This is a genomic window from Paracoccus actinidiae (genome assembly GCF_030863885.1).
GTDB classification, from domain to species: domain Bacteria; phylum Pseudomonadota; class Alphaproteobacteria; order Rhodobacterales; family Rhodobacteraceae; genus Paracoccus; species Paracoccus everestensis.
In genome coordinates, this window is the sequence record NZ_CP132956.1 from 3,087,264 (window position 1) to 3,144,934 (window position 57,671).

A 57,671-nucleotide genomic window follows, 5' to 3' on the forward strand; every position below is an offset into this window, starting at 1 on the left:
GCGCTTGCCGCGTCGTGGCGGCGGTCGCTTCTGAAACACGGGCTTGATCCTTCCGATGCCCGCCGCCCCGAGCGCCTGACCCTCGAGGAACTGAGCCAGCGCAGGCAGGCCATGGATCCGTTCCTGCGCGTGGCCGGCCCGCAACTGGACCAGTTGTTCAACCTGGTCGGATTGTCGGGCTGCAACGTGTTGCTGACCGATGCGAACGGGGTGGTCCTGGACCAGCGGGTGAACGGGGCCGACGCTGAACAATTCCGCGATTGGGGCTTGTGGCAGGGGGCGATCTGGTCCGAGGCGGCCCAGGGCACCAACGGCATCGGCACCTGCCTGGCCGAGGGGCGGCAGGTCACGATCCACCGAGACGAACATTTCCACACCCGCAACACGGCCATGTCCTGCATGGACGCGCCGATCTGGGGACCGGACGGACTGCTGCTGGCGGCCCTGGATGTCAGTTCCGCCCGCGCCGACCAGACCGAACGATACAACCGCCTGATCTCTGCCCAGGTGGCGCAGACCGCCCGGGCGATCGAGGCCGTGTTCTTTCGCGCAAGCTTCCCCGAGGCGCGCATCGTGGTGGCCGATGATACGCCCGATGCAGCGGTCCTGCTGGCCGTGGACAAGGACGACCTGGCCATTGGCGCGACCCGCGCGGCGCGCCGCGCCCTGGGCCTGGAACGCGAAGGGGCGATCCGGCCCCGCCCGGCGGCCGACCTGCTGGGGCGTGGCGACGACCTGACCGGCTTTGACAAGGCCGAGCGCGCCGCCGTGGCCCGCGCCCTTGCCCGTACCGATGGCAATGTATCGGCCGCCGCACGCGCCCTGGGGATCGGGCGGGCGACGCTGTATCGCCGCATGGCACGGCTGGGGTTGGCGGAAAAAACCGGCTGACTGTCTCACGAATGAGACAACTTCGGCGTTGGGGCGCCCCAAGGCGGTTGAAACGAATCGCCGCCACGCCAAGCTGTCACCCATACCCGGAGAGGGAGACTTCGGGCAAAATCCAGAGGAGGAAGATATGCCAAACGACCAGACGCACGAGTTCAAGGGCGTGGGCGTGATGCCTTTTGCCAAGCGATATGACAACTTCATCGGCGGGCAGTGGACGGCGCCGAAATCGGGCCGCTATTTCACCAACACCACGCCCATCACCGGGGCCGAAATCGGCGAGATCGCCCGGTCGGGCGCCGAGGATATCGAAGCTGCGCTTGATGCAGCCCATGCCGCCAAGGACAAGTGGGGCCAGACCTCGGCCGCCGAACGGTCGCTGGTTCTGCTGCGCATCGCCGACCGGATGGAACAGAACCTGGAACTGCTGGCGACGGCGGAAACCTGGGACAACGGCAAGCCCATCCGCGAGACGATGGCCGCCGACCTGCCGCTGGCCGTTGATCACTTCCGTTACTTTGCCGGTGTCCTGCGCGCGCAGGAAGGCGGCATTTCGGAAATCGACAACGACACCATCGCCTATCACTTCCATGAACCGCTGGGCGTGGTGGGCCAGATCATCCCGTGGAACTTCCCGCTGCTGATGGCGGTGTGGAAGCTGGCGCCCGCGCTTGCCGCAGGCAACTGCGTTGTGCTGAAGCCTGCCGAACAGACGCCTGCCAGCATCATGGTCTTCATGGACCTGATCGCCGACCTGCTGCCGCCGGGCGTGCTGAACGTCGTCAACGGCTTCGGGCTGGAAGCCGGCAAGCCGCTGGCGTCGAACCCGCGCATCTCCAAGATCGCCTTTACCGGGGAAACCACCACCGGGCGGCTAATCATGCAGTATGCGTCCGAGAACCTGATCCCGGTCACGCTGGAACTGGGCGGCAAGTCCCCCAACATCTTCTTCGAGGATGTGCTGCGCCAGGACGACGATTTCTTCGACAAGGCCTTGGAAGGCTTTGCGATGTTCGCGCTGAACCAGGGCGAGGTCTGCACCTGCCCGTCGCGCGTGCTGATCCAGGAATCGATCTATGACCGCTTCATGGAACGCGCCCTGAAACGCGTCGAGGCGATCAAGCAGGGCGACCCGCGCGACGCAGCCACCATGATCGGCGCACAGGCATCGTCCGAGCAAAAGGAAAAGATCCTCTCCTACTTCGACATTGGCCGCAAGGAAGGTGCCGAGGTGCTGATCGGCGGCGAGGCGGCCGATCATGGCGGGGAACTGTCCAGCGGCTATTACATCAAGCCGACCGTGTTCCGCGGCAACAACAAGATGCGCATCTTCCAGGAGGAGATCTTCGGACCTGTCGTGTCCGTGACCACCTTCAAGGACCAGGACGAGGCGCTGTCGATCGCCAACGACACGCTCTACGGTCTGGGCGCGGGCATCTGGTCGCGCGATGCGAACACCTGCTATCGCTTTGGCCGCGCGATCAAGGCAGGGCGTGTCTGGACCAACTGCTATCACGCCTATCCGGCCCATGCGGCCTTTGGCGGCTACAAGCAGTCGGGCATCGGGCGCGAGAACCACAAGATGATGCTGGATCACTATCAGCAGACCAAGAACATGCTGGTCAGCTACTCGCCCAAGAAACTGGGCTTCTTCTGATCCCGTGAAACGGGGGGCGGGCCGTGCAAGGCCCGCCCCTCGATCCTTGCGCAACCAACCGCGCCCCTTGGCGTTGATGCGACAGCCTTTCCGCATTCGGATCCGCAGCCATGCCCAAGGATGCCATCATTTCCGACCCGCAGGACGCCGCCCGAGAGGCCGGGCTTGTCTACGTCAATGACGATATGCCGGGCATCACGCGAATCCGCGCGGGCAAGGGCTTCAGCTATCGCGGCCCTGACGGCAAGGCGATCACCGACAAGGCGGAACGCAAGCGGCTGGCATCGCTAGCGATTCCCCCCGCCTATACCGAGGTCTGGATCTGCCCCGATCCGCGCGGCCATATCCAGGCCACGGGACGCGATGACAAGGGGCGCAAGCAATACCGCTATCACCCCGATTTCCGCGCGGTGCGCGACAGCGCCAAATACGACCACATGCTGGAATTCGCCCATGCCCTGCCGCAGATTCGCGAACGCGTGGATGCAGATATGTGCCGGCGTGGGATGCCCGCCGAAAAAGTGCTGGCGACGGTCGTCCACCTTCTGGAAAACACCATGATCCGGGTAGGAAACGCCGATTACGCCAAGCAGAACAAGTCGCATGGCCTGACCACGCTGCGCGACCGCCATGTCAGGATCGACGGCAACCAACTGCGTTTCCGCTTCAAGGGAAAGTCGGGCAAGGAATGGGATCTGGGGCTGAAGGACCGCCGCGTGGCCCGCATCGTGCGCGCCGCCCAGGACATTCCCGGCCAGCACCTGTTCCAGTACCTGGACGAGAACGGCGAACGGCAAAAGATCACCTCGACCGAGGTGAACGCCTATCTGCGCGATGTTTCGGGCCAGAACGTCACCGCCAAGGATTTCCGCACCTGGACCGGCACCGTCCTGGCCGCCCTGGCCCTGGCGGAATTCGAGGCTTGCGACAGCCAGGCCGCAGCCAAGCGCAACATCCGCGAGGCGATCGAGCGGGTCTCGGCACGCCTTGGCAACACGCCGACGATCTGCCGCAAATGCTATGTCCATCCCCAGGTGATCGATTCCTATCTGGCGGACGAGTTGAAGCTGGAATTGCAGGACGAAATCACCGACGATCTGCAGCAATCCGGCCTGCGCCCCGAAGAACAGCAGGTGCTGGAGTTCCTGAAGAAAAGGCTGAAGACATGAGCACGGTTACGGCCACCCCTGCCGCCCTTAACCTGATCGCCGAAATCACCGCCGATCACGGCCCGGTCCTGTTCCACCAGTCGGGCGGCTGTTGCGACGGATCCTCGCCCATGTGCTATCCCCAGGGCGATTTCCGCGTCGGCGAACGCGACGTGAAGCTGGGAGAGATCGGCGGCGCCCCCTTTTACATCAGCGCCTCCCAGGCCGAGGCCTGGGCGCATACGGATCTGGTCATCGACGTGGTGCCGGGGCGCGGGGGGATGTTCAGCCTGGACAACGGGCGGGAGAAACGCTTTCTCACCCGGTCGGAAATCTGCCGGATCTGATCGGGGGCTGATTGGCAGGACGCCGGCCGTCCCCTATAACGCCCCCACATCATCGGGGGTCATTTCATGGCATACAGCGTTTTCATAGACGGCGAGGCAGGCACCACGGGGCTGCAAATCCGCGAACGGCTGGAAACGCGCGACGACATCCGCCTGATCGCCATCGACCCCAACCGCCGCAAGGATGCGGGCGCCCGGCGCGAGGCCTTTGAACAGGCCGACGTGGCGATCCTGTGCCTGCCGGATGATGCTGCGCGGCAGGCGGTCGAGCTGGCCCGGGATCTGGACACGCGGATCATCGACGCATCCACCGCGCACAGGGTGGACAAAGGCTGGGCTTTCGGGTTTCCCGAACTGAACGCAGCGGCGCGCGACCGGATCGCGGGGGCGCGGCTGGTCAGCAACCCGGGCTGCTATTCGACCGGTGCCATCGCCATTCTTGCCCCCCTGGTCGCGGCTGGCCTGATCGCGCCGGACGAGGCGCTGTCGATCAATGCCGTCAGCGGCTATACCGGCGGCGGCAAGGCGCTGATCGCCGAATACGACGATGGCACGGCACTTGCCCATTTCGTCTATGGCCTGAACCAGCGTCACAAGCACATTCCCGAAATCATGGTCCATGCGGGCCTGTCGCGCCAGCCGATCTTTGCGCCGGCGGTGGGCAACTTCGCGCAGGGCATGGCGGTGCAGGTGCCGGTGTTCTTGAACGACCGCCGCACGCTGGACAGCCTGACGCAGGCCCTGGCGGATCATTATGCCGGGCAGCGCTTCATCGAAGTGGCCGGGGACGCGGGTTCGCGCATCGTGCCGACCGACCTGAACAACACCAACCGCCTGCGCATCACCGTGCAGGGCGACGCCCAGAACGGCTGCGCGACGGTGGTCGCAGTGCTGGATAACCTGGGCAAGGGGGCGTCGGGCGCGGCGGTCCAGAACCTTAACATCATGCTGGGCGTGGATGAGGGCATCAGCCTTTAAGGTGCAAGGCGGCACCGGCTTGCGCCGGTGCCCGCCATCTTATTCCGCCGCCTCGGCATAGCTTTCCAGCGGCGGGCAGGTGCAGATCAGGTTGCGGTCACCATAGGCGTTGTCCACCCGGCCCACCGGCGGCCAATACTTGTCCACCCGGAAGGCACCGGCCGGAAAGCAGCCCTGTTCGCGCGAATAAGCGCGGTCCCAATCGGCCACCAGATCCTCGACCGTGTGCGGCGCATGGCGCAGCGGGCTTTGGTCCGCGGCGATCCGTCCCTCGGCCACCTCGGTGATCTCGTCCCGAATGGCCAGCAGCGCGGTGATGAAGCGGTCGATCTCGGCCTTGGTCTCGGATTCGGTCGGTTCCACCATCAGCGTGCCTGCCACGGGCCAGCTCATGGTCGGCGCATGGAAGCCGTTGTCGATCAGGCGCTTGGCGATGTCGTCCACCGTTACGCCGTGTTCGGCAAAGGGCCGTGTGTCGATGATGCATTCATGCGCCACCCGCCCCCGGTTGCCCATGAACAGGATCGGATAGGCACCGGCCAGACGCGACGCGATATAGTTCGCGTTCAGGATCGCCACGCGTGTCGCCTGCGTCAGCCCCGCTCCGCCCATCATCAGGCAGTAAGCCCATGAGATCAGCAGGATGGACGCGCTGCCATAAGGCGCGGCCGATACCGCACCGCTGTCATCCTCGCGCGGATCGCCCGGCAGGAAGGGCGCCAGATGCGCCTTGACGCCGATCGGACCCATGCCGGGACCGCCGCCGCCATGCGGGATGGCAAAGGTCTTGTGCAGGTTCAGGTGGCTGACATCGCCGCCGATCTCGCCCGGCTTCACCAGTCCGACAAGCGCGTTCATGTTGGCCCCGTCGATATAGACTTGGCCGCCATGTTTGTGGGTGATGTCGCAAACCTCGCGCACGGTGTCCTCGAAGACGCCGTGGGTCGAGGGATAGGTGATCATTACCGCCGCCAGCTTGTCGCCCGCCTTGGCGGCCTTGTCCGCAAAATCCTCGAGGTCGATGTCGCCGTTGGGCGCCGACTTCACCACAACGACCTTCATCCCGCACATCTGGGCCGAGGCCGGGTTCGTGCCGTGGGCGCTGACCGGGATCAGGCAGATGTCCCGATCCTCGCCGCGCGACTTGTGATAGGCGGCGATGGTCAGCAGCCCCGCATATTCCCCCTGCGCGCCGCTGTTGGGCTGCATGGAGAAGGCGTCGTATCCGGTGATCTGGCACAGCTTCTCGGTCAGGTCGCCAATGGCCTCAGCGTAACCTGCGGCCTGGTCAACGGGGGCAAAGGGATGCAGCGCGCCGAATTCGGGCCAAGTGATCGGCATCATCTCGGCTGCGGCGTTCAGCTTCATGGTGCAGCTGCCCAGCGGGATCATCGCCCGGTCCAGCGCCAGGTCGCGGTCCGACAGCCGGCGCATATACCGCATCATCTCGGATTCCGCCCGGTTCATGTGGAAGACCGGATGGGTCAGATAGTCGCTGTCGCGCAGCAGATCCTCGGGGATGGCAGGCTCGGTCGCGGCCTCCGCCGCATCGGTGATGCCAAAGGCATCCAGCAGCCGCAGGATCACCCCGGCATCCGTCGTCTCATCGACGCTGACCCCCACACGGTCGCGGCCCACCTTGCGCAGGTTGATGCCGCGATGGCGGGCGGCAGCCATGATGCCCTGCTGGCCCACGCCCACCTTGACGGTGATGGTGTCAAAGAATGCATCCGGCGCGACCTCGGCCCCGGCGGCACGCAGGGAATTGGCGATGGTGACCGCGTGGAGATGCACCCGCTGGGCAATGGCGCGCAGCCCTTCGGGACCGTGGAACACGGCATAAAAGGACGCCATGACCGCCAGCAGCGCCTGCGCGGTGCAGACGTTGGAGGTCGCCTTCTCGCGCCGGATATGCTGTTCGCGTGTCTGCAGCGACAGGCGATAGGCCTGGTTGCCCTTGGCGTCGATGGAAACGCCGACGATGCGGCCGGGCATGGCGCGCTTCAGCTGGTCCTTGCAGGACATGAAACCCGCGTGCGGGCCACCATATCCCATCGGCACGCCGAAACGCTGCGCCGATCCAACGGCGATGTCGGCGCCCATCGCGCCCGGCTCCTTCAGCAGACACAGGGCCGGCAGGTCGGTCGCCACGACCGCAAGCGCGCCCGCCGCGTGCAGGGCCTCGATCTCGGGCGTCAGGTCGCGGATATGGCCATAGGTGCCCGGATATTGGAAGATCGCGCCGAAGACCTCATCCGCCTTCAGATCGTCGATGGAGGCCTTGATGATGCGGATGCCAAGGGGGGCGGCCCGCGTCTCGATCACGGAAATCGTCTGCGGATGCAGGTCATGGGCCACGAAGAAGGCGTCGGCCCTGGACTTCGACTGACGCTGCGCCATGGCCATCGCCTCGGCCGCGGCGGTCGCTTCGTCCAGAAGGCTGGCATTGGCGACGGGCAGGCCTGTCAGGTCGGCCACCATGGTCTGGAAGTTCAGCAGCGCCTCCAGCCGGCCTTGGGCGATTTCGGGCTGATACGGGGTATAGGCCGTGTACCAGGCCGGGTTTTCAAAGATGTTGCGCTGGATCGCGGGCGGCGTGACGGTGCCGTAATAGCCTTGGCCGATCAGGCTGGTCATCACGGTGTTCTTCGCCGCGACCTGCCGCATCCGGTCCAGAAGCGCCGCCTCGGACAGCGCAGGCCAGTCGAGCGGCTGGTCCTGCCGGATCGCCGCGGGGATGGTCTGGCCGATCAGCGCATCCAGGCTGTCGGCGCCGACGGCCTTCAGCATTGCCTCCATCTCGGCGGGCGAAGGCCCGATATGGCGGCGGTTCGCGAAATCGTCGGGATTATAGTCGGTCGGTGTCCAGCGGGTCATGATCGCCTTCTTTCCAAAGCGGCTTTTGCCTTGGCTCAAATATCCTCGGGGGGTCCGGGGGGCGAAGCGCCCCCGGCGTCGTCAACCGATCAGCGCCTGATAGGCATCCTCGTCCATGAATCCCTCGATTGCAGACGGATCGGCGGGCTTGATGCGGAAGAACCAGGCGGCCGTCGCATCGTCGTTCACGCTGCCCGGCGCATCGGCCAAGGCGCTGTTCACTGCCGTGATCACACCGGCAATGGGGGCCGAGATGTCGGATGCGGCCTTGACCGACTCGATCACCACGACCTCCTCGCCCGCCTCGACCTCCCGGCCTTCCTCGGGCAACTCGATAAAGACCACATCGCCCAGCTGCTCGCTGGCATGGGCGGTGATGCCGACGACGATCTCGTCCCCTTCGGCGCGCAGCCATTCATGGTCTTGGCTATATTTCAGCATGGTGGCTCCTCAGCGTTTGTAGGATGGCGGGATGAAGGGCAGGGGGGTGATCGTGACGGGAATGCGCTTGCCGCGCAGTTCGGCATAAAGCGTCGTGCCATCCGGCAGGTTCTTGGGCAGCGGCGCCATGGCGATGGGACCGCCGACCGATGGCCCGAAGCTGCCGGAACTGACCTGACCCACCGGATCGCCGCCTTCGGGATCGGCAAAGATCGCCACCCCTTCGCGGATCGGCGCGCGGCCATCGGGTCGTAGGCCACGACGGGTCACAGGGGAACCCCCTGCAAGCTCGGCCAGCACGGACTCTGCGCCCGGGAACCCGCCCTCGCGCGCGCCACCTGTCCGGCGAATCTTGGGGATCGACCAGCCAAGGGCCGCCTGCGCGGGCGTCACGTCCGCGTCCATGTCGTGGCCGTAAAGCGGCATCCCCGCCTCAAGCCGCAGGCTGTCGCGAGCGCCAAGGCCGATGGGGGCAACTTCGGGCTGATCCAGCAGGGCTTGGGCAAAGGCCTCCAGCCGGTCTTGGGGAACCGAGATCTCAAACCCGTCTTCGCCCGTGTAACCCGACCGGGAGATCCACAAATCCTCCCCGTTCCAGGCATGGATCTGGCTGTCCATGAAGCGCATATCGGCTGCGGCGGGAACGATCCGGGACAGAACCTCGGCTGCCAGCGGACCTTGCAGGGCCAGCAGCCCGCGATCCGTGACAGGCGTCACCGTAACCCCGTCCAGGGTCTGCAGATGGGCGATGTCCTGTTCCGCGCAGCCCGCGTTGACGACCAGCAGGAAATGATCGCCCCGGTTGGCAAACATCAGGTCGTCGAGGATCCCGCCCTGGTCGTTGGTGAACAGCCCGTAACGCTGTCGCCCCTCGGCCAGGCCCATGACATCGGCGGGGATCAGGCGTTCCAGGGCCAATGCCGCCGTTGCCATGTCGCCATCGTTCGGCGTGACCAGAACCTGGCCCATGTGGCTGACATCGAACAGCCCGGCACGCGCGCGCGTATGCAGGTGTTCGGCCAGCACCCCCATCGGATACTGGACCGGCATTTCCCATCCTGCGAAGGGAACCATGCGGGCGCCAAGCCTTCCGTGAAGATCGTAAAGCCCGGTCCGGCGCGGATTGTCGGTCATGTGACCTTCCTCTCAAACAGCCGGACAGCCGGCATCGGTTGGCGGGATGTTCGCCCGATACGATGCCCCCTCTGTCCCTGCCCCGTCGGGGCGCCTGAGATCGTTATCCCTTCGGCGGGCCGGATCGGCCACTCTCCAGAGTTCTTGGCGGAAAACGGTCCTTCTGCCTGAGAGTTCGCCGGGGCGGCTGCTCCTTCGGCACTGGCGCGGGCCAGCTTCTCCCGAGTTCCGATGGCCTGAGAGCTAACCGGGCCGCGCCCGCAAGGCAAGCCTTTTGTCGTATCCCCTCGTCCCTGCCGCGATTGACAGCGCCCCGCCCCCGCAGCAGGGTCTCGCGGCATCGGACAGGGGGCGGCGTGGCGCGGAAATTCTTTCAGATCGGCTTCAACAAATGCGGCACGACCTTTATCGCGCGCCTGTTCGGGATGAACGGCTATCATGCCGTTCACTGGGCCGGAGGCGCCCTGGCCGAGGACATCGCCTGGTCAAAGCTGACGGGTGTGAAGCCCTTGCAGCCCTGGGCCGACACGGTGGCCTTCACCGACATGGAATCGGTCCGTTACCTGAATATGCCCATCGTCGAGGCATTCAAGGAGTTCCGTTTCCTTGACGAAAGCTGGCCCGGTTCGGTCTTTCTGCTGAACACCCGCCGCGTCGAGGACTGGGTGATCAGCCGATATATGCACCGGAACGGCAGCTATGCCCGCGCTTGCGCCCAGATCCGGGGCGTGGCGGTGGCGGACCTGGCCGACCTGTGGGCCGACGAATGGGATGCCCACCTGGCCGATTGCCGCGCCTATTTTGCGAACCGGGCCGAGTTCGTGGAAATCGACATCGACCACGCCACCCCCGGCGATTACCGCGACGCCCTGGCGCCTTGGTTTGACCTGTCCAATTGCCCGCCCCGTCCCGGCGCGGGGGCCAAGTCGCGGCGCCAGGCCTATCTGCCGGCCCTTGCCCGGATGCTGGAGGCGCCGGACAGGGCTGCGGATGGCGATGCCGGCAGCATCAACGCTGCCGTGGTTCGCGCGGCTTGTCCGGCGGCCCTTGTTCCTGCCCCGCATCGGCCCGGATCCCTTCATGCGGCAATTGTCGATCTGGACCGGGATGAGGTTCGTGATCGCAGCGGCGCGGCGCTGCCCCTGCGGCGCGGCCCGGACGGGTTCTTTCATGCCCATGCCGCGATGCCCCGCCTTTTGCGCATCGCCACGACTGCCAATGACATCGCGCAGGTGGCAGACAGCGGCATCTATCACATCGACATGCAGCCGGGATATGCGGGGGGCGACGGCCCGGTGCTGGCGGGCTGCCGCAGGGTAGGGGCGGCCAATGTGTTCCTGTGGCCGATGCCGTGGATCCATCGGCTTGGCAACGACGGCTATCTGGGCCGCCCCGACCGCCCCGACCCGCCCTTTGCGCAAAAGCTGGACCGGGCCGTTTTCCGCGGCGACCTCTCTGGTCATGTGATCGCGCACGACGGCCAGCCCCTGCGCCCGGTGCACGAGACCGTGGCAGACCTGCTGGCGGGCAAGGCGGGCGCAGGGGCGGAGCTGCGCGCCGCCGCACGCGTCGCACTGGCCTTGCGCCATCACGGGTCGGACCAGATCGATGCTGGCCTGACCCCGGACGCGAGGGGGGAAAAGGCCTTGGGCCTCGCGGGCCTGCCGCATCTGATTGCAAGCCGGAAGGGCGACGATGTGCTGTTGTCGTACCGCTATCTGGTCTGCCTGGGCGCGACCTCGGGGGCCGAGGATTTCCTGCCGCTGGCCAACAGCAACTCGGTCGTGCTGCTGGAAGAAGACGGCTGGGAGACCTTCGCGCGCGGGATCTTCCAGCCTTGGCAGCATTACATCCCCCTGCGCCCCGGCGCGGGCGATCTGCCGGAAAGGCTGGCGTGGGCGCGTGCCAATCCCGACGACTGCCAGCAGATGTCCGCCCGCGCCCGGGGGCTGTGCGCGGTGCTGGCCGACCCCCAGGCCCGCCGGGACCAGCTTGCGGGGATCCTGCGCGCCTATCGCGCCGCCACCGGGCAGCCCTAGACCGTGGCGTTCAGCGCGCCGCCGTCCAGCAGGATGTTCTGGCCCACGATGAACCGCGCCTGCTGACCGCACAGAAAGGCGCAGGTCGCACCGAAATCCTCGGGCGTGCCATAGGTGCCGGCGGGGATGCCCGCCTGCCGCTGGCGGCGCGCGTCCTCGATGCTGATGCCCTGCTTGTCGGATACGCCCTTGTCCAGGCTGTCGGCGCGGGCGGTCGCATGAATGCCGGGCAGGATGTTGTTCACGCAGACCCCGTGCCCCGCCACCTGGCGCGACATTCCCGCGACAAATCCGGTCAGCCCGGTCCTCGCGGTATTGGACAGCCCCAGCACCGACACGGGCGAGCGAACCGAGGCCGAGGTGATGTTGACCACCCGGCCCCAGCCCCGGTCCATCATGCCGGGCACAAGCGCCTGCATCAGCGCGATCGCCGACAGCATATTGGCGTCGATGGCGCGAATGAAGTCGTCGCGGCTCCAGTCGCGCCAATCGCCCGGCGGCGGGCCGCCCGCGTTGGTGACCAGGATATCGGCTTGTCCGACCGCGGCCAGCACCTTGGCGCGGCCTTCCTCGGTAGTGATGTCGGCGGCGACGGGGGTGACGGAAACGCCGTGCTTCCGTGCGATCTCCTCGGCCGTCCTGGTGATCTCGGATTCGGTGCGGCTGTTGATGACCAGATCGACCCCCGCCTCGGCCAGGCCTTCGGCGCAGCCGCGCCCCAGACCCTTTGACGCCGCGCAGACCAGCCCGCGCTTTCCCTTGATGCCCAGATCCATGATCGCTCCCCTGCGTTGTTCCCCGGCAGGAAAGCGCAGGGGGCGGGGGATTGTCAAACCGCTTGCGACAGTCCCCTTGCGGCCTCGCGGATCGTGCGGATGTTCTGCCCGTAAACCTGCGGCTGGCTGACCGACCCGCCCTTGAACACCGCCGATCCCGCGACCAGCACATCCGCCCCGGCCTTGGCGACAAGGGATGCGGTTTTGGGATCCACGCCGCCGTCCACCTGGATATGGATGGGCCGGTCGCCGATCATGCCGCGCAGGCGGGCGATCTTGTCCACCTGGCCGTGGATGAACTTTTGCCCCCCGAAGCCGGGGTTCACGGTCATCACCAGCACCATGTCGGCCAGATCCAGCAGGTATTCCACCGCCTCGACCGGGGTGCCGGGATTAAGCGCGATCCCGGCCTTTTTCCCTGTCGCTCGGATCGCCTGCAGGGTGCGGTGGGGATGGGGACCGGCCTCGACATGGGCGGTGATCATGTCGGCGCCCGCCTCGGCATAGGCCTCGATATAGGGGTCCACCGGGGCGATCATCAGGTGAACGTCCATGAAGGTCGTGACATGGGGACGAAACGCCTTCACGGCAGGCGGGCCGAAGGTCAGGTTCGGCACGAAATGCCCGTCCATCACATCGACATGGACCCAGTCGGCGCCCTGATCCTCGATGGCGCGAATCTCGGCCCCGAAATTGGCGAAGTCGGCGGACAGGATGGAAGGCGCGATCTTGATGCTGCGGTCGAAGGTCATGGCGGTCCCTTTCCCAATCGTTCCGCAGCGGATTGGCGGTTTGCGCCCTGCGCGTCAAGCCTGTCCACGTCCAGCCCGCCCTGAAAACGCGGATGTTGGGTTCGGCGATCAGCGACAGGCGGTCGGCGTCCATGGGCCCCTTCGCCTTGTTGAACAGGCGGTCGGCCTGACGCAGGCGGGCGCGGTCCAGCGCGTTTCGGACCGACCGGGCGCTGGCGAAATGCGGCTGGGACCGGCGGACGGTGATATACTGCTCCATCGCCGTTCGCGTCGTCGTCCAGGCGGCAGTTCTGGCTGGCCAGCATCTTTTCCGCGATATGCAGCAGTTTGCGACCGCTATGGTCGGGAAATTCGATGCGATGCGCGAGCGGCCCTTGCGGCCATAGCCCAAGCGGTGCAGCAGGCTGGCCATCTTCAGCGCCACGGTGGTCTTGCCGGTGCCGGGATTGCCGGTGAAGAACATATGCAGCATGGGCGTTTCGACAGCCAGCCCCATCTGGCGGCGGCCTTGTCCCCCAGCAGCAGGGCGGCGGTCTCGTGGATGCGGGACTTGACCGATTCAAGGCCTTGTCAGGGTCTCATCCAGTTCGCGCACGCCGCTTTACTCGAAGAATGCGGCCAGATCGACATGGGTGGGGCGGGGATCGTCCATCGGGGCACCTTTCACAAAAAGCTTGGGCGGTGGGGGGAACACCGCCGGAAGGGTTCAGGCGTATCGCGCGTCTTCGGGTTCGCGCATGGCATGGCTTTCGATGGTGTATCGGATGCTGCGGCTCTCGCCTTCCTGGCGGACCACGCAGAAGCCGGGTTCGCTGGCCCGGCGGTTCACGATGAAGTTCATGCGGACGGATTCCCAACCGGGCGATCCGTCAAAGGCGATGAGGCGGATGTACTTGCCGCCATGTTCCTTGCGGCATTCGTTGATCTGGAAGACCACGGCGGCGTCCGGGTTGTCCAACATTGGATGGCCCCACATTTCCCGATAGGTATTCCGGGGATGGGGTCGCCGGTGCATTCGACCGACACGGCCCAGCCGTTGTCGATGGCGTATCGGGCTTGGACCCGGATGTCGTCGTCCGATAGGTCGGGCAGAAAGCTGAACTGTCCTTGGCGCAGTTTCATGGGGTTTGTCCCTTGTGGCGGGGGTGGTGCGTGCAAGCACGCACCCTACAGGGGTGGGTAGGGCGCGTGTTCACACGCACTGTTGGGTCACATCGACACTTCGGCCATCTGCGCGAAATCGGGCGCATCGGTCGAGGCATAGTTGAAGGGCACATTCTTCCACACATCCAGCGCCTGCTTCAGCGGCGTGCAGGTGTGGGCCGCGTCGCGCAGGATGTCCTTGCCCTCGTTCCAGATGTCGCGGCCGGCGTTGCGGGCGAAGACCATCGCCTCCAGGGCCACGCGGTTGGCCTGGGCGCCCGCCTCGATCCCGTGGGTGGCCGATGGTGCCGCCGCCGAAGTGCAGGACCACATCCTCGCCCGGATAGGTCAGAAGCTGGTGCATCTGGCCCGCATGGATCCCGCCCGAGGCGACGGGCATCATCTTGTTGAGCGATGCCCAGTCCTGTTCGAAGAAGAGCCGTTTTCCTGGGCCATCGGATTCCGATCCTCGCGGAAGATGTCGTAATAGCCCTTGGTGGTGGCCGGATCGCCTTCCAGCTTGCCCACGAACCTTCGGCGTAGCGCTTTTGGCGTCCAGCTTGGTTGGCATCTCGTTCGTGGTGACTCCTCCTCTCCGGCGGCTTTCGCGCCGGTGATGGCCGGGTCCAAAACCCCGACGCATAGTGGTTGACCCTCTTGTCCATCGCGATGACCTTGGTCTTGGGTGCCTGCCCCGCCGTGCCGAAGCGTTCGAACCGGTCGCGGCACAGCGTGCAGCGACCCGTCCATCATCACCGATGTGAAGCCGTGGCGGATCGCCGACATGCAGGTCGCCAGGTTGTTGCCGTGGTCCTGGTGCAGGCAGATCGGGATGCCGGGGTTAGTCTCGGCCAAGGCCTCGACCATGCGGCGCAGCGTGATGTCGTCGGCATAGGACCGCGCGCCCGGCTGGCTTGCAGGATGGCCGGGCATCGACGGCGGTGGCTTTCAGGATCGCCAGACCCTGTTCCATGTTGTTGATGTTAAAGGCGGGCACGCCATAGCCATGGTCTAAAAGCTATCTCAGCGTGATCAGCGCCATCAGTTCTCTCCCGTGATAAGCTGCTTGGCCAAGGCCAGGACCGAGGGGGTGGACTGGCTGGTCAGGGCGATTTCCCAGGCCTTGGCGGTTGCCACCGCACCGGCGGGGGAACACCTGAAGGTTCGGGATGGTGCGCAAGGATGCCAGATGCTTGACCGGCTGGTAGATCGGGCCGTCCTCGCTCAAACCGATGTTGTCATGGGTTCATCATATGGACGACCGGCACCCTCATCTGTGCGCCCAGCCGGATCGCGGGCCGGAATAGTCGGCGAATGCCAGGAATGTCCCGCCATAGGTGATGAACCCGCCATGCAACGCAGTCCCGTTCATCACCGCCGCCATGCCATGTTCGCGAATACCGCAATGGACATAGCGGCCCGCATAGTCGTCCGGGCGTACAGCCTGCATTCCCTTGCTGCGGGTCAGTTTCGACCCGTTCAGATCCGCGCTTCCGCCAATGGTCCGGGGCAGGGTCGCGTTGATGACCTCCAACGCCATTTCGCTGGCCTTGCGGGTTGCGACCTTCGGGCGATCCGCAACAAGCCTTTGGTAATGATTGGCGATCAAATCCTTTTAGGCGGATAAAAGGGTCGTACGGCCAATCCCGCATCTTGCGGGCGGCGATTTCCTCGGCCTGGACGGGCGCCTTGGGCATCGTGGCCGCCCCGTACCAAACCCGATGATGGCCTTGCAGGCAATCACCAAGGGGCGGTCATCGGCCAGCGCGGTCTGAATGGCCGCGGCGACTGCCTCGCGGTCATGCCTGTCCACCGCCTGCATATGCCAGCGCCCAGCGGTAAAGCGCACCTTCTGGTCGGCGCAGGTGGACAGGTCCGTCCTGCCGTCGATGGTAATGCGGTTGTCGTCCCACGGCACGATCAGCCGACCCAGCCGCAGGTGGCCCGCCACGTCGATGGCCTCATGGCTGATCGCCTCCATCAGGCAGCCGTCGCCCGCGCTCACATAGGTCCAGCGGTCCGTCAGGTCCGGCCAGCGGGAATGGGCCATGCGTTATGCCAACGCCATGCCGAGAGCGCTGGTGATACCCTGGCCCAGGGGCCCGGTCGTAACCCCGATCCCCTTGGCAGGGCCGTATTCTGGGTAGCCCGCCGTGCGCGATCCATCTGCCGAAGGCGCGGATCTGGTCGGTGCCCATGTCGTTATGGCCCAGCAGGTGATTGACGGCATAGACCAGCATCGACCCATGCCCCGCCGACATCACGAAGCGGTCGCGATCAGGCCAGGGGGGATAAGCCGGATCCACCCGGATGAAGCGGTTGAACATGACGGTCGCCACATCGGCCATCCCCATTGGCGCGCCGGGATGGCCGATGTGGCGGCCTCGACCGCGTCCATTGGCAGGGCGCGGATCGCGTTCGCCATCCTGGCTTCCGGAACTGGATCGATGCGGGTTATCTGGCTCATCGCATGGCCTCAGGCGCGCTTGGCGTCGGCGACCAGGCGCAGGATCATCGGCGTCAGGATCAGCTGCATGGCAAGGTCGGTTTTCGGTCCCGGAATGACGATGGAATTGGCCCGCGTCATCCACGACCCGTCGATCATCTGGGTCAGATAGGGAAAATCCACGCCGCGCGGGTTGCGGAACCGGATCACCACCAGGCTTTCGTCGGCGGGGGGGATCCAGCGGGCGATGAAGGGGTTCGAAGTATCGACCACCGGTACCCGCTGGAAGTTGATGTCGGTCTGAGTGAATTGCGGGCAGATGCAATGCACATAGGCGTGCATCCGGCGCAGGATCGTGTCGGTCACCGCCTCGGTCGAATAGCCGCGGCTGGCCTTGTCGCGGTGGATCTTCTGGATCCATTCCAGGTTGATAACGGGAACCACGCCGATCTTCAGATCCGCCAGGCCCGCCAGGTTGACGCTGTCATTGGCCACCGCGCCGTGCAGCCCTTCGTAGAACAGCAGGTCCGATCCTGCCTCGAAAGGCGCCCAGGGGGTAAAGGTGCCCGGCGGCGTGCCCCAGCGTTCGGCCTCGCGGTCGTCATGGACATAATGGCGGGTTTCCCCGCTTCCCGTCTCGCCATAGATGCGGAAGATCTCCTCCAGCTTCTCCAGTTCATTGGCGTCGAAGCTGAAATGGCTGAAGGTCTGGTCGCCCGCGGCCTGGCGGCGGGCCAGTTCGTCCTTCATTGCCTGCCGGTCGAAGCGCTGGAAGGCATCGCCCTCGATGCTGACGGCGCGGATCCCTTCGCGGCGGAAGATTTGGTCGAAGGTGGACTTGACCGTGGTGGTGCCCGCCCCGGAACTGCCGGTGACGGAAATGATGGGGTGCTTCTTGCTCATGGATATACCTCAGGCCCACAACAGGCCGCGATGGCCGAACAGGGCGGACACCTCGGCGTCGGGCAGGTCGTGACAGGTAGCAAAGCGGTCCACTTTTGCGGCGGATCCAAAGACCAGCGGCGTGCGCCCGTGAAGGTCGGTGACAATGGTGTCCAGGATCGGCAGCGCGCTGTCGGTCGCGCGCCCGCCCGCCTGCTTGATGACAAAGGAAATTGCGCGCGTTCATGCAGCATCCGCACCGGTCCTTTCATAGCCTTTTCGGGCGTCCGACGGATAAAGGAAGATGCCACCCGCATCAGGATCCGATGCGGGTGGCCACCAGGGACGCGATCCACCGCCTGTTGAGGTTCTGCGCACGGGGACCGTCGATCCCGCCAGGCACCCGTCGATATAGGCGCGGATCGGGCGGCCAATGACGATAGTGCGACGCGTTGATGGCAAATTCAAAAAAGCAGCCAGGCATCGTCATGCGCGGGGCGGTCAGGTTGAAGCTGTCCGTGTCGGGGTTCAGCGTATAGATTTGCGTGCCGTCGCCAAAGCGGACCATCAGGCAGCAGCGCGGACCAAGGATGATGCATCCCCCTGCGGTCAATTCGCACGCGGGGCGCAAGAAGCTGGCGTCAGGCTGATCCTTGGCGGGACAGACCGCGAAGATCGTGCCGATGGACATATTGGTGACGATGTTCGACGACCCATCCAGCGGGTCGATGGCATCAGCGGCCGGACTTGCGGCAGCATATGAGTCGTTTCGATGCTGGGCGCGGTCATCGGCCCCTCCTCATGGCGTTCGACGAGGGCAGATTGACAGGCAGAAAATTTCAAGGAAATTTAATAATCTGGAAGATGTATTAGAATTTGATGAAAATGAAGATTGACGGGATCAGCTTGCGGCAGCTGCGCTGCCTGCGCGCGGTGGCTGACAGCGGCAGCCTGACGGGCGCCGCAAGCCTGCTGGGATTAACCACGCCTGCCATCCACAGCCAGCTGCGGGGGCTAGAGGAGTTGGCCGGTCGCCCCCTGGTAGCTCGGGCCGAGCACGGCGCCTTTCGTCCCACCCCCGAGGGGCAGGCCTTGCTTTTGGCCGAGGCGCAGATCGCCACCGCCCTGGCCCGCGCAGGGCGCGATATCCGCGCCCTGCAGCAAGGCCATGTTGGCACCGTGGTGCTGGGCGTGGTGTCCACCGGCAAATATTTCGCCCCCGGCCTGGTCGCCCGGCTTTTGCGACTTTTGCCCGATATCGAGGTGACGTTGCGCATTGGCAACCGAGACACGATCCTGGCGGCGCTTGCGGGCGATCAGCTGGATCTGGCGATCATGGGCCGCCCGCCGCGCGAACCGCCGGTGATCGCCGATCCTGTCGGACCTCATCCCCATATCATCATCGCCGCACCCGATCATCCACTGGCCACATCTGACCCGGTGATGCCCGGCGACCTGCTGGCCCAGACCTTTCTGTCACGCGAGGAAGGATCGGGTACCCGGATCCTGATGACCCGCTTTCTGGATCGCATCGGCGAAGGCGCGACATGGCGCGCGGTCGAAATGGGCACCAACGAGACGATCAAGCAGGCGGTGATCGCGGGCCTGGGGATTGCGCTGATATCCCAGCACACCGTGACCGAAGAATTGCGGTCGGGCCGCCTGATCGCGCTGCGGGGCATCGGACTGCCGATCCAGCGAAGCTGGTATCTGCTGCGCCGCGCCGATCGGCAGCCCAGTCCCGCCACCGCCCGGATCAGCGAGGAGATCCTGACGATGCGCGGCGCCTTTCTGCCGCAGCTTTAGGTTCCGCCGCGAAGGGCCTCGATCTGGGCAGCAAGGGCCGATCCGCCCCCTTCAAAGATCAACTCGATCCCTTGTGCGCCGACCTCGGCCTCGGCCACGCGGACATAGGCGCCGACCCGATCTTCGGAAATCACCTCGCCCGACTTCATGCTTTCGATGACAAAGAAATAGCGACCGTCGGCCAGCTTCTCACCGCTGTCATTGCGGCCCAGCCAGTCGATCTGGCCTTCGCCCGGCCCGATTTCCTCTCTCAGCACCTCCTTGCCCGCTTCGTTCAGCGTCACCAAGGTGACGTTGTCGGCGCGGCTGTCCGGCGCGATGTCCAATGTCAGCGGCTTGTCACCGAACCAGACGGGTTCGGTCGTCCGCACCTCTTTCCCAATCCACTCGGCCAGCTGGCCCAGGCTGCCGCCCGACTGCGTCAGCATCTGTTCCAGCAGCTTGTTGGTCTGCGCCTGCTGTTCGACCCCCGAGAAGGTCGCAAGCTGGACGGCGAAATCGCTGCCCTCCATCGGGTTCAGGGGATCCTGGTTCTGCAACTGCGTGGTCAGCATCTTGAGGAAGGTGTCGAAATTTGTCGATTGGGCGGTCGTGGAAGCGGTGGGCGGGGCGGCCGAGGCGGCGGTCGCGGTCGTCGCGCCGGTGATTGCGGAAACCAAGCGTTTTTCCTTTCAGATGCGGATGTCCAGACGCGCCGGGATCGCCATGGGCGTCCAGGCAACGGGAACAGGAACGGATTCGGTCACGTCAAAGCCCTGCCGGGCCGCTTCGGGAAACGGCTGCTGGCCACCAGCCCCGGTCCCGTTGTCGTCTTGGAACTCAAAGGACGCGTCGGCCATTCCGGCATCGCCGAAACAGTCCTGCAAGATCGCGGCATTGCGGCGCAGCTGGTCCAGGACCTCGGGCCGTTCGGCCCAGACCAGCACATGGGGGCTGTGTTCCGGCCCGGTCATGACCATGCGGATGCGGCCCAGTTCCTCGGGCGCAAGGGCAACCTCGATCCGGTCCTCGCGGGCTGTGACGATCGCTTCCGCCATCTGGCGCACCACCGACGGGACAGGAACCCGGATCAGCGGCCGGTCCGGGGACGCCGCTGCGGCGTCGCGCGACGGATGAACGGGCAGGGGGGACGGGTCGGCGGGCACAAGGTCGATCTGCGGCAGATCGGGGGTCGCCTGGACCAACAGGGCAGACGGGGGATCAAGTGGCGCGGCCTGGGCGATCCGCGGCCCCAATTCGGGCGGAGCCACCTTGATTTCGGGGATATCCGCCTCCACTCCCTCTTGCCCCTTCTCGGCCGGAGCTTGGCGAAAGGCGCCGGTAATCCCCGACAAGTCCTCGATCAGCATCTGCAACCGGTCCTGCGGGGGCTGGCCGCCAGCAACCATGCCCGCCGAAATCGCATCGGTCGGCAACTCGTCAATCGCAACCTCCTCGACGGTGAAGTCCGATGCATCCTCCTCGCCCTCGACCACAGGTTCGGCAAGAACCGAGGCTTGGATCATATTCGCGACCGGTAGAACAAAACTCTCTGACATAGGCCCGATTCCCAACCTGAGGCCTTCAGGAATAAGGATAAGTCCTTACGATTTATTTACCGTGAGACGCTAATCATGAAAAATATCCGCAATCGGGAAAATGATCATGCAGGTCAACCAAGTTTCAACGGCGTCCGCGTCCCCGCCACGGCCGCCATCCGAACAACTCGAACAACTGTTTCTGGAGGAGATGCTGAAATACTGCGGTCCGAAATCCAACACCGGCGCGTTCGGCGGCGGCATTGGCGAAGACCAGTTTTCCAGCTTCCTGATCCAGGAACAGGCCACCGCCTTGGCGGGTCGCATGGATCTGGGATTCAGCAAATGGATGGGGCAATGAAACCGAGGCACCGCGAAATCCTGCGCGGCATCGAACAAGCCATCATCTCCGGCGACGCGGCCCAGGCCCTTGCCCGGATCGAGACGCTTGCCCGCCGATTCGACCGCGACGGGCTGGATGCCGAATCAAAGGCGCAGATCGAACCGGTCCTGCACCACCTGCGCCGCCTGGCCGAGGATTCGGCGCGCGGCACCCAGCGTGCCATCGACCAGATCCGCGACATCGTCAAGAATGCGCGCAGCCTGCAAACCTATGATCAGGCAGGCCAGCGCCGCAATACGTCCACCAATGCCATGCTGGCGCAGCGGTTTTAACTAAAATCCTCTGTGTTCGGTATTTGAGGGGCAAGGGGAAATTCACTATCCATCAATCACCGGCTGCTAGGACTGTGGTCATGCCAAAAGCGGCACAGGGATAAACGCCCAGGGTCAGAAGGCCAATTGTCACAATCAAGGATGCAAAGCATCCATTATATCCGAGGATAAGATGTCCAGTATTCTGACCAACAACGGCGCCATCGTCGCCCTGCAGACTCTCAAGAACGTCAATGCCAGCCTGAATAAGGCCCAGTCCGAGATTTCGACCGGCAAAGCCATCGGGAATGCCAAAGACAATGCTGCGATCTGGGCGGTTTCGAAAATCATGGAAACTGACGTGACCAACCTCAAGGCCGTAGGCAGCGGCCTGTCCACGGCGGGGTCAACCGTCGCAACGGCCCGAGTTGCCGTGGAGTCGGTCGCCGAAGATCTCAAGACGATCAGCGACAAGATCGTCCAGTCCCAATCGGGTGTCGGCACGACGGCCCTGCAAGCCGATATCGAAGGCTTGGTGGAAAACATCAAAGCTACAATCGATGGCGCACAGTTTCAGGGCGTGAACCTGCTCAAAGGCACCGGAAACGTCAGTTATCTGTCGTCTCTTAACCGTGACGATGCTGGCAACGTCAATGCCGCCCAAATCACAGTTACGAAGAAAGATCTTGGTGCAGGCGACTATACGGCGGCAGCGGTGTTCACCGGCACGACTGGTGCCTCGACGAATGCAGACACCTTCGGCACCAGCCTGAACGCTGCTGGCACCACCACCATCGCGCTGGACGGCACTGTCGCGGCAGAGGGCGATAAGCTGTCGATCTCGATCGGGGGGAAAACAGCGAGTTATACGGTGACGGCAGAGGATGTTGCTGCCGCCTCGCCGTCGGATCTGATTGCGGTTGGCATGAAGAAGGCAATCGAAGCCTTGGGGATCGAGGGGCTGACCGTTGACTATGACAGCGCGAACGCCGGAGAACTGGTGCTGGCCAATGGTGGCGCCGAGGACCTTGCTGTTTCCGGCCAATATCGGAATGCCGGTGCTGGTGAACTCGCGGCCTTGGACAGCATCGACGTTACAACCGACACCGGTCGTGCGAATGCCTTGGGCGCGATCAAGTCTTTGATCGATACCATTACCACAAAGGGCGCCGAACTGGGGTCGGTTGAAAGCCAGATCGAAAAACAGGGCAACTTTATCAGCAAGCTGTCCGACGCGCTGACCACGGGCATCGGTTCCATGGTAGACGCCGACATGGAGGAAGCCTCCGCTCGCCTCCAAGCGCTGCAAACCCAGCAGCAACTGGGCATCCAGGCGCTTTCCATCGCCAACCAGGCACCCTCGGCAATCCTCAGCCTGTTCCGCTGATCCACTGCACCCTGATGGGGCGCCTTTGTAGCGCCCCGTTATCACTGACCCTTCAGATCAGGATGATCACCCTTGAACGCGGTCCCCTCTTATTCCCCCACCAAATACGGCAACAGCGTTGTTCGCACCGCGCGCGATGTCGAATACGATGTCTTTTCTCGCGTCACCCGCATGTTGCGCCAGGCAGATGAGGCCGGGCATGGCATTGACCGGATTGCCGCGGTGGACAAGAACAACCAGTTGTGGACAATTCTGGCCAGCGACCTCGCCAGCCCTGGCAATGCGCTGCGGGATCATGTCCGCGCAGGCCTGCTGTCGCTGGCAGGGTTTGCCCTGCGACACGGGCATCTGGCGCTGTCAGGCAAAGTTAGCCTTGCCCCGCTGATCGACATCAATATGGCCATGATGCGCGGGTTGCGCCAGGAGGCCTCGGTATGAGCGGCCTTGTTCTGAAGCTTGCGCCAAACGAACGCGTGCTGATCAACGGGGCCGTTATCGAAAACGGTGATCGTCGATCCAAGATCGCCATCCGCACGCCCAATGCGAATGTCCTGCGCCTCAAGGACGCGATCCATCCCGACCGCGCCAACACCCCTGTCGGGCGTGCCTGCTATATCGCGCAACTGATCCTGTCAGGTGACGCTGGTCTAGACGAAGGCAGGCGCCAATTGCTCTTGGCTATCGCACAGCTGGCCTTGGTGTTCGAGGACAAGGCCAGCCAGGCTTCCCTGTGCGACGCGCGGATCAGCGTCGAAGACGGTGCAGTTTATCCCGCCCTGCGGCGGCTGCGCGACCTGCTGCCCCAGGAGGATCAGCTTATTCAGGCCCGCCGCCAATGAGTGTGCCATGACCGCAGCAATCACCGTGGGGTTAAGCGGCTTGGCGGGATGGCGGGTCTTGCAGCGCATGGAGTCCCGTCAGGTCGAGGCCACGGCGAAAGACCCTGCGGTGCAACGGGCCACCGCCTATCTCCGGGAAAACCTGACGGCCACCACCACGGCTGCGGATTTAGTTAATGATTACAAGATGTTGCAGGTGGCGCTTGGTGCATTTGGCCTGGACAGCGACCTTGCCAGCAAGGCCTTCATCCGCAAGGTGTTGGAAGCGGATTTGGGGGACAGCGCATCCTTGGTCAACCGGTTGGGGGACAAGCGTTATCTGAAGCTGGCCCAAGCTTTTGACAAGCGGACAGACGCCGTCGCGACCGGTAAGGCACTGACGCAGGCCTATGTCCAACGGCAATTCGAAAAGCGCGTGGGCGAGGGGGATGAAAGCTATCGCCTAGCCCTGAACGCCCGGAACGAGGTCAAGGCCTTTGCCACCCGCACATCCAGCGACAAGACGCTGTGGTATGAAGTTCTGGGCAACGAACCTCTGCGCACCGTTTTTGCAGGGGCCTTCAGGATGCCCAGTTCAATCGCCAACCTGTCGGTCGATCGTCAGCTTGAGGAGTTCATGTCGGCCTCGGAACGGTTTCTGGGCAGCAGCAGCTTTTCCGCGATTTCGACGGACGCCACCATCGACAAGCTGACCACGCGCTATCTTGCCCTGTCACAGGTCCAAACCGCGACGACCAGCAACCGCTATGCTGCCGCATTGTCCCTGCTATCGAGATAAAGGACTGAAATGCAGGGAGCAGGTAGCTATGAGCTTGGCGACGGCCGAGTCATTGCGCACTCCTTCATCACCTATCTGTAAACCTTGGAAGCGTGTCTGTATCGGCGAGGCGACATAGGCGACTGTTTCGGGTTGCCGCGGCGTGATCCTGCGTCGAGTCGAGGTCATCGGCACGGATTTGGCAAGGCGCGCCACGAACAACCTGCTCGGCAGGCAGCACGCCTGCCCGGATGAGGCGGCGTATCCGATGGTTTGCGACGCCCAAGGCTTTGGCCCGATAATGTTCCCGTGGCGTGGTTTATGAGCGCCGACCCTCGGAAAGGTCAGGGTTTGATCAGGTCGCCACGGCGGGCAGCCTGACATTGGGATTGTCGGTGACGCGGGCGAGCGTTCCGAGCCGACGCAAACTGTCGGCGCTCAGCGTCCCAAAGGTATCATCCGATGACAGGCCCATACGATTTTGAATCAGACCAAGATCACAAGCGCAATACCGTGCCCCGCAATCTGCCCCGGTTACGGAGTGGGGGGGTAACTGGGGCAGATTTCCGGGCAACTCGGTTCAGGCAGGCCGAACGGCGACGAGCTCTGGAAGAAACGGGATACAGCCAGTGAGCCCTTTGACGCCGAGCCGGTCACCCAAATAGGCGAAGAAGGAGATGCCAAGCTTTCGGCAGGTCTTCATCAACCCGAGCATGACATCGCGAGCCTGGCGGCCATCGGCGCTCATGGTGCCGCCCGAGATCCGGCGCTTGGTCACGCAAGCGCGCAGGTCGTTTTCCGAGGCATTGGTGTGGAGCGGGATCTCGGGGCGCTCCAGCACCTTCAGCAGTTCGTGCTTTCGCCGGTGCAGGCGAGCAAGCAACTGGCCCAGCTCCTTGTAACGGGTGCGTTGCCCGAAGATGTCGTCGAAGCGTTGGGCGAGGACAAGCGCCTCCTTCGCGGACGGCTCTTGCTTCCACAGCTTCAGGTTGCGGTAGAGCGCCCAGATCTGGTCTTGGACCTTTTCCAGCTTGCGCGTCTGCTCGGGGGTTTTCGGCATCAGCTTCTGCAGCAGCCGCTCTGCATGAACCCAACACAGGGCATGATTGGGAATGCGGAACTGCCCGGCATCGTCGGACACGACCACCGTGTTGCCCATCAATCCATGGTGGCGCACCGCGCCCCAGAGGGCCGCCTCGGTGAACTCGCGCACCAGTGTGCGGTCGAAGACGTCGAGGCGCAGCCTCACCAGATGATCATACCAGGCCATTTGCGAGGCAAATGACGTCTCGCGATGGGCAGCAAGCTTGCTGATGACGTCCGGCGCTACCTTTCGGTGGCGCATGTAATCGAGCGCCGCATCGTTGATCACATAATCCTCGCACCCGGCCCGCAGCAGAGACAAGAAGTTCAGCCGTGACTTCGAGCGGCCCGTGCGAAAGACGCTGAACCGACTGCCGCCGATCTGCGTGGTGATGCCATCACGGCGGGCATGTCGGGCACCGGTGTCATCCACGCTGATATAAGGCGCGGTGGCCAGGCCTGCCCGCAGAATCGCCTGATCCTCAGCGACAAAATCGTCGAGCCCGCTGGTCAGGATACGCACCACCTGGCGCTTGGAGATGTCCATGCCGATCCCGTTCAGGATCGCGGTCAGCCGCTCCGTCGTCACCTGCCCCTGGGCATGAAGCACAAGACAGAACAGGCGCAGGTTGGCGCCAAAGCCGCCGAGCAGTCCTTCCGGCAAGGGCGCAATGACCCTTTTGCCCTCCGGTGTCAGCCAGCGCTCCCGCCGATAGCGGATGAGTTCCGCCGAGATTACCAGTTCGCGGACCAAGCAAGTTTCATAGCCCTTGAAGCGCGATCCTGCTGGAGCCTCAGCTATCAGCACTTCCTCGCGGCTGACACGGTCCGTGTCTCGCTTGGCGCCCCTTGGCCGACGTGTCCCGCTTGGCTTGCCGGGTTCGCGGTTCGTCGCCTTTTCCATGCCAGACGGTTTGAACGGCGGCCGGGGCGGCAGGTTCTTCAAGCGTGCAATCTCGTCGCGCAAGTCTTGGTTCTCGGCCTGCAGGGTAGCACGAGCCATTTCGGTCTTTTCGAGCTCGTCCCGCAGCTCGGCCACCTGCGCCTCAAGTGCTCCAAGCCGCTGCGACAGATCGACAACAAGCCGGCGCAAGGCGTCGGGCGGCAGCGTCTCAGATCCATCGTCCGAAAGCGGGCTCATGCCATGTTGAATCAGACATCTGCCACAGGCGCAACAATCCTGCCCGGAAATCTGCCCCGCTTACGAGTGGGGGGTAGCTGAGGCAGATTTCCGGGCAACTCGGTTCAGGCGGGCCGAACTGCGACGAGCATGTTGAATCAGACATCTGCCACAGGCGCAACAATCCTGCCCGGAAATCTGCCCCGCTTACGAGTGGGGGGTAGCTGAGGCAGATTTCCGGGCAACTCGGTTCAGGCGGGCCGAACTGCGACGAGCTCCGGAAGAAATGGGATGCAGCCGGTGGCCCCCTTGAGACCGGGCCGATCACCCAGGCAAGCGAAGAAGGAGATGCCGAACTTTCGGCAGTCTTCAGAAAGCGGATGCATCATTGAAGCTCATGTCAGCTCGCCTTCAGAAGGCCATATTCGAACGCTATCAAGCGAGTTCTTCCAGTCGATGAGCCTGAAAGCTGATGGTGCGCCCCTTTTCAGGGCGCACCGGTTCTTCAAGACAGGCAGACCGCGTTCAGAACAGAAAGTCGCCGGCCTCGAGTTGTACCACACCCGCAATGCGGATGCGGGCCTCTGCGCCTGTGTCGGTGTCGGTGTCGATGAACACCAAGGTTTCGCCCCCCTGAATGCTGTAGCGGACCTGGTTCGACGATCCAGCAGCGAAGCCATCAGTCCCGATGAAGGTGAAGGGCAGGGCCGCAAGACCCCTGACGTCGATTAGGTCGCCTCCGGTATCATCACCACCTTCAAAGTCGAGGATGATGTCGCTGGCGGTCACGGTGCTTGCGGCCAGACTGGCGAAGACGAAGATGTCGTCTCCCGCCTCCCCCGTAAGTTGATCAACACCCGCCCCGCCGATCAGGACATCATTTCCGGCACCGCCGAACAGGAGGTCGTTGCCGCCGTTACCGCTGATCGTGTCGCTGCCGTCGCCACCGGAAAGACGGTTGACGGCATTGCTGCCGAAGAAGGTGTCGTTGCCAGTGCCCCCGATGATGTTCTCGATCCCCGTGACCGTGTCCGACGTCCCAGCCGTCCCGCCGCTGCCCGCCACGACCGCGGTTGCCACGGCAAGATCGATCGTCAGGCCCGAGCCATAGGCGCTGTAGTCGATCGTATCGATCCCGGCCCCGCCATTGTAGACGTCCCGGACGTCATCGACCGTCGCGAGAAGCATATCCACGCCCGCGCCGCCCGACAGCGTATTGGCCCCGCTGTTGCCGGTCAGGTTGTCGGCACCATTGCCGCCGGTAGCGTTATCGATACCCAGAGCCGAAGTGAAGCCCGACGCGAAACCGGTGGTCAGGTTCACCACCGCATTTCCCACGCTGGTGCCATAGCTGAGCGTATCGGTGCCATCGCCCAGGTCCAGCAGGATGCTTTCAACACCCACAATGCTGGCCAGACTGCTCATCGACACCACGGAGGTTCCGTTCCAGTTGGCGGTAACCGCGTTGGCGGCGGCGTTTCCGTCATAACGGATGACGTCGGTTTCCGTCCCGCCATCGACCGTGTCGGTGCCGTCTCCCCAGGCAAAGCGGATCAGGTCGTTGCCGGCCCCGCCCTGAATGTTGTCGTTACCGACACCGCCCACCAGAAGATCGGCACCCGCACCGCCGACCAGCGTGTCGGTGCCCCCCTGCCCATACAGCACGTCGTCGCCGTCGCCGCCGGTCACGCTGTCATTGCCGGAATGTGCATAGACGATGTCGTCCAGGTTTCCGCCAAGGATGTTGTTGGAGCCGGTGGTGCCAGAACGAAGCACCATGGTTTCATCTTGGAACGCACCCCCGGGCGCGGTGAAGCGCAGGTTGATCGTATGGGTCTGCCCTTGGCCCAGGGCGCCAGTCAGCGTCATAAGCCCATCTGGGTTGACGGCGACCAGCGGACTGCTGCCCGCCTGAAGCGTGAACGTGCCGGCACCGGTGTCGCTCAGCAACTCGCCGATGGTCGCGCCGTTGCCGGGCAGCGCTGTGGCGCCGGGCAAGGTCGATACCCGCAGGGACAGGTTTGCCCCGAGCAGCACACCGATCGGTGTCCTCAGGTCGATCGTCCGGTCCGCGAACTGCAGCAACTCAATGTTCTTCAGGAAGTCGGTATCGTCGAACAACACCCCCCGGGTCGTCAGCGTATCGGTGACCGAGATGAAGCCGTCATCGTTCACGTCATAGGCGGCCTGGATGATGTTTTCGCCTGCATCGTTCAGGTCGCCGTCGCCGTTGAGGTCGATCCGCTGACCGCGGCCTTCGATGACATAATCGGCCCGGTTGCCGCTGAACAGCGCCGTATCCACCCCACCCGGCGCCTGGACCAGTTCACGGACGATGGACATGTTGCTGGGACTGATCGTTCGGTCCAGCAGCAGCGACTGCAGCGACCGTCCCCCGAAGGCTGCGGGCAGGTCGAACCGCGGATTGCCCGCGCTGTCCGTCTGCCAGACCTTGCCGGCGAACGCGCCGCCCGCCGCCGTCTGGCCGTTCATCGACTCGGCCGAATAGGTCTGGTCGCCGACCACGATCTTGATGCGCACGTTCAGCCAGGCATCGCCGTCGATCACATCGAACCCGCCCCGGCCCTGGATGAGGTCGGACCCGCCTCCGCCCAGCAGCATGTTGCCGTCCCGGAACATCACGCCGGCATTGCTGTAGGCAGCGGGGCTGAGTTCGGCCAGCGTGCTGCGCAACCCTCCAAACCACGCGGTCATGCCGCTGATCCGCGCCAGACCCGCCGCGTCGAGGACATGCTCGCCGAAGTCCAGGCCTGGATCCAGGTCACCGGCAGTGGTTCCCCGGTTGTCGCCCCGGATCGTGTCGTTGAACTTCCAGCCGGAGAAGCCCTCCATCAGGTCAAAGCGGTCGCGCAGGATGTCGGCAGGAACCGAGGTGAAGATCGGGATGTTTGCATCCCAGTTCACGCCCGCCACGTCGTATTTCGCGATCGCCCAGTCAAAGCCGAACATGCCTTCGAACCGCTGGACGCCGATCCCCGAAAAAGCGATGTCGTCGCCCGACTCAAGGTCATAGTCCTGGTCGTTGCCCTGGCCCCAGGCGACATCGTGGCCGATGATGGTCGAGTTGAAGAACAGTTCGGAATTGTCGCCCGAAATGACGTCGAAGCCCTCGCCGCCTTCGATCCAGTCGTCGCCCTCGTTGCCCAGAAGGTTGTCCGCACCCGAGCCGCCCAGGATGAAGTCATTGCCTTCACCACCGAAAGCCTCGGACCCATCTTGGCCGATCATGATGGCGTCCTTGCCCTCGCCGCCGAACAGCAGGTTGATGCCGCGCGCCGCCGAGATGACGTCATTGCCGCGTTCACCGCGCAGGAAGTTGTCGCCGAAGGGATCCTCGATGATGTCGTCGCCGTCGCCGCCGAAGACCTGGTCGGATTCCTGCCCGGCATTGAGATAGTCGTTTCCGCCGTCGCCCCACAGGGCGTCGATGCCCAGATCACCCTTGAGGGTGTCGTTGCCTTCGGTCCCGCCAAGCACCACATGCTCGCCCCCCCGGAAGATCAGGGTGCCGCCGACATCATGCGTCTTGCCGTTCTCGATCACGGTCGTGGCGCCGTTGTAGTGGCGAATGACCTTGGGGTCGATGTTTTGCAGCAGCGGATCGTCCCAGATCGGGTCCTTGCCCGGCTTGTCGCCGTTGTAGTCGCGCTGCGCGATGCCGCGATCCAGTTCCAGGATCATGTCGGGGGTCAGGAAGGCGTGGCCATACATGTGCGGCGCGTATTTGTCGCCCATCGACGAATTGCGCATGATGATGTCGGCGAAGCTGTTGGCTTCCAGCGCGTCCAGCAGGTTCAGGCCCTGAACACGCGACAGGTAATAGAACCGGTCGCCGTTCTGAAGTTGCTCCATCTGGTATTCGAAGATGAAGTTGAACGTCGATCCCAGCATACCGCCGAATTCGTTCAGCTTCTCGGCCAAGCCGCCGACCCATAGGTCGATGTCGTTGAGACCGCCGCGCCCATGGGCTGCACTGGCGCTGCTGGCATAGGCGCCCGTGGCGTTTAGAAACGCCATTCGATCGGTCGGTGCCTGTTCGTTCGCCTCGATCGTGCCGTTGCCGTTAAGGTCGGTGTCCCCCAACACCAGCAGGGTGGCGGCAGTGCGCTTGGCTTCCAGCGAGTCCACCGAGGTGATCGAGCTGTGCGAGCCATAGGCTGCCACGAAGTTGATCAGCGACACCGGGTTCTTGAGATGCTGGGCGAAGTCGCTCCAGCTTTCATAGGGTTTCAGATCCGCGACGCCGAAGTCGTTATAGAGTTGATCGCGCGTCTGGTTCAGCGACGGAACGCCGGTTTCGCGGGCCCGGGCGAGGTTCAGCGCCGCCAGATCCAGCGGCAGCCCCAGAAGGTTGCTGCGGAGCGCCGGAACGATGAATTCGTCGATCTCGGATCCCACGTCCTCGGACAGGCCGCGCAGGATGGCGCCCTGGATGTCGTTGAAGTTGTCCGCCGTACCTATGTAGGCCTGAGGGTTCAGGAACGCCTCGATCAGCGAAAGCTGCTCGCCGTCCGCGGCGTTGATCGGGTTCAGGTTGTTGTCGACCCGGTCCACCGTGTCGGTCAGCATCGAGTGACCGAAGCGATAGATCGCGTGGGCGAATTCCGCCACGATCGAGGGGTCGATATCGGCGGTGTTGGTGAACACGAAGGGATCGACGGCGGGCTGGATGCGCCGGGCGAATTCCTCGAACACCATGTGCTGATACTGCATCTCGGTCGAGAAGCGGGCCGCTTGGAACATCCGGGCGCCGTCCCACTTCAAGGCGTCGATCTCGGCCTGGGTGTCGGGAAGTTCGGTGATGTCCACCAGCAGCCATTCATTGATGAACGCCAGATCGCCGCTTTCCAGGATGGTGTGCTTGTTTTCCTCGACGATGCGGTTGTGTTCGGCGTGAAACACCGAATGGACCGCGGACAGGCCGATATTCTCGTTCCCACGGCCATCGCCGGTGATGAAGTGGGAATCCAGCAGCTCGTCGTCATAGGCGGTGTTCTGACCACGCGTATTCACGCCACCCGAGTAGCCTACCTCATCGTCGCCGTCCGGCTGCAGGACGCCCCCAGTGACCACCGGCACAGCGTTGTGAGCGATGTCGTCCAAGAAGGCCGGGCCTGCCGCCACGCTGCCCTGAGTGCTGATGCCAGCGGCGGAGCCTTCTTTAAGCCATGTGGTCGCATGCGTGGCGTCGGGCGCCATGACCATCTGGGCATAGCCGTTCGGCCCCAGTTTCAGGTTGCCATATTGGTCTGTAGCCAGCAGCGGCACACGGTGGACGTCCGTGTCCTCCAGCCGGATGCCCAGAACGTCCAGAGCCTGTTTCTTGACATCCGCCCAGGTCCCGATGGTGCCGTGCATCTGGCCGTCCATGAGACGCCCGGTCGAATAGGCCTTGAACCCGTCGCCGACACCGTCGCCATTCAGGTCCACGTTCAGCCGGACCTGTTCGCGCAGGAACACCTGGTGCGAGGCGTGCGACGTATAGGTCTGGTTCTGGTCTACGAAGGACGTGGTCATGTTGGTGTGCGACGTGCCGTCCGGCGTGGCGCGGGTCAGCGCCATGAACCGGAGGTGAGGCGGCAGGTCGTCAGCAGTGCCAAACACCTTGTCGTCCCCGGCGATCAGTGGATCGTCGTTCTCTAGCGGGATGTATACCGTCCCGTTGCCGCCCTTGGTGACGAGGTCCAGCCCATGGTCGAAGAACTGGCCGAAGATGGTGAACAGGTTGTTGAACGAAGGCGTCAGGCCGATGTCCGGCGAGACGTTTTCGATGCGGATGCCGCCTTCCGGGCCGACCTCCAGTCCGTACTTGTCCATCAGGCTTTCCAGAAATGCCTGGGCCTGTTGATAGCCGCCTGCAGCCGTGCCCGCATCGGCGACTGCCGTGTCATAAGCCTCTTGGGCAGCGTCACGCGCCGCAGTGGTCTGATCCACAGCCGCCTGAGTCTCGGCGGCCTGGTCCTGGGCTTCGGTCGTGGCCTGGGCCAGAGCGTCAGCGCTGTCCTGCGCCGTGCCGCCGTTTGCCGCAACCGGGTTATAGGCAGTCGATGCGTTGGTGACGGCAGCCAGGTCGGTCCCGTCAACAGTGCCGTTATCGTCCAGTGTATCCAGGGCGGTCAGCAGATCCTGCGCCGCACTTTGCGTATCAAGCGCCTCCTGGGATGCATTGCTGCCCAGCACCGTGACGACGTCGGACGCCTGGGTGGCGGCGGCAGAGGCGGCGTCCTTGGCCGCCTGGTACAGCGTCGGGATGTTCGGGTTGGCGGGGTTTGCCAGGATCGCCACGACCAAGGCATTCACAGCCGCCTGGGCCGCCTGGGCGGCATCCACGGCTTCGTTCGCCTCGGTCGTCGCAGTGGACAGGGTGGTGACGGCTAGGTCGGCCGCGGCATCGGCCGTTGTCGCTGCACTGTGGGCCGTTGTCGCAGCCAAAAGATTGTTCTGCGCTGTGACCACTGCCACGCTGGCGGTGTTGTTGACCGAGGCAGCGTTAATCGTCGCATGATGGGCCGAGGTGATCGAATTCACCGCCGCCGTGGCCTCGGTGCCAGTGATGCCCAGCACCTTCAGGGCAGCATAGACCGCCGCTGGGTTGCCGGCCGTCTGGTCCACGATCAGGTTGGAAATCGTGCGCGGATCGGCATCCACGACATTGCCCGGCTGCCCATAGTTAGTGTTTGTCAAAAGCGGTGTGCCTGGTGCGCCGACCGGAATGCTGTCGCCGTCCTGGTCATTGCTGTAGACCGGGTCTGTCAAGCGTGGAAATGGGGTGCCGCTTGCTCCCAGGTCTTCTTGCCCGGGCAGCAGATTGTTGTCGCGGCCATCGACCGTGCGAAGGCCTGCGGGCATCAGGGCGGCGTCCTGGGCGGACACATCATAAACTTGCTGGATGGCCTCGATGGTCGTCATGCCCCCGGCATGAAGCTCGGCGACCTTGATCTGCTTCAGGATGAACTGAAGATCGTGACTGTTGACATGGAAACTCGTTGACATGGCTATCCCCTTCCCTGGAACCAAGCTGGGAAGCACTTCATGACAGCAGGACCAGTCGTCCCCTTCGTCAAGCGCAAGCGTCGTGGCGCCAGAAAGCACCATCGAGACGGCCTGTTGTGGACCGCAGTATCCTTGATGTTGATGAAGTGTTCTTCCTTGGCGACCAGCCTTAAATCATCGAGTTCGCATAACAAGGACGACATAAGGCCATGCCATTTTCAGACTTTGGTCCTAAGACGTTCGACTAGGAGTTGTATAGAAAAACGGAAGGTTCTTACAAACGTTTGATGATACTAATCAATCCTTTTTCAAAGACTTTCATTGAGTCTCTCTGTAAAAGAAAAAAGGGGCTCTATGCAACCTGGGCGAGAATTTAATATATAGCAATTTGCACCGTTTTTGGTCGTCAACTTGTCTTAAAAGATAAAGTTTTTATTTTGCGTTGGGCTTGGCTTGACCTATTGTTCCAATTCAGAAGTTGTAAGTAAATCGTGGTCGATTGATGGGCAATTCCAATGCAGTGCTTTGGTGGTCATCACTAACTCTCTCCCGGCAATTTTACATGTTATGTGCAGTGCTTTTGATGCCAAGCATTGGAGTGCTGGGGCAGTGGACACTGTTTCGCGTCGAAGCAGCCGTCAAAGAAGATATCGGCAACCGCTCTAGCGTCTATTTCAGACATTTTTTCTGGGATTATCTTCCTGAATTGGAACGGAGCGGCAGCTTCTCAGCGGCTACCATTGAAGCCATGGGTCAGGCAATTGCAGCCCCGGCAGCGGATTTAAATCTAGTCGCGGCCAAAATCTGGACCCCGGAAGGTCGGATTGTTTTCGATACCGACCCAAGTCTGATCTCGGAGCAGTTTCCTGTGACCGAAGGCTTGGCCGAGGCAGTGGGCGGCACGGTAGCCGTCGAATTCGACAACAGCCTAGGCGATCATTCGATTTACCCCGGGCAGAAGGTGCTCGCGGTTTACGTCCCACTTCGCCACCAGGCCGAAGGCCCTGTTCACGCCGTTGCCGAACTTTACTATGACACGACGTCGCTTCTGGCGATGTTCCAATGGATCCGATCGCGAACATGGATAATCGTTGCGGTGGTCCTAGCCGTGATCGCCTTGGGCATTCATGCAATCGTCGCGCAAGGCGATACCGTGATCGATCGGCAGAGGTTAGAACTGAAGGAGAAGGTCGAAAGGCTGACGCAGCTTCTTGACCACAACCAAGCCTTACGGCTTCGCCTTCAGAAGGCCTCCTCGCTCAGCGCTGAGAACTCGGAGTTTCATCTTCGCCGGATCGGAGCTGATCTCCATGACGGGATCGGCCAGCTGCTGACGATTTCCCTTTTGAAGCTGGACCAGCTTTTCCCCGAGGGTCAGGCCAGAAGTCGTGACTACCACATTCTTCATGAGATGCTGGAGGAAGCCATGGGTGAGGTGCGGGCAATGGTGTCTGGACTGTCTCTCCCCCACATGATGGAAAAAGGTTTGGCCGATGCCATCGGTCTGGTCGTCCGAAAGCACCGGCACCGCACATCGACCACCGTGGACTGCATGATCGAGCCGGACCTGAAGGAAGTCGGCAACCCCGTAAAGCTGGCCATCTGCCGGATGGTGCAGGAGGGGCTGAACAATGCTTACAAGCACGCGGGTGGCAAAGGGCAGTCCGTTACCGTCTGCAGGGAAGGACGGTTCGTGGTCGTGACCATAAGTGACGAGGGGCCGGGCATGCAGCCGCACGCCGTCAGCAATGAAATGCAGCAGCTGGGGCTGATAGGGCTGCGCAATCGCATCATCAGCCTTGGTGGCAATCTTTCCGTTAACAGTGTTCCGGGCGAGGGGGTGACCTTGACCGGCTATTTTCCAACAGATGTCTGAGGTGTCCAATGCTCTCCTCGATTAGGGTCGCCGTCGTCGATGATCATCCCCTGGTGCGGGAGGGGATCATTCATGCCATCGGCGCCGCCGCCGACGACATCATGGTGGTGGGCGAAGGCGCCACTGCCGCCGAGGCGGTCGAACTTGTCCGCACCCTCACCCCGGACGTTCTGCTACTGGATCTTAACATTCCTGGGCTGGGCCTTGTCGCGCTTGGGGAAATAGCCAGAATGCAGTTCCCGACCCGGGTGATCGTCCTGACTGTTTCGGAAGACAGCGACGATGTCATGGAGGCGCTGCGTCATGGCGTCAGCGGATACGTCCTCAAGGGCATCCGCGGCTCTGACCTAAAAGACATCATCCGGCGCGTTCATCGTTCCGAGCGCTATGTCTCGCCAGAACTGGCCGCGCGCCTGCTGTCCGACCTGAGCCGCCCTTCCATCCGCCCCGATGACTGCCTGAGCAGGCGCGAGTCCGAGATCTTCAGGCTCGTCCGTCGGGGCTGCTGCAACAAGGACATCGCCAAGCATCTAGGTATCACTGAAAAGACTGTAAAACACTATATGACCACGATTTTCCGCAAGCTCGAGGTGCGCAACAGGACTGAACTGGCCGTGTTGAACCCGGCTGCCCGGTCCGCGCCCGCTCAGGCGCCGTGGCCGATTATCTAGAGCAAAGCGCGGCCTTCGGCCTCTGAGGCACGTGGGATCGACCTTGGGTTCTGCGAGGCAAATGAGGTCTCGGGGTGGGCGGCAAGCGTGGTGATGATGTCCGGCGCTACCTTTCGCTCGTTTGTAAAACGCGGCGCCATCACGCCCGGGCGCCTGCCTGGCCGCGCGCTGCCACAGCCAGCATCCCTCGATCTCAGTCTCGAGCGAGATTGGCCCCGAAGCCGCGAGCAGTCCTTCCGGCAAGGGCGCGATGATCGTCTCGCCTTCCGGGGTCAGCCAGCGTTCGCGCCGGTAGCGAACAAGCTCGGCCGAGATTATCAGTACGCAGGCCAAGCAAGTTTCATAGCTTTTGAAGCGCGATCCCGCTGGTGCCTCAGCTGCATGCTTCGGTCCGTGGTGGCGCAACAGCCGCCAACTTGATGCGGGTTCAATGCAATTCCGATATGATCATCTCATTGGTGTGCTCGATATGGGTCGGCAACACTTCCGACCATGGCATCATAGGAACCGCGTCTCAGGAGAACCTCGAAGGCCTGCTGTTAGGAGGCAACGCCAGATAACTCTGGCGGGCAGGCCGCGTATGATACCCTGATTGGCATGAACACCAAGGTGCATGCCGGTGACCGATGCCGACAGGCGCCGATCCAATTCTTCATGACGGCTGAGTCGGCGACTGTAGGAGCAGCCGCCCTGCTGGAAGGTTTGCCCTTAGCGGAATGGTTGCAGGCAGACTGGGAGCTACAATGCCGATTAGTTCAAAGAAGGTTTAAAAAATAATGGGATCACCCTCTTTCATCCTGCATGGAAGTCCTGTGAGCAGCCGTCAAAAATGGTTCAGGCGCCGCTACAAACGCCGTAACAGGATCGAGATCCTGTTCGGCTGCCTAAACAACTAACGACGCATCGCTACGCGCTACCACAGGTATTCGAAGGTCTTCCTCTCCGCTGCCGCCCTCGCCACAACCATTATGTTCTGGCCATGAAGCACGACGAGTCCTGACCCTGAGCACCGAAAATTTTACACAATCATAAGTGGTATATTAAACTTCTTACATTACCCAAAAGCAAGTCTCGGCCCTTCCGCAACTCAGTTCTCTGGTGCCGACCTTTTGGGAGATAGTGAATGACAAACGCGGCTGCTCACTTTCAAAACTCGGTGTCAAGATCGACAGAGGCAATCGCTCCTGCTGAAGCTAATGCCGTGTCATCTGCGGTTCCCGGGTCGGCAGCACCGAAGGGCACCGCTTCCGTCACTCTCAAAAGCAACAAGCTTGGCGAGGCGACCCTAAGCGGAAGGACCAAGGACATTCCCACCGGGGGAAAGATAGAGTTGATCATCATCGACAGTGAAGGGAATACGGTCAGGACTGTCGCAACGGTCATCAAGAATGCGTACTCCGTCAAGACAGACATCAAGGGTCTGGTCGACGGACCACTGAACGTGCTGGCCGTGACTGCGAACAAGAACGGCGACCAGGTCAGTGAGATCGCCGAGTTCCAGAAGAACCTCGTCAAAGGCGGATTGAGCGTCAGCTTGTCCGACATAAGTGACCCGTCAAAGGCTATCCTCACCGGGGAAGCCCAAGACGTGGCTGCAGGCAGCAGGGTCCTCATCGAGATCAAGGCAGCGAACGGGACCGCAATCAAGGCGGCTGCGGTCGTCGGCTCTGACGGGTGCTACGTCACCACCGCCGATCTGACCATGATCCCGGACGGGATCATAAAAATATCGGCATCCTCTATGGACCGGAACGGAAACCTTCTCAGCGCGAAGGCCAGCGCCTCCTTGGACGCTGTTGAAGGCGCACTTACCATATCGACGACATACGGCCCCACGAAGATCGAATTTTCCGGGAAGACCACGGATGTGGCACCTGGCCACTACGTCTCCCTGACAATCACGAAGGCGGACGGCTCGGAGGTCAAGATATCCGCGAAGGTGGCCGCCGACGGGACGTTCTCCGTTACCAGGCCCCTGTCCCTCTTCTCTGATGGCCCCATCACGGTGGACGCAACCGCCAAGGACCGGAATGGAAACGTCCTGACCGCCGAAGCGTCCGGCGGGGTTCAGGACGGGGCCATCAGCGTCATTTTTGAGGAGCCGAGGAGCGAGACGCCGCACCAAGCCACAATCCGGGGCACGACCTCAGAGGTTCTGCCGGGGCAGACGGTGATCCTGACGATCACGGATCACGAAGGGACCTCCATCCGCACGACCGCTACCGTGCAGAAGGACGGAACATATCTCACGATCGCTGAGCTGCGTGGACTGTTGGACGGCGAGCTCACGGTCACCGCTGCGGTGGCAGACAAGAAGGGTAACCCCGTCACGTCCGAAGGCGCATCCGAACTCGATCTTGTTAAGGGCAGCCTGAACGTCTCCTTCGTGAACGCCGCGGACGCCGCCAAGACCGTCATAACCGGCCAGGTCTTCGACCTGGATCGGAACGGAGAGGTCGCCATCCTGGTAACGGATTCAGAAGGCAGGACAATTGAGGCGACGGCCGTTCCAGAAACGCGCGGAGGGTTCAGGATCACAACGGACCTGACCGGCCTGGCCGACGGAAAACTCATCATCACAGCATCGGCCACGGACCGGAACGGTAACGCGCTCTCCTCGAAGGCGGAAACGGATCTTGACCTAGTGGACGGCGACATCAGCGTGTCCTTCGGCCCTCTTTCTGACATGAAAAGCGTCTGGATCAGCGGGAGCACCACGGACATCCGTGCGGGGAGCAATGTGACCCTCGTTGCCACCGACTCGGAAGGCGCCGAAGTGAGGATCGTCGCGAAGGTTCTCGAAAACGGCTCCTACGCCACCACCGCCGATCTCAGCGAATTGAAAGTTGGACCGATCTCCGTAGAGGCGTCCGCAACCGACCGGAATGGAGGATTGCTCCGAGCCGAGGACACCGAGACACCGATTATGGCAGACGTTCCGGACGTCCCTGGCATTCCGGTTGAAAATTCTGATCCCGTCGATCGCTCGGAGTCCGTTGAAGCGATCTCGGGGCGTGTGACGCTTATCGACACCTCCGAACTGGGGGATGTGCAGTCGATCAGGATCCTGTCACAGGGCGAGTATGGACAGGTCAGCGTGAATGCCGACAACAGCATCTCGCTGGTCCTCTCCGGGACGAGCCAGGATGGTCCGTTGTCCTTCAGATACGAGGTGGTCTACGATGACGGCCGCACAGAAATTATCACCACGGACGTAGCTGTATCCGCAGGCTCTCAGAAGAACGGCTGGGGACTCGGCCAGAGCTACAAGCTGGAAACGGACGAGAACGACAACAGCGTCATCGAGCACGGGGACAACCACCGAAAGGTTTACGTTTCCTCTGGCGATCATGCGCTCTCCTTCGCTGACATCGCCCAAAAGGAAGGCCTGCCCGTCTCAGCCATCAACGGCAGCTGGCTGTCAAAAAATCCCCAATACGGCATCAGCCCCGAAACGGCCCTGGACGAGAAGGCGGGCATCGCCCTCTGGCACGCCATCACGGGCAGCAAGGCCCCGCCCTCGTCCCACTGGCTGCTCCTGGAAAGCGGCCATAGCTATGACGAGTTGGGCGTCATCCTCAAGCGCGGCACGCAGGGTGAGAGTGAATTGCATCCGGTGGTCATCGCCGCCTATGGCGAGGGCGGCAAGCCCATCATCGAGAAGACACAAGTCTACAATACCCCGAACAACCACAACATCGTCATCAAAGGCATCGCCCTCCATGACGGCATCCAAATGATCCAGGGGAAAAACTATCTCGTCGAGGACGTGAGTATTCGCAATGACGGGCTGACGGCGATACAGATCGACGGGTTTACCCTCCGCAACTCCGACATCATCGACGTGGTGCGCGATAAGTCCGTTGTCGAAGGCAATTGGTCACCGCATATCAACCGGATCAGCGGAGTTTTTGCCAATGACATTGCGGGCCTCCTGATCGAGAACAACTACCTCGACCGCGTGGGCTGGGCTGACGACTACAAGTCGGACCTGTCGCTCGCAGGCGGCCAGCCCCCCAGCATCTACAGCCAGGGCCTGTATCTGAGCTTCGGGAACAGCGACCTCACGCTGCGGGACAACATCTTGATGCGCGCCGCATCCTTCGGGGCGCAGGTCCGCTCCGGCGGCGTCATCGAGGACAACATTTTCCTCGACAACAACGCGGCGGTAACCATCCCCGGCGGCTACGACAAGGGCACCTACGGGGAAGGAAATTACTCCCTCCTCCTCGGGAACATCATCACCTCCGGCGCGCACCGCGCCGTCACCGAGGGCCCGAAAGGCGCCCTGACGATGGGGGTCGACAACAGCGGCCGGATGACGACGATGATCGGAAATATCGTTGCCCATCTTGCTGATCCAGACAATCCCGCGGAGCTGACAGCTAAACCTGTCACCCACAAGCCCGTGAGCAACAAGTCCGAAGCCTTCTTCGACGACACGATTATCTACAACTGGGCCGGCGCGAAGAGTGTCGCGGCCGGGACTAGGATCGACAAGAACGTCGAGGGCCTGAATCAGAATGTCCTGGACGACACCACGATCCAGAACTTCACCGCCCAGCTGCTCGGGAAGAAGACCGCGACCATCGCCGATCTGGCCACATTCCTCCGGGGGCAGGCGGAAGGAAAGCTGGACGGTGAAGTGGACGCGGACATTATCAACGCCTTCTTCCGCACCGGCTTCGGGATGGAGACGACCATCCGGGACGAGTCCGAGGCCGTCCGCTTCTCTCCGAATGCTCTCGCGGACGGCGTCCGCTGGGACAACCGCCTGAATTGGTCCACGGATGACAAGCCGATAAACGGTGACAGCATCGACTTGGGCGGGAACAGGGTCTTCTTCGGGAACGAGACCGTCATCGTCGATGACTTCGACTTCGGACGCTTCGGCTCACTGGAGGCGGCTTCCGGAAAACTGACGATCAGAGGGAACATAACAGTCAGCAAGACGGGCGCTCTTCTTGAGGTGGATAACGCTGGTCAGGTCTGGGTAGGCGGCTACTCTGACAGTGACCTGCTAAGGGTTGACGTTTCCGGGGGACGCTTCGCGAATACAGGCGTCGTCTCAGGGCGAACCGAGATGTCGGTGTCGGATAACGGCCAACTCCTCCTGGCCATGGGCGAGTCTCGCTTTGATCTGACCGCGGGGAGCAGCCTGACAGTGGTTGGGTCCAAATCCAAAGTCGGCATCGACGGCCTGAACAAAGACGTGGGCTTGATCCGTCTCCTAGACGGATCGACCGTAAAAATGATCTCTGATGCCAACGGATTCTCAAAGATTGGTGAGTTCCGGTCAGGAGCATTGCAGGTGGAAAAATCCGCGTCATCCTCCGGCATTGCCTTAGGCGGGGACTTGGACATCAACGTTGACGTGCTGGCTGGCGCCAATAAAAACGGCACATACTGCCTCATTGAAGCCGACGAGTTGATCTTCGACTTCAAGTCCATCGATATCGAAGGCCTTGACAGCGACACCGACGCCATTGTGCGGATCGACTATAATCGGGACCTCATCGAAGTTATTCTCGAGAATGGGACCGGACAGTCAACCGTCGAGCATATCGGAGCTGCGGGCCTGGACATGAACAACAAGGCTTTGGTCGACATCTTCGGAGAATATATGTCCTATTAGACCCCAGGAATTGCCCTGAGCTGGCTGGGTCAGTGGCCTCTTCATTGTCATTCTCCGTTGCAGCAGATTGGCTGGCGCCGAGCCTCACGAATGGGAGAGAGACCAGATGCAGAGTAGCATGTTCATCGGGCTGGATGTCCACAAGGTGACGATATCGGTCGCGGTCGCCCGAGGGGAGTGGCTGGCGGCAGACGGTGCAAAAGCACGAGTGTGCCACGACTGTCGGCCATCTGGCTTGGTGAGAGGAAGAAGTTCAGCGGGCGTCCCAAGCTATAGCGCGGCAGCCAGGATGAGATTTTATGGCTCTGATGATGTGACCGCCCCCGGACGACATCTGATGTGCCAGGGTGGGTCTGCTACTATCCACAAATTTCGGCACAGGATGACGCACCGCACAGCACCGACACGAAGGCGATGACGAGCAACTCGCCAGGGACATGCCGGGTGTTCCCGGCGCGGGGATCGGGAACATCTTCGAAGGCAGTCAGGAACAGATGCATGGCGACGGGAGGCTCTGAGGGAGGGGTCCACTCCCAGAATCCATCAAACCTCAGCCGCAAGGGGCGCCGCTCAGACCACCAAGCTCATATGTGATTCCCCTGTAGTATGGGGAGTTTACCAGGAAGGGTAACTCACAACATCGATCGCCAGTTCTCAGCCTGCACGGTGCGTTTTCCAGAGCGGTTCGGCGCTAGGGGCGGTGCCGGAGGCTTGCGCAGGGCAGCACAAACAAGTCCACTCGCCAAACCACATCCAACCGCAATCGATGTTTCATAAAATGGCAGGTCCAAGAACCACCCGACCAAGGACACTGTCACTGCACTTACCAAAGTAGCCCACACTGTCAATCAAGCTCATCTTACCGTTTTTCTAGAAAAGCCCTTGCGCAGTTTTGATTTTGAAGCAAGAAACATTTCCACGAGCCATGTGAAAGTTGGCGAATGCGGGCACTCAGAGCACCCAGCAACACCTTCTGATCTAGTTGAAGCAGATAAGTGTGCAGCGCATGATGGGGAAAGCCCCAGGCAATTGGCCACCGCATTCGCCCGTTCTCTCGGACCGTGGCATTCACGGGCTCATTCCTCGACTTTGGCGTGCAGATCCCTGACCTGATCTTTATCGAACACCCGTGCCTTACGGCTGCCGCGCTCGAAAGCACCGGAAGCCTCATCCAACAGCGCCCGTTTCCACTGCATGATTATTGTCGGAAACACGCCAAACCGGCTCGTCAGCCCCGACCCGGTCTCTTCTCCCTTCAGCGCCTCCAGCGCCATCTTTACCTTGAACGCAAAGGCGTGCTGCTCTCGTTTCAACATCTTCGATTTCCTTCGCGGTGAAGATCAGCAGACGCAGATTGAAGCTTCCGTCAGTATCTAGGTTTTGTGAAGCACCGCACCTCGCTGACGCAACAATGCAGCTTTATCATAGCCGACGTTTGTGCTTGGCAGAGGTAAATCTCCTCACACTGGAACTGGATGAGACTGCAAGGAGCCGGACATGCCGACCAGACGCCTGTTCCTAGGAGCCGCCATGGTGGCGGGTTTGATCATTCCAGCCCGCACCCAAGCTGCGGCAGTGGATGGGGGATGGTCAAAATGGGTTCGATCTTACGTAAACGATGGCCGTGTCATCGATGGGCACCAAAACGGGATCACGCATTCCGAAGGTCAAGGCTACGGGCTTTTGCTCGCGCAGGCGTTCGGTGATCGCCGAGTCTTCAAGGAGCTTGAGGAATGGACTAAACGCCACCTGGCGGTGCGGCAGGATCGACTGATGGCGTGGAAATGGGTTCCGGATCCCCATACCAACGTCGCAGACTGGCACAATGCGACGGATGGCGATCTGCTTCGGGCCTGGGCGCTGCTGCGCGCAGAACGTGACTCCGGATGGTCTGGGTATCGGGAAACCGCGCTCGCAATCGCCCATGATATCGCTGAACTGTGCTTGGCCGCCGACCCCAGAGCGCCAGCCGAATGGCTTCTCATGCCGGGTGCTGAGGCCCGCCACAGTCCGGAGCGAGTTCTATTCAATCCCTCCTATATCCTGCCGCGTGCGCTTCGCGAGCTGGGAGCGGCCGCGGGAGAGCCGCGCCTGATCCATGCAGCAGACCATGGGGAGACTGTCCTGGCTGAGCAGGCGGCGGCGGGCTTTCTGCCCAATTGGGTGGATGTCACGGAGACAGGGTTTGCCAAGCCGCTCGAGCACGACCTGCTGTGGGGGTATGACGCCCTTCGTATCCCGCTCTACCTGACCTGGTCCGGCCAGCCGGATCATCCTGCTGTTCGTGTGGCGCTTGAGTTGATGGAAGGGGGCAGCATCCGCGATCACCTTGTCGTGGAAGCCTCTTCGAATGGCCGGATCCTCGCGCAGAGCAACAAACCCGGTTTCCTTGCGCTCCAAGCGCTCGCGCAGTGCAGGGATGTGCAAGATCAGCGGCCGGACGGCAGCGACTATTATTCGGACAGCCTCTTGATGCTGGCGCAGGTGGCGCACCGCGAAGGCAAGTGCAGAGTTTGAACAACACGAGCCAGATCAAAGTCGAGCGCCGACCGAACAAAGAGTCGGCAACACGATCTCGGGGCAAGGCAGCGCAAGCACCACCACCACCGCCCTGGCATCTGTTGAGATCACAGGGGCAGAGGCTGGGCATAAAGTGCTGGCCTTCTCCGCTCGGCCATCTACTGGTGATGTGCGATGGACGGGCGCGAACGAGATCTACGACCTCGATCCGACTGGCGGCACCGCGAAATACATTTCCGCAGCGGAGGGTGCAGTTCCCGAAGGCGGGGCCGCTACTGTGCAAACTCGGCTCTATGCGGGGCCACCACCGAATGAAACCGTAGCCAACGCTCAATCCGCTTTGATCGTCATCGCAGCAGGAGAATAACCATGACCGAAGCAACTTTTCGTCCTGTTGAAATAGGCAGGAGGGCATTGCTGACCGCAACGGTCGGCGCAATCACCGTCAGTCAAACTGTCCTTTGGGGCGGCAGTGCTGGAGGTGGCACTGGAGGCGCCAGCGTTACCATCAACGTCAGGCGAGGTCAGCAAGACCTCGCCCCCGAGGGGATGGCGTTCTTTGCGGAAGTGTCCGGCTTCGACGCCACGCCTCCGACTAATGGGTCTGTCTATGACCCTACGATGCACGACCTGCATTACACTTGGACGTTTGGGGATCCAGGGGAATATGCTGCGCCCGTCAACATGCTTCCGCAATGGAAGAATAAAAACGTGGCTTATGGCCCGTTTCCCGCTCATGTCTTTGCCAAGCCCGGCGAGTATCGGGTTATCCTGACTGTCTATGAGCAATCCAGCCGCAAGAGCGCATCGGCATTTGTCGATATTGTGGTTCGCGATCCGAGTGTGGTTGTTCCTGCTGCAACGACCGTTGTCTGCTCCAGTAGCAACAACTGGACCGGGATGCCTGCGCATGATGTGGTGAACCGCACGACCACTTTTGCGGATGCTTTTGCCCGACTGGCTGCGTTGAAGGCTAACGGTGCGCTTACTCGTCTGGTTTTCCGAGGCGGCGACGAGTTCTCTGTTACAAAATCAGCGCACATCGGCACAAAAATGCGGAATTGTCATATTTCAGCATCAGGCACTGTGAAGGCCATCTTCAACTGCACAGCTAGTTTAATGCAGGTTTACCCTACCACCATTGGTAGCGGGGCGTCGATTTCCGGTTTGGAAATGCGGGGACCCTGGGACAGCACCACAGAAACCTACGCCCAAGGCTATGTCAGTGGCAAATCTCCCACTGGTATTCGAGCCATGGGCGGACTTGTTACCACCCATAACTGCAACGGCTCTGGAATGTGGCAAGCGTTCCATGTCGGCAACGGGGCTGATGTGACGGCGATCTGGTCGGACCTGTTCTCGACCAATTGGGAAGACTATGGCATGTGGGTTTCCGGCCAGTTTGGTTCGGATGATGACCTTGTTTCACCCGTGACCAGCTATTGCGCTGTCCTGGGGTGCCGCCTGCAGCAGGACGTGAATGCGCTGCAAGGAGCCAACGGAAAGAGCCTCACCGATGTGGGGAACCGCCATGGCGTGATCCGTATCGAAACTATTGGCTATCTTTATGTTGACTGCCTTGACGGCTTTAGCCGCAACGGGTGGTCCACCGCCGCGAAAGCGCCAGCGGACCAGAACATCATCCGTGATCACCGGAACGACCCGCGCACGAGAGCGTTCTTCACACGCATCATGGGCGAAGGCGGCTGGCAAGGCTACGCCTGCGGACCGAACACGCTGGGCGCGAAAGCCCCCTATAAACCCAACAACATGGTCCTGGAGAAGTTCTATTTCTTGAGTTCCGCGAGGACGATTCAGATCGTCGGTGTTGGTTGTGGTGCCGCGACTGTTCGTAATGGCATCCTGCACCGCATAAACGTGGGCACGGGGGCAGACGGCCCCGGCAGGGGTATTTCGTTCGGAACCGAGTCCATCCACAACACAGAGCAGAACAAGATCGAGCCTGTCCGTATCTACAACATCACCATCGTCAATGAACTTGATGATGTGCAACAAGCTCGAAGCAACTTTGGCGACACCAAATATGAGTTCGTTAGAGACCAAGGTTCGTTCCAGGATGTGCGGATCGAAAACATCATTATCCATAGGCCGAATTTCACTGACGGTTATGTGGGCGATGGTCCCCTTGACGACACGCGACTGGCCCTCGTTCCTCGCTATCTCGGCTATCGCTGGAAAAACCACATTTCCAGCAACCTGGACGAAAAGCTGATGATGGACACGTCCTTTGCCACCCCACCAAACCCCTGGTCCCTGTGGCGTCCGCTGCCTGGATCGCCCGCCATCGGCAGCGCGACAGGACTTGTGGCTTACGACGACATGCTGGGCAAAATCCGGCCCGTCAATGCCTCGCGCGGGGCGATTGAACCGGCAGCTTAAGCCTTGCGGCGCCTTCGCATCAACGCGAGGGCACCCGATAACGAGTAACCGCCCCGCCCCCCAGGTCACCACCTGCGGCGGGCTCCACCGCGAACTTGGCGTCGGGCAGAAGCGCGAGTTGGCGATCAACCAGGGCCTTGCCTATCCGAAGTGGGGCGCCAAGCCTTATCCGGCCGATAGCTATCCGCGCTTTGCTATGGCCATCAAGATCGACGCGAACGCCGCCCTGCGCAGCGCTTCCTTCGGCTTGGGCCAGATCATGGGCTTCAACCACAAGGCCGCAGGATACGCCTCGACCGGAGATATGGTCGCGGCTTTCTGCGACGACGAAGCAGCGGGCCTCGAGGCCCGCTGCTTCATTGAAAGCGAAGGCCTGGACGACGAGCTGCGCCGCCATGACTGGTCTGCGTTTGCCCGGGGCTACAACGGCGCGGGTTATGCCAAGCACGGCTATCACACGCGTCTAGCCGCAGCATTCAAGCGATGGCAGGCCGTGCCTGATGTGCTGGCGCCTTCCTATCCCAAGGTCCGCCTAGGTTCGCGCGGTGCACCCGTGCGCGTCGCCCAGGAGCGCCTGCTCGCCCTCGGCTTCGATCCTCGCGGCGTCGACGGCATCTTCGGCGCCGGGACGCGCGCCGCTGCCATCGCCTTTCAGTTTTCTGCCGGCCTCTCGCAGGACGGTATCCTCGGTCCAAGACCTGGTTGGCCCTCATCCCGGAGCTTGTATCGTGATCAAGACCATCGCCCCTATCTTCATCCTGAAGACCCGCAGCTTTTGGCTCGGCATCTTCCCCCTGCTGCTGACCGTACTCGATACCTTTTTCACCAGCCTCTCGGCCGGTGGCGACGGTGGCCTGCTGGTGCAAGTGCTCGCCCAGCTACTCGGCTATGACCCGAGTGAGATCCGCGGCTTCCTGTTGGCTGTCACCCCTTTGTGGGGTCTGATCATCGCACAGCAGCGCGGCGGCTTTGGTGGGGCGATCCCCCGGCCCTACACGATGGAGCCTGAAAAGGAGAAGCAGATCATGGAGGCTGTCGAGAATGGCAAGGCTACGTTCGAAGCTGGCATGGAGGCTGGAGAAGCCCTCAAGGCCCGGCTGCAATAGCCCTGCCCTATTCTAAGCATTCCGCCCCTCGGCTCAAACCCGGGGGGCGGCCCTTTCGCGTTCAGGGGCCATTCAGTGCGTCCCCTATTCTGGCGGAGCTTCTTCTTTTCTAGTTTCTTCCATTTTAGAGGCCATAACGCCCTGCACTGAAAAGGATAATTGCCCTGACGGTGACATATGGGGCGAGGTATCGTGACTTTTCGGGCGAGGTAAGGTGACTTTCTGGGCGAGGTATTGTGACTTTTAGGGCGACCCCGCCAAGCTGCGCCGGCCCTATGGTGACTTTTGGGGCGAGGTCAGGCGATTTCAGGCCCATCGCGCGTATTCTTCTTCCCAAATCCAGCGAGTTCCTCCTATTGTGACCCGCGATCAGCACGGGTTACAATACATGCGGGACGAACCTCGCCCCAAAAGTCACAATAGCAATGGCGGCACGCTCAATGCGTTTCAGCGGCGTGGCGAGGTCATCAAGCCCGCCGAGCTGATCGAGGTTCGGGGGGGAGAGAAGATCACCCTTGCGGCCCGCCGGATTTACAACCAGCTGCTGTCCAATTCATTCGGGCCAGACATGGCGGCCGAGGGGCAGGAATACCGAATCCCCTTTGCTGAGCTTCGGGGCAACCACACCTCGAACGATCGTGTCACTGAGGCCATTCTGAGCCTTATGCAAACGGTGGTTCGCGTGCGCATGTCCGATGGGTCAACCCGCAACGTCCACCTGCTCGGCCCTACCGACATCGAGAAGTTCGGGCCGGGCATCGCCACGATGCTGACCTATGAGCTACACCCCAAGCTCTTGCCGATCCTGCGAGACAGTCAGATATTCGCGCGCCTTGAAATGCAGATCCTTCATGGCTTCGCGACAAAGTATGGCATGGCGCTCTATGAGATCATCGCCAAGCGAATTGGCTTGAAGCATGTCTTCTACAACGACTTCGAGACCGAGGAGCTGCGGGACTATCTAGGCGTGCCGGAAGGCAAGCTGGTCTCGTTTGCCGCCCTGCGTCGCAAGGCGATTGAGCCGGCCGTCGCCGAGGTCAATATGCTCGCCCCCTTCTCGTGCCGCGTCGACGTGATCGAGAAGCAGGGCCGCAAGATCACCAAACTCAGGGTGTCATGGTGGCTGAAGACGGTCGATGAGCAGAAAGTACAGTGGCATGCTCAGAAGGGGCAACAGGGCGATCTGTTCCCCCCTACCCTACCGGTGGTACTGATCGAAGAACTGGACGGATGATCCAGATATCCCGCTCTACCTGACGTGGTCCGGCCGTTCGTCTGGCGCGTGAGCTGATGGAACGGGACCGCATCCTGGATCATGTTGCCGTGGAGGCCTCTCCGGATGGGCAGGTCCTAGCACAGAGCAACAACTCTGGTTTCCTGGCGCTGTACGCGCTTGCGCACTGCCGAGATGTGCCGGATCGGCGGCCGGACAGCAGCGGCTATTACTCGGACAGCCTGCTGATGCTGGCCCAGGTGGCGCAGCAGTGCGAAGGCCAATGCAAGGCTTGAACCACAAGGGTAAAAAAAAAATTCGAAGCGCTGAATGAACCTGGTTAATTCCTCATAACATTCCTTTAGGTTGAGTAACACAACCAGAACGAACCAATGTGACGCGCTCATGAAGTACGGAAGACTGATCATCGGCATCGTGGCCGTCATTACGGCCCTTTGGATCATCTTGGGCGAGCAGATGTCGGGTGCAAGCGCCGATGCGGTGGTCAACGCCCCTGTGGTGACCGTCCGTGCTCCGGTCGCGGGCAATCTGCAGATGGCGGCACGTCAGTTGGGGTCACGGGTCGGTCAGGGCGAGGTTCTGGCCAGCATCCAGGATCCGCTTGTGGATCGGGTGCGGCTGGACGAGCTACTGATGGAGGTCCGGCTGGAAGCGGCTGCCGAAGCGCAGATCGCGGCTTTGCTGTCGGAAACGCAATCTGTCCGGGAGGGGCTTGCAGAGCGAACCCGGATTGACCGAGTTCGCCGGTTGGAGGAACTGCGTGAGCATCTGTCCCATGCCGAAGCACGCTTGACTATTCTGGAGGCTGGCGGAGCGACGCCTGAGAATGAAGATCAGCTGCTTAATGCCGTCACGCAGGACGCTGATCGTCTGCCAGGTGAGCCGAGGCTGGACGCTCTGGTCCTCGACCATGCACGCGAGCGGGTCGACGTCCTGCGGATTGCGCTTCGGGCCGCCGAAGAGAACGTGTTTCTCCGGGACGGCAAGGATGCCGGGCAGCGCCTGCTGGAACAGAACAAAGAAATTGCCCTTCTGACCTCGCGCCTCGCAGAGGCCCAGGAGCGCAGCGCTGCCGTCCGGGAGCGGGCGGATCGCGAACGGATCCGCGTCAATGGCCTGACGGGCGGCGATCTTCAGGCTCCTGTGGGTGGTCTCTTCTGGGAGGTGCTGGAGGCAGACGGCGTCACTGTCCAGCGCGGTGACCCTCTCCTGCGGCTTTTGGATTGTCAGGCCACGATGGTCACGGTGTCTGTAACAGAGCGTGTATACAACAGCCTGACGGTCGGGCAGGCAGCCACATTCCGGCTTGGTGGCACATCCGAGGTGCATGACGCCACGATCAGCCGCCTTGCCGGCAGCGGAGCAGAAACGATCTACCGCAACCTGGCTGTGGCACCCAGCCAGCGCCATCTTGAACGCTTTGACGTGGCCTTGATTGTTCCTGCGCTGCGGCAAGCGGGTGCAGACGGCTGCATGATCGGCCGCACGGGCCGTGCCTTCTTTGACACGCGCCCGCTGGACGGGCTGCGCAGCCTGTTCCGCTGACATGCTTCCGTTCCCTCACCTGACTGAACTCGGCTCCAGCTGGACCCATGTGCTGCTGGCGCTCGGTGCGGGTCTCATCCTGCCCTCGGTGGTCGATCCGACCAACAACCGCCACCGGGCCGCCCTGATGGGCATCTCCTTCCTGCTGGCGCTACGCTATGTCTGGTGGCGAGGGACCGAGACACTGGCGCCAGCGGGGTGGACCATCGACATGCTGGCCAGCTGGTCGCTGTTTGCATTGGAGATGCTGGCGCTGATTGGCTCGATCAGCGCCTTCACCATCATGTCGCGCATCCGCCTGCGCAGTGAAGAGGCGGATGCCCATGAAGGATGGTGGGGCGAGCGGGAACCCCGCGTCGCCATCCTGATCGCCACCTACAACGAAGAGCTGGAGGTGCTGGAGCGGACGATCGTGGGTGCCCGGTCGCTGCGCCACAAGAACAAGGAGGTGCTGGTCCTTGACGACAGCCGGCGCGACTGGCTGCGCGACTATTGCGCTGAACAAGGCGTGCGCTACATGCGCCGACCTGACAACAAGGGCTCCAAGGCTGGCAACATCAACCATTGCCTGGATCGGTTGGCCGAAGACCCGGTACCCCCCGACTTTGTGGCGGTGCTGGACGCCGACTTTGTGCCCCACCGGGGCTTCATCTCGCGCAGCTTAGCGCTGTTCCATGATCCCAAGGTCGCATTGGTCCAGACCCCGCAGCATTTCTTCAATGCCGACCCGATTCAGCACAATCTCGGCATCAGCCGCTCCTACCCGGACGAGCAGCGGTTCTTCTTTGACTACATGCAGCCCTCGCGCGACGCCTGGGGGATTGCGATCTGCTGTGGTACTTCGTCGATCTGCCGATGGAGTGCCCTGCGGGAAATGGGCGGCTTTCCCACCGAAAGCGTCACCGAGGACTTCCTGCTGACACTGGCACTGCAGGAGCGCGGCTGGAAGACGGTCTACCTAGCCGAGCCGCTAACAGAGGGTTTGGCTCCCGAGGGACTCAAGGAATACGTTACGCAACGCGCCCGCTGGTGTCTGGGGCTGATGCAGATCGCCCGATCGAAATACGGACCTTTGGCCAAGAGCAATCTGCGCCTGCGCGACCGCTGGAGCGTGATCGACTCGGTGTTCTTCTGGATGACCAGCTTTCCCTTTCGGGTAGCCGTTGTTGTCTATCCGCTGCTCTACTGGTTCTTCAACGTGATCGTGGTGAACGCAACGCTGACGGACGTGATCAGCTACTTCAGCGTCTACTTCGTCTGGTCGTTCCTGGCGCAGAGGTCGCTGATGCCGGGCATGTTCGTGCCCATCCTCCACGACACCAGCCAGCTGATTGGTGCCCTTCCGATCAGCCGCGCAGCCGTCACGGGGCTCTTCCGGCCCAGGGGCCATCCGTTCTCGGTGACGGCTAAGGGCGGCGACCGGACCAAGATCATCGTGCAATGGCAGATGATGGCGCCATTCCTGGTCCTGCTAGCCCTGACGCTTCTCGGCCTGACACTGGGCATCTTCGTGGACCGCTTGGCCTTTAACGACGCAGGCGACGGCAAGTGGGTGGTCCTCTTCTGGACGATCTACAACGTCTTTGTTTTGCTCATGACAGTTTTGGCCTGTGTCGAACTGCCCCGCCGTGAACGCCACATCGCCGACCTGCCGGATCGGGGCATTCTGATCACCGACAACGGCGTGCGCCGCCAATGGATCAGCTCGCTGACCATGGAAGAGGCGCGCTTGCGCGGAAAAATTTACCCGGTTGGCTCAACAGGCCTGCTGCGGCTGCGTGAGATTGGCGATGTGCCGGTCGAGGTTATCGGGCAGACCGTGGACGGCAACCGGGTCCGGCTGAGGCCCACGCCTCCGCAGCGGGAGGCGCTGATGGTCCGCTTCTACGCCGAAGGGGCTGCACCCGGCACGGCTCGAGCCCAGTTGGGTGGTTTGCTGGTTGGATTAGGGCAGCGGCTGTCATGAGCGATCGTCGGCGACGCGATCCTGCTGCAGCCGGGTCAGCGCCGCCGACAGCAGCGCGGCTTCGCGGGTGGTGCGGAAGCTTGGAGGATACTCCTGGGAGCCGTCCGCGATGCGTTGCGCAGAGGCGGCAAGCTGCGCAAAGGGCGTCCTGACGGCACGTGCGACAAGAGCCGTCAGCAGCCCGATCAGGGAAATGGCGACCACAAGCGCGTAAAGAGCCCCGTTCCGGATCAAGTCGACACCGATATCAAGGCGGTCGGCATCCAGCCGCCCTACCATCCGCCACCCGAACTTCGGAAGCTCGCCGTAGGACACTTCCGGTACCAGTGCGGAGAAATACTCTCGCCCATCAGGCCAAGTTTCGCGTCCTCCAGATTGTACGCCGGTCTGCGCCGCACCTAGGATCTGCAATTCATCTGTATCCGGTGCCTCATCCGTTGAGGAGGCAGATATGGCGCCACCAGGGTTGATCAGGTAGAGATCAATGCCAAAGGTTTTCGACGTTTCGCGCAGATGTTCGGCCAGCCAAGTCCCATTGATGTGCATGCCGACGACGCCTATCAGATCACCATCGGCGTCCGTGACCGGCTTGGCCAGGTCGATGAAGCGCAGCGGCTCATCCCCGTCACCCCCAAGAAGCTGGGCCAGAAGCACTGCGTCATGAACATCGCCCGCAAACCCACCGCTGAGGCCGTTGCGGTACCAGGGCCTCTCGCCGACATTTTGCCCAACCAGCAGGCCATTCGTCGCCGCAATGACTTGGCCACTCAGATCAGCATACCCGATCCAAGAGATGCGGCTGCCATCGCCGCTGGCTCCCGTCATCAGATAGGTCAGCTGCTCCGGGTTCAACTCGTCAACCCTCTCCGTCAGGAACGCCAGGTCACGCCAGTCACGATCGAGCGTCCGGCCTAAATCGGCGGCGGCGGCTGTGGTGCGGAAGCGGGCCGCGTAGTCCAGGGTGCTGTCGGTGAAGCGGTCGCCGCGAAGATAGGCAAATCCCATGGGGACCAGGCACATCACCAGGATGCAGGAAAGCGCAAAAGCGAAAAGGGCCTTGCGCAGGGTCAGGGTTGGCAGCTGAGTCATAGCGCCTCAGAACGTGTTGATGGAAAAGCCGGCAAAGACTTCGTCAGACGTCAGTTTGTAGCCGAGCCGGACGCTCAGCGGTCCGTCAGCAATGCGTTTTTGAAAGGCCAGGGTGGTTTCGCGGTAACTGTTGCTTCCGCCGCGCGACAGCTCCACGCCGAAATTGCCTGGTGCAAACGTCATCTGCCCGAGCAGAAACCAGGACTGATGAACCGAGCTGAGATCGGCCAGCAGATAGGTAGAGCCGAAGGAGGTGGGCCTGTAGCGCTCGAGCGACAGCTTGAGCCCGGCCTGAACATCATCGCCCTTATCCTGCTCGTGTGAAAGCCAATGGTTGGACCGACCTTCATGACAGCAACATCCGCCAGCGGCAGCCCATAGGTGAGGCTGATCGCACCGGAATGCCCATCCTCGTAGTTGGAAAGGTTCAGCCCATAGTTCAGGGAGCCACGGCTGGCAGAGGCCACGACGGATTGGGTGCGGGCACCCGCATCTCCTTGCAGGAAGTAGCCGTCGGCGGCGGCAACTTGCGCAAGAAGGCAGGCCAAACCGGCAGTGGCGCCTATAGCTCGAACAAACGCCATCGACTGCTTTCCTTGTCCTACCTGTGCAAGGACAGCTTAACCATGGATGTGAGCCACAGCCTAGAGTTGAATAACCACCATCAGAGCGTTCTGAAGACAGTTGGTCATAGAAATCGCGCAGATGGTCCTGCGGAGGCTAGTGCTTTCGCGACTTGCCCGGCCATGACGAAGATGTCCCACCGCATGGCACAACTGTCAGACTGGACGCCATCAACTGAAGCCGCGCGTTGATCTCAAAGGCCGCTGAGGACCAGCCTCTTGTCCATCAGGCGCGCATCAGCTTGGACAAGCGGCGCTGCGGTTCCGACCATCTGGTCTTGTCGATTCTTGCGGGTTTCGGGTTTCTCGCTGCCGGGACGCGCGCTCGAGACCCAAGCAGGGTTAAGGCTGTCCTGCACGATCATCATGGCATGGATGGCAGTCGGCACGGACCCTGGTTCGGACACATCCTGAATGAGAGCTCCTGTGCTCTCTTCCCGAATGGTCTTGATGAGGGTGCGCATCAACATGAGCGGGTCGGCCCCATTGTTGGAGGGCCAGATAAACTGGCAGCCGACCGTTCGGAGGTCGGTTTCGCTGACAACGAAAAGCACTTCCTGACCGTCAACCAGGAGGAGCCGATCAAAACCCGTGCCCGCGACACGGCCGAGCTGCATGAGTGCCCGGATCGAACCGGCCTCGGGGGCGCGATCGGGAAAGTCGGTGATGTCAAGCCAAAGATCGCGACCGTGCAAAGTAGACGCGAAGCGGATGCCACTCGAATAAGGAGAGGCGCTGAGCCAGGCGCCGATTTCCTGCGCAGGAACCGACTGGGGCTCGAGATCCGCTTCCAGGGAGGGGAAGAAGCGCTCTTCTTCGCAGGCGAACGCAGGACTCGCAACGGCGAGGAGGATGCTGAACATGGCCGAGATTGTCGGAAACACCATCATGGAACTTGAAACCCCACTTATGAGTATGAAACTCGAAGACCTACATCCTAAGGTTGATTTCTATATAGATATATTCTTAAGAAATAATTAACAAACTCCTCAAAATTGACAGGGGAAGTCCGGCTCTTCAAGACAGCAGAGCCTCAGCGCTGATGTTGAAGCGGCGTGCAACAAACATTCATGTCCTCAACCCGCTTCCAGGGCCACTCGATGCTCTTCCCCGCCAAGCAACGGACTGCGGGCAGAGTGAATGCAGTTCAGACTGGAGCACCGAAATGCCTTCTCTGGTATGCCGTTTCTCAATGAAGGGATTCAGTTGGATAGACCCCCCTTGTTGATTGAATATTAAGGAATGGGTGCGAAGCTTTGCCGGACCTCGGTCCAATAAACTGATCAACTTGCTCCTGAATCTGAACATGCTGCTGATACGATTCTTGACCTTTGCATTTCCCGCAGCCTGTTGGGCGGCTGCGGGATGGTTCATCCTCTGGCCAACGACCCGCTGGCTCACGGGACTATGGCCGTTCTAGAATCCTCGCATTGATCTTAGACGCACCGTGATCACTCTGATCCCGATTAACTCATTCTGATCATCGCCAGTCATTCTACGCGGAACTGCCCACGAGCAGTGTCTCCAAGAGCGGTGGGACAATGCACATGCCAGAGAGGGCGCATCTGCGATCTGGAGCAAAAAAGATGCAGTTCTGTCCCGTGAAACCGTTATTGCTCTTCTATGAGAACATCTGCTTCATGTGGCAGGAGAATCCTGCTTGCTCTAACAAGTTCATCGGAAGTAGTTCCGCTTCGACATTCCACGACCATCTATCATCGACCCATACGACGCTGATGCTCTGCCTGGCACATGCCGATGAGCTCGCCTTGAGCGGTGAGGAAGCTCAGGATGCTGCCTACCGGGTCGCCCTCAGCATCGCTGAGCTGGAAGAAACACAAGCCGACATCCAAGGGTCGCGAAGTGAAGCACGACAATGTGGTTTCGGACCGCAGGTGAGTTGTGTCTCTGTTGTCAATTATGATTCTTTGGGCAAAACAACAGCTGGATTTTTGATTGTTCAGAACGCTTACGCTCAGCTTGGTTATACCACCAGCCTGTTGCACAGTGTATCTACCTCTATAATATTATATGACGAATTGGGGTGGTCTGCGAAGCTTCAGGAGAAATCCAGGAAACCCAATCCGAAAAACCAGATCACCTAGAACTGAAGTTGTCATCATTCATGTGATTCAGATAATATCATTGACAAGAACCTTTCCTTGCCTAGGGAACGAATAAGTTCATTTGAAAGGCAGATATACACGTCGGCGGCAAGAACGACCGCGTTGCGGCGTTTTTTGAAAGTTATTTCGACGTCTCATTAGAAATTAACCGCACTCCCCATCCTAGGAAAAAACGACTGATGGAACATGGATGCTTATTACCAATGTTTACTTCATAATTTCAAGGCGGATGTGTTGCAGCTGTTGAAAACGTCTTTCTTTCATTCTGCCAATGACCTTGCTGCTTCTGCACCGGCATTAAGAGAAGGGCTATGAAGATTGGTTGAACGTTCTCTCGGGTGATACGCATCTCGAGTAGATGCAAAGCACCAGGAGGATAGGATCGGCTTGACCAGGGTTGGCATAGGTGTCGTCAGGAGGCGTTATCCAGCCCATCATCAGCCTCATTTGCGAGGGCGCACTGTCAACCAGACGCCACCGTGGGGACGAAGGGTCAGGATCATGCGCGGCTGCGGCTCGCGCCCTGGTATACGCTCAAAGCGGAATCGGGCCAGCAGGGTCGACAGGATGATCACCGCCTCCTGCAAGGCAAAGCTGGCGCCGATGCAGATACGCGGGCCCGCGCCGAAGGGCAGAAAGGCATAGCGATTGGGCGCGTTCAGAAAACGGCCGGGATCGAAGGCATCGGGGCGTTCCCAAAGAAGGTGGTGCCGGTGCAGGGCATAGATCGGCAGCATCACGGTGTCACCGGGACGTACCTCGCGGCCGCAGAGCGTGTCGGATGCCTGCGCCGTCCGCGACAGAAAGGCCGCCGGCGGGTATAGGCGGAGTGCCTCGTTGACGATGCGCATGGTCTGCGGCAGAGCGGCCAGATCGGCAGCCGTGGCGGCACGCTCTCCTAATGCGGCACGCGCCTCGTCCGCCGCCCGTTCCTGAACGACGGGATCGAAGGCGCACAGATAAAGGGCCCAAGCCAGTGCCAGAGCGGTTGTCTCATGGCCGGCCAGGATAAAGGTCAGCAGATTGTCGCGCAGCTCGCTGCGGGTCATGGCCCGGCCGGTTTCCGGGTCCTGCGCGTCCAGCAGCAGGTCCAGAAAGTCAGAGGGTCTATCTCGGAAGGTTGCCTGCCCTCGGCTGGTGATGGCCTGGTCCGCCATTGTCTTCATGCGCCTTAAGCCCGGACCGGAGAACAGCC

43 protein-coding genes, 6 pseudogenes and 1 riboswitch (2 of these 50 cut by a window edge) are annotated in these 57,671 nt (G+C 61.8%); of the genes and pseudogenes, 27 read left to right on the forward strand and 22 right to left on the reverse strand.

The features are described 5' to 3' along the window. The 5 genes from Q5701_RS15385 to argC form a co-directional block, all read left to right on the forward strand. On the forward strand, nucleotides 1–891 hold the 3' portion of the coding sequence (locus tag Q5701_RS15385) for a helix-turn-helix domain-containing protein (protein WP_306751874.1). Its footprint begins 54 nt before the window's first position; the window shows 891 of its 945 coding nt (coding positions 55–945); its start codon lies off the left edge, out of view; its stop codon occupies nucleotides 889–891. A gap of 127 nt (nucleotides 892–1,018) precedes the next feature. After that, nucleotides 1,019–2,545 carry an aldehyde dehydrogenase gene (gene adh, locus Q5701_RS15390; protein WP_234854289.1) on the forward strand — a complete coding sequence of 509 codons (1,527 nt, stop codon included), beginning with the start codon at nucleotides 1,019–1,021 and terminating at the stop codon, nucleotides 2,543–2,545. A gap of 110 nt (nucleotides 2,546–2,655) precedes the next feature. Continuing rightward, nucleotides 2,656–3,714 carry a DNA topoisomerase IB gene (locus Q5701_RS15395; protein WP_306751875.1) on the forward strand — a complete coding sequence of 353 codons (1,059 nt, stop codon included), beginning with the start codon at nucleotides 2,656–2,658 and terminating at the stop codon, nucleotides 3,712–3,714. Beyond that, nucleotides 3,711–4,040, forward strand: a complete 330-nt coding sequence (locus Q5701_RS15400; protein ID WP_306751877.1) for a DUF779 domain-containing protein — start codon at nucleotides 3,711–3,713, stop codon at nucleotides 4,038–4,040. The genes Q5701_RS15395 and Q5701_RS15400 overlap by 4 nt, the downstream gene beginning before the upstream one ends. Before the next feature lie 66 nt (nucleotides 4,041–4,106). Next, nucleotides 4,107–5,018, forward strand: a complete 912-nt coding sequence (argC, locus tag Q5701_RS15405) for an N-acetyl-gamma-glutamyl-phosphate reductase (RefSeq protein ID WP_306751879.1) — start codon at nucleotides 4,107–4,109, stop codon at nucleotides 5,016–5,018. Nucleotides 5,019–5,057: 39 nt separating this feature from the next. Here argC and gcvP read toward each other — a convergent pair whose 3' ends face one another. The 3 genes from gcvP to gcvT all read right to left on the reverse strand — a co-directional run bounded on the left by gcvP (nucleotide 5,058) and on the right by gcvT (nucleotide 9,470). Next, nucleotides 5,058–7,895 (reverse strand): aminomethyl-transferring glycine dehydrogenase, encoded by a 2,838-nt coding sequence (gcvP, locus tag Q5701_RS15410; RefSeq protein WP_306751880.1) that lies wholly within the window; start codon nucleotides 7,893–7,895, stop codon nucleotides 5,058–5,060. 81 nt (nucleotides 7,896–7,976) lie between these two features. Then, nucleotides 7,977–8,336, reverse strand: coding sequence for a glycine cleavage system protein GcvH (gcvH, locus tag Q5701_RS15415; RefSeq protein ID WP_373568558.1), 360 nt, complete (start codon nucleotides 8,334–8,336; stop codon nucleotides 7,977–7,979). A 9-nt stretch (nucleotides 8,337–8,345) separates the two neighbouring features. Next, the gene (gene gcvT, locus Q5701_RS15420) at nucleotides 8,346–9,470 is read right to left on the reverse strand and encodes a glycine cleavage system aminomethyltransferase GcvT (protein WP_306751881.1); all 1,125 of its coding nucleotides are present in this window, start codon (nucleotides 9,468–9,470) and stop codon (nucleotides 8,346–8,348) included. Between the two features lie 145 nt (nucleotides 9,471–9,615). Then, nucleotides 9,616–9,704: riboswitch (glycine riboswitch) on the reverse strand. Nucleotides 9,705–9,826: 122 nt separating this feature from the next. Between gcvT and Q5701_RS15425 the strand changes: the two genes are divergently transcribed. After that, nucleotides 9,827–11,509, forward strand: coding sequence for a glycosyl transferase family 90 (locus tag Q5701_RS15425; protein WP_306751882.1), 1,683 nt, complete (start codon nucleotides 9,827–9,829; stop codon nucleotides 11,507–11,509). Here the strand turns inward: Q5701_RS15425 and Q5701_RS15430 are convergent. From Q5701_RS15430 to Q5701_RS15475, 10 genes and pseudogenes are all read right to left on the reverse strand, one after another. Further along, a complete protein-coding gene (locus Q5701_RS15430; RefSeq protein ID WP_306751884.1) occupies nucleotides 11,506–12,285 on the reverse strand; it encodes an SDR family oxidoreductase in 780 nt (259 codons plus the stop codon). The two genes, Q5701_RS15425 and Q5701_RS15430, sit on opposite strands and share 4 nt — an antisense overlap. 53 nt (nucleotides 12,286–12,338) lie before the next feature. Continuing rightward, complete coding sequence (gene rpe, locus Q5701_RS15435) at nucleotides 12,339–13,037, reverse strand: ribulose-phosphate 3-epimerase (RefSeq protein WP_306751886.1); 699 nt, start codon at nucleotides 13,035–13,037, stop codon at nucleotides 12,339–12,341. Then, nucleotides 13,034–13,689 (reverse strand): annotated as a pseudogene (locus tag Q5701_RS22900) (P-loop NTPase family protein). The gene rpe and the pseudogene Q5701_RS22900 overlap by 4 nt, the downstream one beginning before the upstream one ends. A gap of 54 nt (nucleotides 13,690–13,743) precedes the next feature. Continuing rightward, nucleotides 13,744–14,159 (reverse strand): annotated as a pseudogene (locus Q5701_RS15445) (ribulose bisphosphate carboxylase small subunit). Nucleotides 14,160–14,246: 87 nt separating this feature from the next. Then, nucleotides 14,247–14,708, reverse strand: a pseudogene (locus Q5701_RS15450) (RuBisCO large subunit C-terminal-like domain-containing protein); the annotation flags it as partial. 201 nt (nucleotides 14,709–14,909) lie between these two features. Then, a pseudogene (locus tag Q5701_RS15455) lies at nucleotides 14,910–15,177 on the reverse strand (class II fructose-bisphosphate aldolase); the annotation flags it as partial. Between the two features lie 65 nt (nucleotides 15,178–15,242). After that, nucleotides 15,243–16,647, reverse strand: a pseudogene (locus Q5701_RS23100) (thiamine pyrophosphate-binding protein); the annotation flags it as partial. 9 nt (nucleotides 16,648–16,656) lie between these two features. Continuing rightward, nucleotides 16,657–17,529 (reverse strand): phosphoribulokinase, encoded by an 873-nt coding sequence (locus Q5701_RS15465; protein ID WP_306751887.1) that lies wholly within the window; start codon nucleotides 17,527–17,529, stop codon nucleotides 16,657–16,659. Nucleotides 17,530–17,538: 9 nt separating this feature from the next. Then, complete coding sequence (locus Q5701_RS15470; protein WP_306755429.1) at nucleotides 17,539–17,742, reverse strand: hypothetical protein; 204 nt, start codon at nucleotides 17,740–17,742, stop codon at nucleotides 17,539–17,541. 82 nt (nucleotides 17,743–17,824) lie between these two features. Beyond that, nucleotides 17,825–18,199: an FIG domain-containing protein gene (locus Q5701_RS15475; RefSeq protein WP_306751889.1), complete on the reverse strand. Its 375-nt coding sequence runs from the start codon at nucleotides 18,197–18,199 to the stop codon at nucleotides 17,825–17,827. 4 nt (nucleotides 18,200–18,203) lie between these two features. Between Q5701_RS15475 and Q5701_RS15480 the strand changes: the two genes are divergently transcribed. After that, a complete protein-coding gene (locus tag Q5701_RS15480; RefSeq protein ID WP_306751890.1) occupies nucleotides 18,204–18,404 on the forward strand; it encodes a hypothetical protein in 201 nt (66 codons plus the stop codon). After that, complete coding sequence (cbbR, locus tag Q5701_RS15485; RefSeq protein WP_306751891.1) at nucleotides 18,388–19,314, forward strand: LysR family regulator CbbR; 927 nt, start codon at nucleotides 18,388–18,390, stop codon at nucleotides 19,312–19,314. Before Q5701_RS15480 ends, cbbR begins: the two co-directional genes overlap by 17 nt. Here cbbR and Q5701_RS15490 read toward each other — a convergent pair. Both Q5701_RS15490 and fliK read right to left on the reverse strand, forming a co-directional pair. Next, on the reverse strand, nucleotides 19,311–19,973 hold the full coding sequence (locus Q5701_RS15490; protein ID WP_306751892.1) for a flagellar hook capping FlgD N-terminal domain-containing protein: 663 nt from the start codon (nucleotides 19,971–19,973) through the stop codon (nucleotides 19,311–19,313). The two genes, cbbR and Q5701_RS15490, sit on opposite strands and share 4 nt — an antisense overlap. A 12-nt stretch (nucleotides 19,974–19,985) precedes the next feature. After that, the gene (gene fliK / locus Q5701_RS15495; RefSeq protein WP_306751894.1) at nucleotides 19,986–20,819 is read right to left on the reverse strand and encodes a flagellar hook-length control protein FliK; all 834 of its coding nucleotides are present in this window, start codon (nucleotides 20,817–20,819) and stop codon (nucleotides 19,986–19,988) included. 139 nt (nucleotides 20,820–20,958) lie between these two features. On the opposite strand from fliK, the gene Q5701_RS15500 reads away from it, so the two are divergent. From Q5701_RS15500 to Q5701_RS15525, 6 genes are all read left to right on the forward strand, one after another. Beyond that, on the forward strand, nucleotides 20,959–21,192 hold the full coding sequence (locus Q5701_RS15500) for a hypothetical protein (protein WP_306751896.1): 234 nt from the start codon (nucleotides 20,959–20,961) through the stop codon (nucleotides 21,190–21,192). Continuing rightward, the gene (locus tag Q5701_RS15505) at nucleotides 21,189–21,506 is read left to right on the forward strand and encodes a hypothetical protein (RefSeq protein ID WP_306751898.1); all 318 of its coding nucleotides are present in this window, start codon (nucleotides 21,189–21,191) and stop codon (nucleotides 21,504–21,506) included. The genes Q5701_RS15500 and Q5701_RS15505 overlap by 4 nt, the downstream gene beginning before the upstream one ends. Nucleotides 21,507–21,678: 172 nt before the next feature. Continuing rightward, complete coding sequence (locus tag Q5701_RS15510) at nucleotides 21,679–22,872, forward strand: flagellin N-terminal helical domain-containing protein (RefSeq protein ID WP_306751899.1); 1,194 nt, start codon at nucleotides 21,679–21,681, stop codon at nucleotides 22,870–22,872. A 72-nt stretch (nucleotides 22,873–22,944) separates the two neighbouring features. After that, nucleotides 22,945–23,310, forward strand: coding sequence for a flagellar biosynthesis regulator FlaF (gene flaF, locus Q5701_RS15515; RefSeq protein ID WP_306751901.1), 366 nt, complete (start codon nucleotides 22,945–22,947; stop codon nucleotides 23,308–23,310). Continuing rightward, the gene (gene flbT, locus Q5701_RS15520; protein ID WP_306751902.1) at nucleotides 23,307–23,711 is read left to right on the forward strand and encodes a flagellar biosynthesis repressor FlbT; all 405 of its coding nucleotides are present in this window, start codon (nucleotides 23,307–23,309) and stop codon (nucleotides 23,709–23,711) included. The genes flaF and flbT overlap by 4 nt, the downstream gene beginning before the upstream one ends. A gap of 7 nt (nucleotides 23,712–23,718) precedes the next feature. Then, a complete protein-coding gene (locus Q5701_RS15525) occupies nucleotides 23,719–24,489 on the forward strand; it encodes a DUF1217 domain-containing protein (RefSeq protein ID WP_306751904.1) in 771 nt (256 codons plus the stop codon). A 559-nt stretch (nucleotides 24,490–25,048) separates the two neighbouring features. On the opposite strand, the gene Q5701_RS15530 is transcribed toward Q5701_RS15525, so the two are convergent. Together Q5701_RS15530 and Q5701_RS15535 are read right to left on the reverse strand one after the other, a co-directional pair. Next, complete coding sequence (locus Q5701_RS15530) at nucleotides 25,049–26,692, reverse strand: IS66 family transposase (protein WP_306751905.1); 1,644 nt, start codon at nucleotides 26,690–26,692, stop codon at nucleotides 25,049–25,051. Nucleotides 26,693–27,196: 504 nt separating this feature from the next. Further along, a complete protein-coding gene (locus Q5701_RS15535) occupies nucleotides 27,197–33,685 on the reverse strand; it encodes a peroxidase family protein (protein ID WP_306751906.1) in 6,489 nt (2,162 codons plus the stop codon). 502 nt (nucleotides 33,686–34,187) lie between these two features. Between Q5701_RS15535 and Q5701_RS15540 the strand changes: the two genes are divergently transcribed. The 3 genes from Q5701_RS15540 (at nucleotide 34,188) to Q5701_RS15555 (ending at nucleotide 41,867) form a co-directional block, all read left to right on the forward strand. Then, a complete protein-coding gene (locus Q5701_RS15540) occupies nucleotides 34,188–35,561 on the forward strand; it encodes a sensor histidine kinase (RefSeq protein WP_306751907.1) in 1,374 nt (457 codons plus the stop codon). A gap of 8 nt (nucleotides 35,562–35,569) precedes the next feature. Further along, on the forward strand, nucleotides 35,570–36,232 hold the full coding sequence (locus Q5701_RS15545) for a response regulator (protein ID WP_306751909.1): 663 nt from the start codon (nucleotides 35,570–35,572) through the stop codon (nucleotides 36,230–36,232). 1,330 nt (nucleotides 36,233–37,562) lie between these two features. Further along, nucleotides 37,563–41,867, forward strand: a complete 4,305-nt coding sequence (locus tag Q5701_RS15555; protein ID WP_306751911.1) for a right-handed parallel beta-helix repeat-containing protein — start codon at nucleotides 37,563–37,565, stop codon at nucleotides 41,865–41,867. Nucleotides 41,868–42,943: 1,076 nt separating this feature from the next. Here Q5701_RS15555 and Q5701_RS15565 read toward each other — a convergent pair. Further along, complete coding sequence (locus tag Q5701_RS15565) at nucleotides 42,944–43,183, reverse strand: transposase (RefSeq protein ID WP_306751912.1); 240 nt, start codon at nucleotides 43,181–43,183, stop codon at nucleotides 42,944–42,946. A gap of 181 nt (nucleotides 43,184–43,364) precedes the next feature. On the opposite strand from Q5701_RS15565, the gene Q5701_RS15570 reads away from it, so the two are divergent. The 8 genes and pseudogenes from Q5701_RS15570 to Q5701_RS15605 all read left to right on the forward strand — a co-directional run bounded on the left by Q5701_RS15570 (nucleotide 43,365) and on the right by Q5701_RS15605 (nucleotide 52,638). Then, the gene (locus Q5701_RS15570) at nucleotides 43,365–44,384 is read left to right on the forward strand and encodes a family 8 glycosyl hydrolase (RefSeq protein WP_306751913.1); all 1,020 of its coding nucleotides are present in this window, start codon (nucleotides 43,365–43,367) and stop codon (nucleotides 44,382–44,384) included. Nucleotides 44,385–44,756: 372 nt separating this feature from the next. Next, nucleotides 44,757–46,787, forward strand: coding sequence for a PKD domain-containing protein (locus tag Q5701_RS15575; protein ID WP_306751914.1), 2,031 nt, complete (start codon nucleotides 44,757–44,759; stop codon nucleotides 46,785–46,787). 196 nt (nucleotides 46,788–46,983) lie between these two features. Next, a pseudogene (locus tag Q5701_RS15580) lies at nucleotides 46,984–47,469 on the forward strand (N-acetylmuramidase domain-containing protein); the annotation flags it as partial. Between the two features lie 46 nt (nucleotides 47,470–47,515). After that, nucleotides 47,516–47,893: a hypothetical protein gene (locus Q5701_RS15585; RefSeq protein WP_306755516.1), complete on the forward strand. Its 378-nt coding sequence runs from the start codon at nucleotides 47,516–47,518 to the stop codon at nucleotides 47,891–47,893. 358 nt (nucleotides 47,894–48,251) lie between these two features. Then, on the forward strand, nucleotides 48,252–49,127 hold the full coding sequence (locus Q5701_RS15590) for a replication initiation protein (RefSeq protein ID WP_306751915.1): 876 nt from the start codon (nucleotides 48,252–48,254) through the stop codon (nucleotides 49,125–49,127). A gap of 56 nt (nucleotides 49,128–49,183) precedes the next feature. Next, complete coding sequence (locus Q5701_RS15595; protein WP_306751916.1) at nucleotides 49,184–49,402, forward strand: hypothetical protein; 219 nt, start codon at nucleotides 49,184–49,186, stop codon at nucleotides 49,400–49,402. A gap of 70 nt (nucleotides 49,403–49,472) precedes the next feature. Then, entirely contained in the window at nucleotides 49,473–50,672 is a 1,200-nt protein-coding gene (locus Q5701_RS15600) for an HlyD family secretion protein (RefSeq protein ID WP_306751917.1), read from the forward strand. Between the two features lies 1 nt (nucleotide 50,673). Next, on the forward strand, nucleotides 50,674–52,638 hold the full coding sequence (locus Q5701_RS15605) for a glycosyltransferase family 2 protein (protein WP_306751918.1): 1,965 nt from the start codon (nucleotides 50,674–50,676) through the stop codon (nucleotides 52,636–52,638). Here the strand turns inward: Q5701_RS15605 and Q5701_RS15610 are convergent. Continuing rightward, entirely contained in the window at nucleotides 52,633–53,727 is a 1,095-nt protein-coding gene (locus Q5701_RS15610) for a HAMP domain-containing protein (protein ID WP_306751919.1), read from the reverse strand. The genes Q5701_RS15605 and Q5701_RS15610 overlap by 6 nt on opposite strands. Nucleotides 53,728–53,733: 6 nt before the next feature. Continuing rightward, on the reverse strand, nucleotides 53,734–53,910 hold the full coding sequence (locus tag Q5701_RS15615; protein ID WP_306751920.1) for a hypothetical protein: 177 nt from the start codon (nucleotides 53,908–53,910) through the stop codon (nucleotides 53,734–53,736). A gap of 290 nt (nucleotides 53,911–54,200) precedes the next feature. Here Q5701_RS15615 and Q5701_RS15620 point away from each other — a divergent pair, with 290 nt between their 5' ends. Then, a complete protein-coding gene (locus Q5701_RS15620; RefSeq protein WP_306751922.1) occupies nucleotides 54,201–54,542 on the forward strand; it encodes a hypothetical protein in 342 nt (113 codons plus the stop codon). A gap of 2 nt (nucleotides 54,543–54,544) precedes the next feature. Here the strand turns inward: Q5701_RS15620 and Q5701_RS15625 are convergent, their stop codons facing one another. Beyond that, a complete protein-coding gene (locus Q5701_RS15625; RefSeq protein ID WP_306751923.1) occupies nucleotides 54,545–55,240 on the reverse strand; it encodes a hypothetical protein in 696 nt (231 codons plus the stop codon). A gap of 696 nt (nucleotides 55,241–55,936) precedes the next feature. Between Q5701_RS15625 and Q5701_RS15630 the strand changes: the two genes are divergently transcribed. After that, nucleotides 55,937–56,455: a hypothetical protein gene (locus Q5701_RS15630; RefSeq protein WP_306751924.1), complete on the forward strand. Its 519-nt coding sequence runs from the start codon at nucleotides 55,937–55,939 to the stop codon at nucleotides 56,453–56,455. 464 nt (nucleotides 56,456–56,919) lie between these two features. Here the strand turns inward: Q5701_RS15630 and Q5701_RS15635 are convergent, their stop codons facing one another. Next, nucleotides 56,920–57,671: the 3' portion of a cytochrome P450 gene (locus tag Q5701_RS15635; protein WP_306751925.1), read on the reverse strand. The gene runs 604 nt beyond the window's last position; 752 of the gene's 1,356 nt are visible here — the last part of the coding sequence; the start codon falls outside the window, past its right edge — the gene reads right to left on this strand; the stop codon is at nucleotides 56,920–56,922.

What these genes read in the sequence shown, in the direction of transcription:
- adh (WP_234854289.1), top strand. Translation starts at nt 1,019, where the DNA reads ATGCCAAACGACCAGACGCACGAGTTCAAGGGCGTGGGCGTGATGCCT.
- Q5701_RS15395 (WP_306751875.1), top strand. Translation starts at nt 2,656, where the DNA reads ATGCCCAAGGATGCCATCATTTCCGACCCGCAGGACGCCGCCCGAGAG.
- Q5701_RS15400 (WP_306751877.1), top strand. Translation starts at nt 3,711, where the DNA reads ATGAGCACGGTTACGGCCACCCCTGCCGCCCTTAACCTGATCGCCGAA.
- argC (WP_306751879.1), top strand. Translation starts at nt 4,107, where the DNA reads ATGGCATACAGCGTTTTCATAGACGGCGAGGCAGGCACCACGGGGCTG.
- gcvP (WP_306751880.1), bottom strand. Translation starts at nt 7,895, where the DNA reads ATGACCCGCTGGACACCGACCGACTATAATCCCGACGATTTCGCGAAC.
- gcvH (WP_373568558.1), bottom strand. Translation starts at nt 8,336, where the DNA reads ATGCTGAAATATAGCCAAGACCATGAATGGCTGCGCGCCGAAGGGGAC.
- gcvT (WP_306751881.1), bottom strand. Translation starts at nt 9,470, where the DNA reads ATGACCGACAATCCGCGCCGGACCGGGCTTTACGATCTTCACGGAAGG.
- Q5701_RS15430 (WP_306751884.1), bottom strand. Translation starts at nt 12,285, where the DNA reads ATGGATCTGGGCATCAAGGGAAAGCGCGGGCTGGTCTGCGCGGCGTCA.
- rpe (WP_306751886.1), bottom strand. Translation starts at nt 13,037, where the DNA reads ATGACCTTCGACCGCAGCATCAAGATCGCGCCTTCCATCCTGTCCGCC.
- Q5701_RS15465 (WP_306751887.1), bottom strand. Translation starts at nt 17,529, where the DNA reads ATGAGCAAGAAGCACCCCATCATTTCCGTCACCGGCAGTTCCGGGGCG.
- Q5701_RS15475 (WP_306751889.1), bottom strand. Translation starts at nt 18,199, where the DNA reads ATGTCCATCGGCACGATCTTCGCGGTCTGTCCCGCCAAGGATCAGCCT.
- cbbR (WP_306751891.1), top strand. Translation starts at nt 18,388, where the DNA reads ATGAAAATGAAGATTGACGGGATCAGCTTGCGGCAGCTGCGCTGCCTG.
- fliK (WP_306751894.1), bottom strand. Translation starts at nt 20,819, where the DNA reads ATGATCCAAGCCTCGGTTCTTGCCGAACCTGTGGTCGAGGGCGAGGAG.
- Q5701_RS15500 (WP_306751896.1), top strand. Translation starts at nt 20,959, where the DNA reads ATGCAGGTCAACCAAGTTTCAACGGCGTCCGCGTCCCCGCCACGGCCG.
- Q5701_RS15505 (WP_306751898.1), top strand. Translation starts at nt 21,189, where the DNA reads ATGAAACCGAGGCACCGCGAAATCCTGCGCGGCATCGAACAAGCCATC.
- Q5701_RS15510 (WP_306751899.1), top strand. Translation starts at nt 21,679, where the DNA reads ATGTCCAGTATTCTGACCAACAACGGCGCCATCGTCGCCCTGCAGACT.
- flbT (WP_306751902.1), top strand. Translation starts at nt 23,307, where the DNA reads ATGAGCGGCCTTGTTCTGAAGCTTGCGCCAAACGAACGCGTGCTGATC.
- Q5701_RS15525 (WP_306751904.1), top strand. Translation starts at nt 23,719, where the DNA reads ATGACCGCAGCAATCACCGTGGGGTTAAGCGGCTTGGCGGGATGGCGG.
- Q5701_RS15530 (WP_306751905.1), bottom strand. Translation starts at nt 26,692, where the DNA reads ATGAGCCCGCTTTCGGACGATGGATCTGAGACGCTGCCGCCCGACGCC.
- Q5701_RS15535 (WP_306751906.1), bottom strand. Translation starts at nt 33,685, where the DNA reads ATGTCAACGAGTTTCCATGTCAACAGTCACGATCTTCAGTTCATCCTG.
- Q5701_RS15540 (WP_306751907.1), top strand. Translation starts at nt 34,188, where the DNA reads ATGGGCAATTCCAATGCAGTGCTTTGGTGGTCATCACTAACTCTCTCC.
- Q5701_RS15545 (WP_306751909.1), top strand. Translation starts at nt 35,570, where the DNA reads ATGCTCTCCTCGATTAGGGTCGCCGTCGTCGATGATCATCCCCTGGTG.
- Q5701_RS15565 (WP_306751912.1), bottom strand. Translation starts at nt 43,183, where the DNA reads ATGTTGAAACGAGAGCAGCACGCCTTTGCGTTCAAGGTAAAGATGGCG.
- Q5701_RS15570 (WP_306751913.1), top strand. Translation starts at nt 43,365, where the DNA reads ATGCCGACCAGACGCCTGTTCCTAGGAGCCGCCATGGTGGCGGGTTTG.
- Q5701_RS15575 (WP_306751914.1), top strand. Translation starts at nt 44,757, where the DNA reads ATGACCGAAGCAACTTTTCGTCCTGTTGAAATAGGCAGGAGGGCATTG.
- Q5701_RS15595 (WP_306751916.1), top strand. Translation starts at nt 49,184, where the DNA reads ATGGAACGGGACCGCATCCTGGATCATGTTGCCGTGGAGGCCTCTCCG.
- Q5701_RS15605 (WP_306751918.1), top strand. Translation starts at nt 50,674, where the DNA reads ATGCTTCCGTTCCCTCACCTGACTGAACTCGGCTCCAGCTGGACCCAT.
- Q5701_RS15610 (WP_306751919.1), bottom strand. Translation starts at nt 53,727, where the DNA reads ATGACTCAGCTGCCAACCCTGACCCTGCGCAAGGCCCTTTTCGCTTTT.
- Q5701_RS15615 (WP_306751920.1), bottom strand. Translation starts at nt 53,910, where the DNA reads ATGACGTTTGCACCAGGCAATTTCGGCGTGGAGCTGTCGCGCGGCGGA.
- Q5701_RS15625 (WP_306751923.1), bottom strand. Translation starts at nt 55,240, where the DNA reads ATGATGGTGTTTCCGACAATCTCGGCCATGTTCAGCATCCTCCTCGCC.
- Q5701_RS15630 (WP_306751924.1), top strand. Translation starts at nt 55,937, where the DNA reads ATGCAGTTCTGTCCCGTGAAACCGTTATTGCTCTTCTATGAGAACATC.